The sequence below is a fragment of the Halorubrum sp. DM2 genome (assembly GCF_901686465.1).
GTDB lineage: Archaea > Halobacteriota > Halobacteria > Halobacteriales > Haloferacaceae > Halorubrum.
This window is the reverse complement of the sequence record NZ_LR594487.1, coordinates 2,585,433-2,641,799: the sequence shown is the minus strand read 5'-3', so window position 1 is coordinate 2,641,799 and position 56,367 is coordinate 2,585,433. Positions and strand designations below refer to the sequence as shown.

General features: G+C 69.1%; 52 protein-coding genes, 1 other RNA gene and 1 pseudogene (1 of these 54 cut by a window edge). 17 read left to right on the top strand and 37 right to left on the bottom strand.

Annotated elements, in window-relative coordinates:
- A protein-coding gene (locus QOL69_RS13270) for a carboxypeptidase-like regulatory domain-containing protein (RefSeq protein ID WP_283403544.1) crosses the window boundary here: on the top strand, positions 1-973 show its 3' portion. Its footprint begins 257 nt before the window's first position; 973 of the gene's 1,230 nt are visible here — the last part of the coding sequence; its start codon lies off the left edge, out of view; the stop codon is at positions 971-973.
- Between the two features lie 52 nt (positions 974-1,025).
- Here the strand turns inward: QOL69_RS13270 and QOL69_RS13265 are convergent, their stop codons facing one another.
- A complete protein-coding gene (locus QOL69_RS13265; protein ID WP_283403543.1) occupies positions 1,026-2,147 on the bottom strand; it encodes a pyridoxal phosphate-dependent aminotransferase in 1,122 nt (373 codons plus the stop codon).
- Between the two features lie 143 nt (positions 2,148-2,290).
- Here QOL69_RS13265 and QOL69_RS13260 point away from each other — a divergent pair, with 143 nt between their 5' ends.
- Entirely contained in the window at positions 2,291-2,803 is a 513-nt protein-coding gene (locus QOL69_RS13260) for a metal-dependent hydrolase (protein WP_283403542.1), read from the top strand.
- Positions 2,804-3,265: 462 nt separating this feature from the next.
- Here the strand turns inward: QOL69_RS13260 and QOL69_RS13255 are convergent, their stop codons facing one another.
- Positions 3,266-4,057 (bottom strand): PHP-associated domain-containing protein, encoded by a 792-nt coding sequence (locus tag QOL69_RS13255; RefSeq protein WP_283403541.1) that lies wholly within the window; start codon positions 4,055-4,057, stop codon positions 3,266-3,268.
- A 95-nt stretch (positions 4,058-4,152) separates the two neighbouring features.
- Here QOL69_RS13255 and QOL69_RS13250 point away from each other — a divergent pair, with 95 nt between their 5' ends.
- Positions 4,153-4,452 carry a DUF7565 family protein gene (locus QOL69_RS13250; RefSeq protein ID WP_283403540.1) on the top strand — a complete coding sequence of 100 codons (300 nt, stop codon included), beginning with the start codon at positions 4,153-4,155 and terminating at the stop codon, positions 4,450-4,452.
- Between the two features lie 26 nt (positions 4,453-4,478).
- Here the strand turns inward: QOL69_RS13250 and rocF are convergent, their stop codons facing one another.
- Entirely contained in the window at positions 4,479-5,384 is a 906-nt protein-coding gene (gene rocF, locus QOL69_RS13245) for an arginase (protein WP_283403539.1), read from the bottom strand.
- A gap of 125 nt (positions 5,385-5,509) precedes the next feature.
- Here rocF and QOL69_RS13240 point away from each other — a divergent pair, with 125 nt between their 5' ends.
- Positions 5,510-5,728, top strand: a complete 219-nt coding sequence (locus QOL69_RS13240) for a hypothetical protein (RefSeq protein WP_283403538.1) — start codon at positions 5,510-5,512, stop codon at positions 5,726-5,728.
- A gap of 107 nt (positions 5,729-5,835) precedes the next feature.
- The gene (locus QOL69_RS13235) at positions 5,836-6,369 is read left to right on the top strand and encodes an Rrf2 family transcriptional regulator (RefSeq protein ID WP_006628882.1); all 534 of its coding nucleotides are present in this window, start codon (positions 5,836-5,838) and stop codon (positions 6,367-6,369) included.
- 522 nt (positions 6,370-6,891) lie between these two features.
- Here QOL69_RS13235 and QOL69_RS13230 read toward each other — a convergent pair.
- Positions 6,892-8,073 carry an NAD(P)/FAD-dependent oxidoreductase gene (locus QOL69_RS13230; protein ID WP_283403537.1) on the bottom strand — a complete coding sequence of 394 codons (1,182 nt, stop codon included), beginning with the start codon at positions 8,071-8,073 and terminating at the stop codon, positions 6,892-6,894.
- Between the two features lie 82 nt (positions 8,074-8,155).
- Entirely contained in the window at positions 8,156-9,022 is an 867-nt protein-coding gene (locus QOL69_RS13225) for a nucleoside phosphorylase (RefSeq protein WP_283403536.1), read from the bottom strand.
- A gap of 151 nt (positions 9,023-9,173) precedes the next feature.
- On the opposite strand from QOL69_RS13225, the gene QOL69_RS13220 reads away from it, so the two are divergent.
- Positions 9,174-9,935 carry a helix-turn-helix domain-containing protein gene (locus tag QOL69_RS13220; RefSeq protein ID WP_283403535.1) on the top strand — a complete coding sequence of 254 codons (762 nt, stop codon included), beginning with the start codon at positions 9,174-9,176 and terminating at the stop codon, positions 9,933-9,935.
- Between the two features lie 110 nt (positions 9,936-10,045).
- On the top strand, positions 10,046-11,521 hold the full coding sequence (locus QOL69_RS13215) for an amidohydrolase family protein (protein ID WP_283403534.1): 1,476 nt from the start codon (positions 10,046-10,048) through the stop codon (positions 11,519-11,521).
- Positions 11,522-11,632: 111 nt separating this feature from the next.
- Here the strand turns inward: QOL69_RS13215 and cdd are convergent, their stop codons facing one another.
- The 5 genes from cdd to QOL69_RS13190 form a co-directional block, all read right to left on the bottom strand.
- Positions 11,633-12,088, bottom strand: coding sequence for a cytidine deaminase (gene cdd, locus QOL69_RS13210; protein WP_345782499.1), 456 nt, complete (start codon positions 12,086-12,088; stop codon positions 11,633-11,635).
- Positions 12,089-12,447: 359 nt separating this feature from the next.
- A complete protein-coding gene (locus tag QOL69_RS13205) occupies positions 12,448-14,040 on the bottom strand; it encodes a glutamate-cysteine ligase family protein (RefSeq protein WP_283403532.1) in 1,593 nt (530 codons plus the stop codon).
- A 77-nt stretch (positions 14,041-14,117) separates the two neighbouring features.
- Entirely contained in the window at positions 14,118-14,852 is a 735-nt protein-coding gene (locus tag QOL69_RS13200) for an MBL fold metallo-hydrolase (protein WP_283403531.1), read from the bottom strand.
- 35 nt (positions 14,853-14,887) lie between these two features.
- On the bottom strand, positions 14,888-15,781 hold the full coding sequence (locus QOL69_RS13195; RefSeq protein ID WP_283403530.1) for a hypothetical protein: 894 nt from the start codon (positions 15,779-15,781) through the stop codon (positions 14,888-14,890).
- A gap of 95 nt (positions 15,782-15,876) precedes the next feature.
- Positions 15,877-17,841: an ATP-dependent DNA ligase gene (locus tag QOL69_RS13190; protein WP_283403529.1), complete on the bottom strand. Its 1,965-nt coding sequence runs from the start codon at positions 17,839-17,841 to the stop codon at positions 15,877-15,879.
- Positions 17,842-18,000: 159 nt separating this feature from the next.
- On the opposite strand from QOL69_RS13190, the gene QOL69_RS13185 reads away from it, so the two are divergent.
- Entirely contained in the window at positions 18,001-18,585 is a 585-nt protein-coding gene (locus QOL69_RS13185) for a GNAT family N-acetyltransferase (protein WP_283403528.1), read from the top strand.
- 403 nt (positions 18,586-18,988) lie between these two features.
- Here QOL69_RS13185 and ffs read toward each other — a convergent pair.
- Together ffs and QOL69_RS13175 are read right to left on the bottom strand one after the other, a co-directional pair.
- An RNA gene (gene ffs / locus QOL69_RS13180) (signal recognition particle sRNA) lies at positions 18,989-19,300 on the bottom strand.
- A gap of 654 nt (positions 19,301-19,954) precedes the next feature.
- A complete protein-coding gene (locus tag QOL69_RS13175) occupies positions 19,955-20,368 on the bottom strand; it encodes a DUF7548 family protein (protein ID WP_283403527.1) in 414 nt (137 codons plus the stop codon).
- Positions 20,369-20,476: 108 nt separating this feature from the next.
- On the opposite strand from QOL69_RS13175, the gene QOL69_RS13170 reads away from it, so the two are divergent.
- Positions 20,477-20,935 (top strand): DUF7992 family protein, encoded by a 459-nt coding sequence (locus QOL69_RS13170; protein ID WP_048077426.1) that lies wholly within the window; start codon positions 20,477-20,479, stop codon positions 20,933-20,935.
- A 27-nt stretch (positions 20,936-20,962) separates the two neighbouring features.
- Here QOL69_RS13170 and QOL69_RS13165 read toward each other — a convergent pair whose 3' ends face one another.
- Together QOL69_RS13165 and QOL69_RS13160 are read right to left on the bottom strand one after the other, a co-directional pair.
- Complete coding sequence (locus QOL69_RS13165; RefSeq protein WP_283403526.1) at positions 20,963-21,988, bottom strand: aldo/keto reductase; 1,026 nt, start codon at positions 21,986-21,988, stop codon at positions 20,963-20,965.
- A gap of 88 nt (positions 21,989-22,076) precedes the next feature.
- Positions 22,077-22,721 (bottom strand): FAD-dependent oxidoreductase, encoded by a 645-nt coding sequence (locus QOL69_RS13160; RefSeq protein ID WP_283403525.1) that lies wholly within the window; start codon positions 22,719-22,721, stop codon positions 22,077-22,079.
- A gap of 360 nt (positions 22,722-23,081) precedes the next feature.
- Here QOL69_RS13160 and QOL69_RS13155 point away from each other — a divergent pair, with 360 nt between their 5' ends.
- The 4 genes from QOL69_RS13155 (at position 23,082) to QOL69_RS13140 (ending at position 28,339) form a co-directional block, all read left to right on the top strand.
- A complete protein-coding gene (locus QOL69_RS13155) occupies positions 23,082-24,839 on the top strand; it encodes a 2-oxoacid:acceptor oxidoreductase subunit alpha (protein WP_048077428.1) in 1,758 nt (585 codons plus the stop codon).
- 3 nt (positions 24,840-24,842) lie between these two features.
- Positions 24,843-25,706 carry a 2-oxoacid:ferredoxin oxidoreductase subunit beta gene (locus tag QOL69_RS13150; RefSeq protein ID WP_048077429.1) on the top strand — a complete coding sequence of 288 codons (864 nt, stop codon included), beginning with the start codon at positions 24,843-24,845 and terminating at the stop codon, positions 25,704-25,706.
- A gap of 126 nt (positions 25,707-25,832) precedes the next feature.
- Complete coding sequence (locus tag QOL69_RS13145; protein ID WP_283403524.1) at positions 25,833-27,068, top strand: digeranylgeranylglycerophospholipid reductase; 1,236 nt, start codon at positions 25,833-25,835, stop codon at positions 27,066-27,068.
- A gap of 62 nt (positions 27,069-27,130) precedes the next feature.
- A complete protein-coding gene (locus QOL69_RS13140; RefSeq protein ID WP_283403523.1) occupies positions 27,131-28,339 on the top strand; it encodes an acyl-CoA dehydrogenase family protein in 1,209 nt (402 codons plus the stop codon).
- A gap of 47 nt (positions 28,340-28,386) precedes the next feature.
- Here QOL69_RS13140 and citZ read toward each other — a convergent pair whose 3' ends face one another.
- The 5 genes from citZ to alaS form a co-directional block, all read right to left on the bottom strand.
- Entirely contained in the window at positions 28,387-29,535 is a 1,149-nt protein-coding gene (gene citZ / locus QOL69_RS13135; RefSeq protein WP_048077431.1) for a citrate synthase, read from the bottom strand.
- A gap of 146 nt (positions 29,536-29,681) precedes the next feature.
- Positions 29,682-31,571 carry a PINc/VapC family ATPase gene (locus tag QOL69_RS13130; RefSeq protein ID WP_283403522.1) on the bottom strand — a complete coding sequence of 630 codons (1,890 nt, stop codon included), beginning with the start codon at positions 31,569-31,571 and terminating at the stop codon, positions 29,682-29,684.
- 97 nt (positions 31,572-31,668) lie between these two features.
- Positions 31,669-32,385: a type 1 glutamine amidotransferase gene (locus QOL69_RS13125; protein WP_048077433.1), complete on the bottom strand. Its 717-nt coding sequence runs from the start codon at positions 32,383-32,385 to the stop codon at positions 31,669-31,671.
- Positions 32,386-32,501: 116 nt separating this feature from the next.
- Entirely contained in the window at positions 32,502-33,305 is an 804-nt protein-coding gene (locus QOL69_RS13120; protein WP_283403521.1) for an alpha/beta fold hydrolase, read from the bottom strand.
- 21 nt (positions 33,306-33,326) lie between these two features.
- Positions 33,327-36,107 carry an alanine--tRNA ligase gene (gene alaS, locus QOL69_RS13115; RefSeq protein ID WP_283403520.1) on the bottom strand — a complete coding sequence of 927 codons (2,781 nt, stop codon included), beginning with the start codon at positions 36,105-36,107 and terminating at the stop codon, positions 33,327-33,329.
- Between the two features lie 177 nt (positions 36,108-36,284).
- Between alaS and QOL69_RS13110 the strand changes: the two genes are divergently transcribed.
- From QOL69_RS13110 to QOL69_RS13100, 3 genes are read left to right on the top strand one after another with little or no spacing between them, the layout of a single operon-like run.
- Positions 36,285-38,204: an ATP-binding protein gene (locus QOL69_RS13110; protein ID WP_283403519.1), complete on the top strand. Its 1,920-nt coding sequence runs from the start codon at positions 36,285-36,287 to the stop codon at positions 38,202-38,204.
- A gap of 59 nt (positions 38,205-38,263) precedes the next feature.
- A complete protein-coding gene (gene srp19 / locus QOL69_RS13105; RefSeq protein WP_283403518.1) occupies positions 38,264-38,542 on the top strand; it encodes a signal recognition particle subunit SRP19 in 279 nt (92 codons plus the stop codon).
- Between the two features lie 2 nt (positions 38,543-38,544).
- Positions 38,545-38,775: an H/ACA ribonucleoprotein complex subunit GAR1 gene (locus QOL69_RS13100; RefSeq protein ID WP_283403517.1), complete on the top strand. Its 231-nt coding sequence runs from the start codon at positions 38,545-38,547 to the stop codon at positions 38,773-38,775.
- On the opposite strand, the gene QOL69_RS13095 is transcribed toward QOL69_RS13100, so the two are convergent.
- The 17 genes from QOL69_RS13095 to QOL69_RS13015 all read right to left on the bottom strand — a co-directional run bounded on the left by QOL69_RS13095 (position 38,776) and on the right by QOL69_RS13015 (position 55,484).
- The gene (locus tag QOL69_RS13095) at positions 38,776-39,165 is read right to left on the bottom strand and encodes a hypothetical protein (RefSeq protein ID WP_283403516.1); all 390 of its coding nucleotides are present in this window, start codon (positions 39,163-39,165) and stop codon (positions 38,776-38,778) included.
- A gap of 136 nt (positions 39,166-39,301) precedes the next feature.
- The gene (locus tag QOL69_RS13090; protein ID WP_048077438.1) at positions 39,302-40,807 is read right to left on the bottom strand and encodes an NADH-quinone oxidoreductase subunit N; all 1,506 of its coding nucleotides are present in this window, start codon (positions 40,805-40,807) and stop codon (positions 39,302-39,304) included.
- Entirely contained in the window at positions 40,800-42,329 is a 1,530-nt protein-coding gene (locus tag QOL69_RS13085; RefSeq protein WP_283403515.1) for a complex I subunit 4 family protein, read from the bottom strand. The genes QOL69_RS13090 and QOL69_RS13085 overlap by 8 nt, the downstream gene beginning before the upstream one ends.
- Entirely contained in the window at positions 42,329-44,377 is a 2,049-nt protein-coding gene (gene nuoL / locus QOL69_RS13080; protein WP_283403514.1) for an NADH-quinone oxidoreductase subunit L, read from the bottom strand. The genes QOL69_RS13085 and nuoL overlap by 1 nt, the downstream gene beginning before the upstream one ends.
- 1 nt (position 44,378) lies before the next feature.
- Positions 44,379-44,699, bottom strand: coding sequence for an NADH-quinone oxidoreductase subunit NuoK (gene nuoK / locus QOL69_RS13075; RefSeq protein ID WP_048077441.1), 321 nt, complete (start codon positions 44,697-44,699; stop codon positions 44,379-44,381).
- Positions 44,696-45,055 carry a hypothetical protein gene (locus QOL69_RS13070; RefSeq protein ID WP_048077442.1) on the bottom strand — a complete coding sequence of 120 codons (360 nt, stop codon included), beginning with the start codon at positions 45,053-45,055 and terminating at the stop codon, positions 44,696-44,698. Before QOL69_RS13070 ends, nuoK begins: the two co-directional genes overlap by 4 nt.
- Positions 45,052-45,318 carry an NADH-quinone oxidoreductase subunit J gene (locus QOL69_RS13065; RefSeq protein WP_006629673.1) on the bottom strand — a complete coding sequence of 89 codons (267 nt, stop codon included), beginning with the start codon at positions 45,316-45,318 and terminating at the stop codon, positions 45,052-45,054. The genes QOL69_RS13070 and QOL69_RS13065 overlap by 4 nt, the downstream gene beginning before the upstream one ends.
- A gap of 43 nt (positions 45,319-45,361) precedes the next feature.
- Complete coding sequence (locus tag QOL69_RS13060) at positions 45,362-45,823, bottom strand: NuoI/complex I 23 kDa subunit family protein (protein WP_006629674.1); 462 nt, start codon at positions 45,821-45,823, stop codon at positions 45,362-45,364.
- A gap of 1 nt (position 45,824) precedes the next feature.
- Positions 45,825-46,898 carry a complex I subunit 1/NuoH family protein gene (locus QOL69_RS13055; RefSeq protein ID WP_048077443.1) on the bottom strand — a complete coding sequence of 358 codons (1,074 nt, stop codon included), beginning with the start codon at positions 46,896-46,898 and terminating at the stop codon, positions 45,825-45,827.
- On the bottom strand, positions 46,898-48,562 hold the full coding sequence (locus tag QOL69_RS13050) for an NADH-quinone oxidoreductase subunit D (RefSeq protein WP_283403513.1): 1,665 nt from the start codon (positions 48,560-48,562) through the stop codon (positions 46,898-46,900). Before QOL69_RS13050 ends, QOL69_RS13055 begins: the two co-directional genes overlap by 1 nt.
- A complete protein-coding gene (locus QOL69_RS13045; protein WP_048077445.1) occupies positions 48,559-49,257 on the bottom strand; it encodes an NADH-quinone oxidoreductase subunit B in 699 nt (232 codons plus the stop codon). Before QOL69_RS13045 ends, QOL69_RS13050 begins: the two co-directional genes overlap by 4 nt.
- Positions 49,257-49,673, bottom strand: a complete 417-nt coding sequence (locus tag QOL69_RS13040) for an NADH-quinone oxidoreductase subunit A (RefSeq protein ID WP_048077446.1) — start codon at positions 49,671-49,673, stop codon at positions 49,257-49,259. The genes QOL69_RS13045 and QOL69_RS13040 overlap by 1 nt, the downstream gene beginning before the upstream one ends.
- 154 nt (positions 49,674-49,827) lie before the next feature.
- Positions 49,828-50,436, bottom strand: coding sequence for a 5-(carboxyamino)imidazole ribonucleotide mutase (purE, locus tag QOL69_RS13035; protein ID WP_048077447.1), 609 nt, complete (start codon positions 50,434-50,436; stop codon positions 49,828-49,830).
- A 77-nt stretch (positions 50,437-50,513) separates the two neighbouring features.
- On the bottom strand, positions 50,514-51,692 hold the full coding sequence (locus QOL69_RS13030) for a 5-(carboxyamino)imidazole ribonucleotide synthase (protein ID WP_283403512.1): 1,179 nt from the start codon (positions 51,690-51,692) through the stop codon (positions 50,514-50,516).
- 129 nt (positions 51,693-51,821) lie between these two features.
- The gene (locus tag QOL69_RS13025; protein WP_283403511.1) at positions 51,822-52,556 is read right to left on the bottom strand and encodes a profilin-fold protein; all 735 of its coding nucleotides are present in this window, start codon (positions 52,554-52,556) and stop codon (positions 51,822-51,824) included.
- Between the two features lie 92 nt (positions 52,557-52,648).
- Positions 52,649-53,818: an FtsZ/tubulin family protein gene (locus QOL69_RS13020; protein WP_283403510.1), complete on the bottom strand. Its 1,170-nt coding sequence runs from the start codon at positions 53,816-53,818 to the stop codon at positions 52,649-52,651.
- A gap of 562 nt (positions 53,819-54,380) precedes the next feature.
- Complete coding sequence (locus tag QOL69_RS13015) at positions 54,381-55,484, bottom strand: AI-2E family transporter (RefSeq protein WP_048077449.1); 1,104 nt, start codon at positions 55,482-55,484, stop codon at positions 54,381-54,383.
- Positions 55,485-55,602: 118 nt separating this feature from the next.
- Between QOL69_RS13015 and QOL69_RS13010 the strand changes: the two genes are divergently transcribed.
- Complete coding sequence (locus tag QOL69_RS13010) at positions 55,603-56,100, top strand: LabA-like NYN domain-containing protein (protein ID WP_283403509.1); 498 nt, start codon at positions 55,603-55,605, stop codon at positions 56,098-56,100.
- A gap of 62 nt (positions 56,101-56,162) precedes the next feature.
- On the opposite strand, the pseudogene QOL69_RS13005 reads toward QOL69_RS13010, so the two are convergent.
- Positions 56,163-56,367, bottom strand: a pseudogene (locus QOL69_RS13005) (succinyl-diaminopimelate desuccinylase); the annotation flags it as partial.

Here is a 56,367-nt window from a genome sequence, read left to right as displayed (position 1 = left end):
CGTCGACGACGACGCGTACGTCCGGAACCGCCCCCTCCGCGTCGCTAACGCGAGCGAGACGGCGGTCGCGCTCGGCGTCAGTCGGAGCGGGACGGCGACGGTGACCGTGGTCGACGACCGGGACCGGCCGCAGGCCAATGCGACGGTGCGGATCCGCGAGGACGGGCGGACGGTCGACCGGGGCGAGACCGACGCGGACGGGATCTACGAGACGGCGCGCGTCGAGCGCGGCACGTACGAGGTCGTCGTCGTGAAGCCGGGCTACTTCGAGGCGCAGCGGGAGGTGACGGTGGCGCGGAACGCGGAGGCGACGGTCGCGCTCGAACGGGGGACCGTGACGCTCGACGTGCGCGCCCTCGACGACCACTTCGACCCGCCCGCCTCCATCGAGACCGGAGCGGTCCGCGTGTCCTCGCCGGCCTACGACGCCGAGGTGAGCGTGACAGAGGGGACGGCCTCGCTCAACGTCCCCGTGAACGACGTGTACACGGTCGAGGTCGTCAAGGACGGGTACGACGCCTCGAACGAACGGATCAGGGTGCGGGAGTCCTCGGCGAGCGTGAACGCCACGGCACAGCTGACCCCCGCACTGTCGGTTACGCCGGCGAACGAACGCGTCTTGGTCAGCGAGACGACCCGCGTGACGGTTCGGAACGCCTACGACGAGCGGGTCCCCGGCGCGACCGTCGAGGTCGATGGCGACGCGGTCGGCGAGACGAACGACCGCGGAGAGGTCGACGTGGAAATATCGTCGACCGGGAACCGGACGATCGTCGCCCGGGACGGGTCCGTCGCGTCCGATCCGGTGACGGTCGAGGGGGTCGACACCGCGACGGACGGGAACGGTTCCGACGGCTCGGGCGACGGTGACGACTCCGGAGCCACCGACGACGGCAGTCCCGGCTTCGGCGTCGTCGCCGCAGTTCTCGCCCTCCTCGCTGTCGGCACCGCGAGTCGGCTTCGGGGTCGCTGAAGCCTCCGGCGCGGGCCTCGGCCGAAGCGGTCGAGAGCGCCGTCGCGGTGGCTTATCGCGGACCCGGCGCGCCGTCGGCGAAGTAGTCCGCGAGCCGTTCGGCGGCCTCGGTCGCGCGCGGCGTCACCAGGGCGAACCGGATCCACTCGTCGCGGGCGGTTCCGAACGCCTCGCCCGGCATTCCGGCGACGCCCGCCTCGTCGACGAGCCGCTTGACGTTCGCCATCGTCCCCGGGAACCCCTCGAAGCGCGCGAGCACGTAGAAGGCCCCCTCCGGGCGGCTGTACTCCGCGCCCGCCGCGTCAAGGGCGCTCGTAAACGCGTCGACGCGGTCCGCGAGCAGGTCGCGGGCCTCGGCGTAGTAGCTCGGCGGGGTCTCGGCGAGCGCGTGGTAGGCCGCGTACTGCGAGGGGCGCGCCCCGGCGACGTTCACGAGCATGTGCCGGGTCCGCGCGTCGTCGACGTGCGCCTCGGGGAAGACGCCGTACCCGACCCGAAATCCGGTGATCGCCATCGACTTCGAGAAGCCGCTCGTGACGATCACCCGGTCGGAGTCGATGGCCAGCGCCGACTCGAACGAGCCGGCCAGATCGAACCGGTCGTACACCTCGTCGACGACGACGAGGGCGTCGACCGCCTCGGCGATACCGACGACCTCGCGAATCGTATCGAGGTCGTACACCGCGCCGGTCGGGTTGTTCGGGGTGTTCAAGACGATCAGCGCGGTGTCCTCGCTCGCGGCCGCGCGGAACGCGTCCACGTCGAGGCTTCCGTCGCGAGCGGTCGGCACCAGCGTCGGCTCGCCGCCGAGCAGGTGCGTCTTCCCCGGGTAGTAGGGATAGACAGGGTCGGTGAGCAGCGCCTCGTCGCCGGCGTCGCGGTCGAGCGCGCGCGCCATCGCGAGGTAGTTCGCCTCGCCGGTGCCGTTGGTGACGACCACGCGGTCGACGTCGACCCCGTTGCGCGCCGCGATCGCCTCCCGCAGCTCGCGGAGCCCGTCGCTCGGCGGGTACTGGAAGTCGGCGGGCGGGAGGTCGGCGTACTCGCGGAGCGCCTCGCGGAGCGCGGCGGGCGGCTCCCAGTCCGGGTTGCCGCTCACCATGTCGATGACGTCGCCGTCGGCGGCCGCGGCGTACTGCATCACGTGGAAGAACTTCGGCTCCTCGTACTCCATACGGCCGGGTGGGACGCGGTCGCCGTGGCTCTTTCGACCGGGAAGCGGGGGCTCAAAAGCGCCGAAGGGGAGGGAGGTAGGCGCAGCTTACGAGCGTCGCCGCGATCCGGTGGTTTGACCTGTCGAGACGCAGAGCGAACGGTATGAACAAACGCGGCCACGTTCTCAACGGGCTCCTGCTCGCGCTGGGACTCGGATTCGTCCTCGAACCCGGTCTCGACGCGGCGACGGCGAAGATGGTCGCACAGGTCACCGTTCCCGTCGTGTTGGGCGCGCTGTTCCCCGACGTCGACACCGCCTTCGGACGCCACCGGAAGACGCTCCACAGCCTCCCGGTGTTGGCGGTCTTCCTCGCGTACCCGGTAGTCTTCGGCAACCTCCAGTACGTGTGGATCGGCGTGTTGACGCACTACGTCCTCGACGTGGTCGGGAGCCGACGGGGGATCGCGCTGTTCCACCCGCTCTCCGACAAGGAGTACTCGCTGCCGACGGGCGTGACGACGAGCAGCAAGTACGCGGACCTCGTCACCGTGATCATCACGGCCGTCGAGATCGCCGCGCTCTGGGCGATCAACGAGTTCGTCATCAATCTCGAACTCGATCTCTCGGCGGTCACGCAGACGATTTCGGAGGCCGCGGCCGGGTTCGGTATATAAACGAGGCTCGGTAGAAACGATCAGCGACACGGTAGTGCGGTCATTTATAAATCGTCGATCGACGCGAACGCTACCGAATCCCCAGCCGCTCGGCTGTACGTAGCTGTTTCTTATAAATCGCCGAGCGACACGGATACCTCCGAAGCCCCAGTCGCGAGGCGGGCGTACGCTCGTTGCGCTCCTCGTCGCTCACTGCGTTCGCTCCTGCGGTGCTTGCGTCGTCATCAGAACGCGGAGCGTTCTGATTGGCTCACGAGAGCTTCGCTCTCGTGAACGCCTACGCCCGCCTCGCGACTGCCCCTTCGAGTCCCACCCGGCACCGCCCCGCACAGCACCTCACGCCTCCCCAGCCTCGCGCGTGCTGTCGCCGGCGGCGGAGCCGCCGGCTGCCAGAGGGACCTCCGGTCCCTCGCGTCTCGCGGCCTCCGGCCGCTCGCAGGCACGCGCCACCGCTTTGTCCGTCTACTCGTAGACGCTCACGTCGTCGAACCGGCCCTCGTAGGCGACGTTCGACGGGAGCGTCGGCTCGTTGCCGGAGAGGAACATGCGGTCGAGTTTCACCCAAGTGTTCTCATAGCCGAGGTGCGCGAACTCGACGAGCCCGCGGAGCCGGTGGCCGGCCCCGCCGCGGTGGATAACCTTTCGGGGACGGCGCTCGCGGAACGCGTCGGCGACCGCCTCGGCGTCGTCGAGGTCGCCCTCGAAGGCGGTCCACGCCTCGCCGACCGTGCCGGAGAGGTGCGCGTACGACGAGCCGAACCCGGCGCAGTCGGTCGCCTCGGCGGTCCGGCGCGCTCGGGCGTTCTGGTGGGGCAGCAGCTTCGTGTTGTACGTCTCTATCGCGTCGATCCGGTCGGCGTGAGCGTCGACCTCGGGCTGCGTGAGCGAGATGGTAGCAAAGCCGGGATGCGGGACGAGGACGGCGGCGTCCTGCCGCACGAACTCCGCCATCGCGCCCTCGAAGGTGATGTAGTCGGGGACCGGGTCGGAGAGGCCGACGACGAGGAGGTGCCGGCGGTTCCCCCAGTCGCCGGTGAACACCTCGCGGGCGGGGACGACGGTCAGCTCGTCGTCGGAGTACCGTGCCGCGCGCTCCCGGACCGTGGGGAGCCGCGTGAAGTGCGGCGCGTACACGAGCGCGTCGATCCCGCGGGCCTTCGCGCGGGCGACGACCTCGTCGTCGAGCACCTTGACGTGGGCGTCGACGCGCGTTTGCGATCGGGTCACGGTCGGACGGTCGTCGCCGTCGCGCAAAGGCGTATCGTTCGACGACGACGGTGCCGCGACCGCAGGCCGAACGCGGCGTCGACGTGGGAAAGCGTTAATCTCCCGCGGGCGAGAGTCCGGGTATGGCCCCTCGCTGGACGTGCGGCATCGGCGACTGCGACGCCGCCTTCGACGACGTGGAGGCGGCGATCGTCCACCAGACCAACGACCACCAGCGCCACGAGTGCAAGGTGTGTGGCACCATCGTCCCCGACGGCTACTTCGCGATCCGCCACGCGTTCGACGAGCACACCCGCGCCGAGTTCGTCCGCGCGTACGACGCCGACTCGGCGGCGGTGCGCCGCCGCGAGGAGATCAAAGGCGAGATCGAGACCGAAGCGGACCTCCAGCGGGTCGTCGAACAGCTCGACCGCGGCGTCTGACGCGGTCGATCTCGGCGAGTTCGACCCTACAGCACGCGCTTCCCGAGCGCGCTCGCCGCCAGCTCCGTCGCCAGTTCGGCCGTCTCGTTGTGCTGGTCGAGCGTCGGATTCACCTCGACGAGTTCCATCGACCGGAGCGCGTCCGTCTCGTCGACGATCTCCATCGCGCTGTGCGCCTCTCGGTAGGTGACCCCGCCGCGGACGGGCGTCCCGACGCCGGGTGCCGCGTTCGGGTCGAGCCAGTCCAGATCGAGGCTGACGTGGATCCCGTCGACGCCGGCCGCGGCGACCGACAGCGCCTCCTCCGTGACGTCCGTGATCCCCCGCTCGTCGATGTCGGACATCGTGTACGCCGCGAAGCCGCGCTCGCGGATCAGCTCGGCCTCCGCCTCGTCGACCGAGCGGAGACCGACCAAGGCGACGTTCTCCGGGGAGAGCCCCGTCGCGTTCGCCCACTCGGTGTCCGCGAACTCGCCGATCCCGAGCGCGGCCGCCAGCGGCATCCCGTGGACGTTGCCCGAGGGCGTCGTCGCGGGCGTGTTGAGGTCGGCGTGCGCGTCGAACCACACGGCACCGATGTCCGCGTCGCGCGCGGACCCGACGAGACTCCCGATGGCGATGGAGTGGTCGCCGCCGAGCGCGAGCGGGATCTCCCCGTCGGCGAGCGTCGCCGCGACCTCGTCGCCGAGCCGCCGGCAGACGTCGGCCGTCTCGCGGAGGAACTTCGCCTTCCCCTCGCTCGGCGCGTCCGCGTCCGGATCGCGCTCCTCGGCGCGCGGGACGAGGAGGTCGCCCCCGTCGGTCGTCTCGACGCCCGCTCCGGCGAGCTGGTCGGCGAGCCCGCCGTACCGGATCGCCGACGGTCCCATGTCGACCCCGCGTCGGTTCGCCCCGTAGTCGGTCGGCGCGCCGATGATCCTGACCGTGGTCATACCGGCTACGCGGCGCGCCGGCGCTTGAATGGTGGGGATCGCCGTCCAGCCGTGCCCGCCGTGCCTACCGTACCCGCCTCGCCGGATCGGACACCGTTTTGCGCCCGGACCGCCACGGGTCGACCATGGACGGTTCGGATTCGTACTCCGTCGAGCCCGGCGACATCGAGCCGGTCGGCGCGATGATCGCGGTCGCGTTCACCGGCGCGGCGGTCGGACTCGTCGGCGGCGCGGTCTCGTTCGTCTCCGCCGACCTCGGGCTCGCGCTGGTCGGCGTCGGCGTTGTCGTCGCGCTCTCCAGTCCGATCGCGTACGTTCGGATGAAGCGGCTGCGCGGCGAGTGACCCGAACCGACCGGAGCCGGCCGTAGCCCGCCACCGAGCGGATTCCACACGATCGTTTATAAGTGAGTTCCATCGCATTTAAGCGGGGGCGCTATCTATCTGTTCGCATGTCATCGATCGAGCTCACGTCGAGCCAGAAAAGCATCCTCACGGCCCTGATCAACCTGTACGGGGAACAGGAAGACGCCGTGAAAGGCGAGGCGATCGCCGAGGAGGTCGACCGTAACCCGGGAACGATCCGCAACCAGATGCAGAGCCTCAAGGCCCTCCAGCTGGTCGAGGGCGTACCGGGACCGAAGGGCGGCTACAAGCCCACCTCGAACGCCTACGAGGCGCTCGACATCCAGCGCATGGACGAGCCGGCCGACGTCCCGATCTACCACGAGGGCGAGCAGATCGAGGGGGTCAACGTCGACGGGATCGACCTCTCCAGCGTCCACCACCCCGAGCTGTGCCGCGCCGAGATCCACGTTCAGGGCTCGGTCCGCGACTTCCACGAGGGCGACTCCGTCACCGTCGGTCCGACGCCGCTCTCGAAGCTCGTCATCGACGGGACGGTCGACGGCAAAGACGACACCGCGAACGTCCTCATCCTCCGGATCGACGACATGCGAGCGCCCGACGAGCCGGCCGAGCACTAACGGCGACGATCGGGTTCACGTCGAACGGGTGCCGGAGTATTCCGTCGAAACGACCTTCTCAAAGTTCTCGGCGATCGATTCCTCTCTACGTCTTCGAGCGGTCAGTACAGAGGAAAAGCGAGTGATCTACGGTGCGGTGGCGCGCGCCTCCGAGGCCGCATCGCGGCCGAGGAGCGCCGCGCGAGGGACGCGGCGAGCGCTCGGAGAGCGCGAGCCGCGAGGCTGGGGAGGAGTGAGGCGCGGTTGCGGTGCTGTGTGCTGTGCGGGGCGGGACTCGAAGGGGCAGCCGCGAGGCGGGCGCAGGCGACAGCAGGACCACAGCGAAGGAGCGAGTGAAACGAGCGACTGAGAGAGGACCGCCCCGAGCGTGCGCCCGCCTCGCGGCTGGGGCTTCGGCGGTCGTGTCGATCAGCGACCTGAAAGCAGCAACGTATCGCCGAGCGGCTTGAGCTTCGGCGGTCTCCACGTTGATCGAGCGCTTATGAACGATAGCAACATCGTATAGCCGCGAGTCGCCCCTACTCACATGTCGCCGAACGCGCTGACGCCGCGGCTCGCGGAGGAGACCTTGGCGATCCAGCGCGTGGCGATGGCCTTCTTCAGCAGCTTCGCGGGCTTCCCGCCGAACGTCTTGATCGGCATTCCCATCACGTCGTGGGCGACCGCGTCCTCGCCGACGGAGATGACCGTCCCCTTGTCCTCGTGGGTCCACGAGCGGAGCGGCGCGCCGCGGGCGGCGCGAGCGAGGTTGGCCCCGGCGACCTCGGCGGCCTGCCAGGCGGCCTGCGCGGTCGGCGGCGCGACGTCGTCGTCGCCCTGCTCGACGAGGGCGGTGTCGCCGATGGCGAACACGCGGTCGTCGCTGGTGGTGAAGTCGGAGCCGGCGTGGACGCGGTTCGAGCGCTCGTCCTTGTCGACCTCGACGTTCTCTAACTCCGGCTGGCCCGTAATTCCGCCGGTCCAGATCAGCACGTCGTGTGCGAGTTCCTCCGGCTCCTCGTCCTCGCCGCCGCCGAGGTAGACGGCCTCCTCGTCGGCCTTCGAGATGAAGTCGCCGGTGAGGATCTCCACGTCGGCGTCCTCCAGCCGCTGGCGCAGCGCACCCTGTACCTGGGGGTCGTTGCCGGGGAAGACCTCGTCGAGGCCCTCGACGAGCTTGATGTTGATGGGCGCGCGGTGCTTGTCGCGGTACTCGGCGATCTCGCCCGCCGTCTGGATGCCCGAGAGGCCGGCACCGCCGACGATGACCTCGACGGGGTCGGAGCGGGTGGCCTCGGCCGCCGCCTCGCGGACGTCCTCGTGGATCGCCTTCGCGTCCTCCAGGCCCTTCAGCTGGTGGGCGTTCTCCTTCAGCCCCTCGATGCCGAAGAAGGCCGTCGTGGAGCCGACACCCAAGAGGAGGTAGTCGTAGTCGACGGTCGTCCCGTCGTCCGTCTCGACGACTCGCTCCTCGGGGTCGACGTCGACGACCCGACCCTGGACGAAGTCGGACTCGGGCGATTTGATCTCGTCGACGGGGATCGTAATCTTGTCTTCGACCGCGGGGTTGCGGATCGCGCGGTGGACCTCGTGTAAAACGAGGTGGTAGTCGTGTTCGGAGATCCACGTGAGCTCCGCCTCGCCCTCGCCGACCTCGTCTTCGAACGCCTTCACCGCCCCTGCGCCGGCGTACCCGGAGCCGACGACCACGACCTGTGTACTCATGCGTGTCGCTCCGCGGCCCGCGGATAAAGTCGCTTTGGAACGACTGCCAGCAAATATTGCGAACGCGGCAGGCCTACACTCGCTACAGCGAGAGCCCGGCGTGCCAGCGGTCGGCACCCGCCTCGCGTTTCACCTCGTCCATACGCGCGAGCAGCTTCACCGCGAGGCTCGCGGTCTCTGCGGCGCGCGACTCGCCCTCCGTCCGGAACTCGCCGGTGATACGGTTCGCGTACACCGAACAGACCGCCCCCGCCCGGAGCCCGTACACGTTCGCGATGGTGAGGATCGCCGACGCCTCCATCTCGATGTTCTTCACGTTCGCGTCCCGTAGCTCCGCGACCAACTCGTCCGAGCCGGCGGCCTCGAACCCCTCGAACCCGGGGCGTCCCTGGCCCGCGTAGAAGGAGTCAGCGCTCATCGTGACGCCGGTGTGGTAGTCGTGGCCCAGCCGCTCCGCGGCGGCGACTAGCGCGGAGACGACCTCGCCGTCGGCGCTCGCGGGGTAGTCCTCGCGGACGTACTCGTCGCTCGTCCCCTCCTGCCGGACCGCGCCGGTCGTGATCACCAGATCGCCGACGTCCATCTCCGGCTGGATCGCGCCGCAGGAACCGACTCGAATGAACGTGTCGACGCCGACGCGCGCGAGCTCCTCGACGGCGATGGCGGCCGAGGGCGACCCGATCCCGGTCGAGGTGACGGAGATCGGGGTCCCGTCGTAGCTGCCGGTCGCGGTGCGGTACTCGCGGTGGCGCGCGACCTCCTCGTGGTCGTCCCACAGCGCCGTGATCTTGTCGACGCGCTCGGGGTTGCCGGGGAGCAGGACGGCGTCGGCGACATCCTCGGCCGCGGCCTCGACGTGGTAGCCGGCCTCGTCGTTGGGGTCTTCGCTCTCGGCGTCGGACGCCGGGGAGTCGACGGCGGGAGCGTCCGCGTCGGTCTCGTCTGTCATGTCCTCGCGGTTGGGGGAGGTATTTAAAAGTAGTTCCGGCTCGGGGCGACCGCCGCCGCGGCTCGGGGGTCGGACCGATCCTTCGGTTCGCGACGCCGAGTCGGCATATGCCAACCGTGTGTTCTTGTACGGATCGGGCGTACCGACGGACATGCAGGCGTTCGATTTCACGGTTACCTACGAGGAGGGTGCCGACGACCTGATGGACGTGTTCATCGAGAACCCGGGGCTGTACTCCCGGACGGTCTCCTGTCACGCGACCGCGGAGACGATGTGGCGCGTCGACGAGGTCACGGGACCGCCGGAGGCGCTCGCGGCGTACGACCGCCGGCTCGAAGAACTCCCCCGCTGTTCGAACCTCCGGGGAATGGGCGGGTGCGAACTCGACTGGGAACACGAGGTGCTCGCCGAGCGCCGGACGAGCCGGCTCATCTACTCGAAGCAGTCGGAGGGAGAGGGCTGTCGGTCGGTGCCGTACCTCGTGACACAGCGGCTGGGTGACGGGGCACTCTGCCGGGCACAGCAGTACGGGAACGCCTACGAGTGGAGCGTGCTCGTCGACGACGACAGCGCCCTCAGCCCCGTCTACGAGGAGCTCGAAGCGAACCTCCGACCCGGTCTCGAACTGACGTTCGAGCGAGTCGACGGCTCTCCCGACTGGACGGTCGGCCAGCCGGACGCCGACGACCTCCCGCCGGAACAGCGCGACGCGCTCCGGACCGCGATCGAACGCGGCTACTACGACACCCCACGCCGGATGTCACTTCAGGAGGTCGCAGAGGCGGAGCAGATCCCGGTGTCAACCCTCCAGTACCGCGTCTCGCGCGCCGAGGCCTGGCTCGCGAAGAACTACCTCGGCGGGCGGTCCGCGCTCGCGTCCGACGCCGTCGAGGCCGAGGAGACCACCCCGTAGCCGACGCGTCGCCCGCCGCCCCAGCCGACGCGTTGCCCGCCCCGAAACCGCGGTTGGAACATACCGAACGAACGCCCACGGTTCGGCGGCCCGAATCGAGACTGTCGACAATGCGACGAGGAACGAACGACGACGGCGGCGTGTCGCGACGGAACTATCTGACGGGCGGAGCGGCGGCGCTCTCGCTTTCGATCGCGGGCTGTATGGGGTCGATCGGCGGCGACGACGGCGGCGAATCCGGAGGAGGCGGCTCGAACGGGCTCCTCCTGCGGGACGGGAGCGTGATCTCCGTCGATCCCGACATCGGCGTCTTGGAGCGCGCGGACGTCTACGTGGAGGACGGCGAGATAATCGAGGTCGCCGAGGGGATCGACGCCGACGGCGCGACGGTCATCGACGCGTCGGGGTCGGTCGTCGCGCCCGGGTTCGTCAACACGCACCTCCACACGTGGCAGGCCGGCGTACGCGGGATCGCGGGCGACTGGACGTTCTCCGACTACCTCGAGATCATGCTCGGCGAGGTGAGCAGCCACTACGAGCCGGACGACGCCTACCTCGGGAACCTGTTCGGTGCCGCGGAACAGCTCAACGCCGGGACGACGACGATTCTCGACTGGTTCCACATCGCTAACTCCCCGGACCACTCCGACCGGGCGATCGACGGCTTGGAGGACGCGGGTATCCGGGCGGTGTTCGCCCACGGGCCGCCGGGCGACGACGGCGCGACGTGGTGGGAGGCGAGCACGGAGCCGCACCCGGACGACATCGAGCGGCTCCACGACGAGCGCTTCCCCGTCGCCGACGACCGGATCACGCTCGCGATGGGGATCCGCGGCCCCGACTACGCCACGGATGAGGTGGTCGAAGAGGACATCACTCGCGCCCGCGAGATGGGCATCCCCGCCTCGATGCACATCGGGTCCCTCGGCGGCGGCGGCGTCTACACCTTAGAGGAGCTGGGGCTGCTCGGCGACGACCTCAACTACGTCCACGCTAACCGCTTCGAGGACGAGGAGTTCGCGCTCGTCGGCGACTCCGGCGGCTCGGTGTCGACGACGCCGGAGGTCGAACTCCAGATGGGGATGGGGACACCGGTCCTCGGGAAGGCGGCGGCGGCGGGCGCAACCCCGTCGGTCGGGGTCGACATCGTCTCGAACGTCAGCGGCGACATGTTCACGCAAACCCGTATGGCGGTCGGCGTCCAGCGGGGACTCGACAATCGGCCGGTCGTCGAGCGCGGCGAGCAGACGACCGAGGTCTCCATCAACCCGCACCGGGCGCTGGAGATCGCGACGATCGAGGGTGCCCGGGCGCTCAGGCTGGAGGACCGCGTCGGCTCGATCACGCCGGGGAAGCGCGCCGACCTCGTCGTGATCGACGGTGGCGACATCAACACGCTACCGGTCAACAACCCGGTCGAGACGGTGGCGTTCCAAGCGGGCGTCGGGAACGTCGACACCGTGGTCGTCGACGGCGAGGTCGTGAAACGCGACGGCTCGCTCACGAACGACCGCCTCGCCGAGGAGCGGGAGGCCTTCAAGTCGTCCGCCGAGCGGGTCCTCTCCGAGAGCGGTCTCGGCGAGTGAGCCGGAAGGCGCTCCGACGGACCCGTCGATAGTCCGAAAGAACGGGGGCGTTCCGGTGCCCAGAGTGCGGCGACACCCAACGCCGGCTTCGGCGAGGCGGCGTCGACCGGATCAGTCGCCGGCGTCGCGCGCCTCGCCCGCTTCGCTCGCGTCGTCGAGCGTCCCCTCCGAGATGGTGTTCGGGAGCAGTTCGCCGAGCGTGTACTCCGCGACCGCGTCGCCGCCCTCGTCGCAGGCGACGACGAGGTCGTCGGCCGCGAACTCCGCGAGCGTCTGCCGGCACATCCCGCAGGGGGTGACGCCGTCGCGGACGCCGGAGGAGACCGCGATCCGCTCGAACTCGTGGTGACCGTTCTTCACCGCCTCCGCGAGCGCGACCTCCTCGGCGTGGAGGCTGTTGGAGTAGTTAGCGTTCTCGATGTTACAGCCGGTGTAGACGGTTCCGTCGGCGGTTTCGAGCGCCGCGCCGACGCGGTACTCGGAGTACGGGACGTGGGCGTTCGTCAGGGCTTCTCTGGCCGCGGCGATCAGATCGTCCATGGTCGGGCGATCGGACGGCGCGCCGATAACTGTACTGTGTCGCGGATCGGTGGGTCGATGGTGACGACAAAGGTTACTCCGCGACCGAGACCGCCGAAGCCCCAGCCACGAGGCGGGCGCACGCTCGCTGCGCGCTTCAGTCGCTCGCGCTGCTCGCTCCTTCCAGTGCTTGCGTCGCCTGCGCCCGCCTCGTGGCTGCCCCTTCGAGTCCCCGTCCCGCACCGCGCAGCACCGCACCTCACGCCTCCCCAGCCTCGTCGACCGGTCTCCGCTTCGCTCCGACCGGTCGACTCCCTCGCGCGGTGCTCCTCGCGGTCGCCGGTGGCGACCGCTCAGAGGCACGCGCCACCGCCAGAAAAGTTGGAAAAGCGTCGCGAGAGGTCGGGTCAGTCGTCGTCCGTCCACGCCGAGAAGCCGCCCTCGATGAGCGTCTCGGACTGACGGTCGATGTACTCCCGCTGGGTGTCCTGGACCGCGGTCGCGAAGTCGTCGCCGTCGTCGAGGCGGTCGCGGACGCGGTCCCGCTTCCAGCTCGCCGGCGTCATGCGGTTCGCGACGCGCCAGCGGAGCGGCGCGACCCACGCGGCGGCCTCGTCGTCGGCGCAGCCGGCGGTTCTGAGTCCCGCCTCCGCGTGGTCGAGAAGGTCGTCGTACAGCGCGTCGATATCGGTCGTGCGCTCGCCGTCGAGGCCGATCCACTCCATGTCGGCGTCGAGTCCGTCCGCGACCGCGGCGTAGAAGTTGTCGCGGGCGGTCTCCCAGTCGAGTCCGATGACGGGGTGTTCGCGCTGCGGGAGCGCCTGCATCAGCCCCGCGAAAGTTCCCTGGAAGGCGATGGAGTCGCGGACGGTGGGCTGGCCGGGGATGGGGCGGAACTCGATGCGGGCGTTCGCGGCCGAGCGGCTGGACCCCTCGAAGACGGGGCGGACCCACCGCCAGTAGCTGCCGTGTTTCGTGCGGAACGTCGCGAACGCGTCGTCGAACCGGTCGCTGCCGCCGGGGTCCGGCATCGGGATCAGCGTCTCGTCGGCCGCGATGCGGTCGACCGCGGTCTCGACGTCGCGGAAGTCGCGCGGGAACCGCACCTTGTCGGCGTCGGTCCGCGAGTTGAGGACCGACTCGAAGACGTGGATCCGGTTCGCGGTCGCGCCCTCGGCGAGGACCCGCTCGCCGTCCCAGTCGTCGTCGTACAGGTCGGGCGGGAAGAAGGGAGAGTTCGCGCCGAGCGCCAGTAGCGGGCCGGCGATCCGCAGCGCGTACCGGAAGTGCTCCGGGAGCGTATCGGCGCGTGCCACCTGGTAGTGCGGCTGAACGGACGTGATGAGGCTCTCGGGCATCACCGTCTCGGCCGCCAGCGACACGCCCGGCGCGTCGAGGCGGACTGCCGGATTCCCGTCCCCGGCGTTCGGGTCGGCGTCCGTCGACCCCTCCCGGCGGGTGTTGGCCATCGCGTGGTACCGGACCGCGTCGCTCATGTTGACCGCGACGACGACGCCGTCAACCTCGACGCTGTCGGTGAGGTACTCGCGCGCCGTCTCGCCCGCGGGCGGGATGGTCCAGAGCCCGTCGGAGACGAGCCGCATCCCCTCGACGCCCGCGGTGTTCTCCGCGGCCTCCAGCCGCGCGCGGACCTCGGCGAGCTGCGCGCGGAGCCCGTGGTCGGAGAGCGGCTGCGGGCTCGTACACATCTCCGCGTTGTGGAGTCCCAGCTCCTTCTCGAAGCCCATCAGCTCCAACATGCGGCGCGGGACTCTCATGAGGGCGTACTCGCCCGCCCGGGACTCCTCGCTCCACCGGCCGTCGCCGACCGCGTAGAACTCGTACTCGAAGCCGACGATCGACTGGTGGTTGTCGAAGGAGCCGTCGTGGAGCTCTTGTTTGACGATCTCGGCCTCCTCGGCCGCGCGCTCGGCGAACGCCTCGGCGTCGACCGAGAGCGCCTCCCGGACCCCGTCTGCGAGCGCAGACTCGGTGGTCATGCGACCGGGGAAGGACGCGGCGGCGTAAAAAGGCCTCCGGCCGAAAGAACGCCTGGATCCGGGTCGCGGGGACCGCTCTACTGGTTCGCCGAGCGCGCGTCGAGCGCGACGGGGATCGACCGGCTCGCGACGTCGCCGGCGAACGCCTCGCCGTCGGCTTCCAGCTTCTCGAAGGTGTCGTAGTGGATCGGGACGACGAGGTCGGGTCCCATCGCCTCGGCCAATTCGGCCGCCTCGCACCGGTCCGCGACGATGCCGCCTCCGCCGATGTTCGCGAGGAAGACGGAGACGTCGAGTTCGGCGAACCCGTCGAGCGCGTCCGAGTCGCCGGGCCAGAAGACGGTGCGCCCGCCGAGCGACAGCAGGAACCCGCAGCCGAAGCCGGGCGGGTGCGCGACGGAGCCGTCGGGTCCGGCGTTCGGTCCCTCGGGGTCGTTGTGGGCGGGGACGGACCACACCCGTACCTCGCCCGCGGGCGTGTCGACGTCGACGCGGTCCTCCTCGCCGACGCGGACGATCTCGTAGTCGTCTGCGAGCGCGTCGATCGGCTCCACGTCGCGGTCGATACCGGCGGGGTCGACCGCCTCGTAGATCACGAGCGTCGCGTCCCCGCTCGCGACCGACCGGATCCCGTCGCTGTCGTAGTGGTGGTCGTGGGTGACGACGACGAGGTCGCCGTCGCGCGCCCAGTAGTCGTCGAGGACGCCGTACCGGCCGGGGTCGGTGTAGACGACCGGTCCCCCGTCGGTCTCCAGCCGCGCCGTCGCGTAGCCGAGCCACTCAACCGCGAACTCCTCGTAGCGGACCGTCATGTCGCGGTCTCCGTCCGGAGTCGTCTTGAGGGTGGCTATCGGTCGCGGTCGCGGTCGCGGTCGCGGCCGACTTCGGACCCCTCATCGCCGGTCGACCCGCCGTCGCCGGTCAAGCGGGGGTCCCCGTCGTCGATCACGGCGAGGTCCCACGCGGCGGCGAGCGCGTCGTCGTCGAGCGACCGCCCGAGCGCGTGTTCCGGCACCAGCGGCATCGGGACCGGGACGTACCCGGCGTCGCGCAACGCGGCGAATCCGCCGACCGTCTCGACGACGGTCCCGTCGTCGCCCCGCCGGACGCGGAACCGCTTGTCGGCCGGGTCGCGGCGGTACGCGAACGGGAAGACATCGTCGGCCGGCGTCCGAAGGCTCTCGACGCCCGCGAGGACCGCGACAGGACTTCCGTCGACCTCGCAGACCAGCCGCGGGACCGCCGGTCGACCGTCCTCGTCGACCGCGGCGGCGTCGACGTCCGCGCCGGCCGCGATCGGCCCGGCAGGAGTGTCGGTCTCGCGCCAGGCGAACGTCGGCTCGCCGAGGCCGTCGGCGCGGACGCAGGCGTAGCCGCCGCCGGAGACCGGGACCCGGTCCGGCCCGAGGTGGAACGTCCGGCGGCCGTCGCGGCGGGCGGCGAGCAGCGGCGGGTCGGCGAGGAGGTCGCGCACGGCGGCCGCGGTGTCGGCGTCGCGGACGGCAAACAGGACGCGACGGTCGCGGTCGAGCGCGTGGCCAAGCCGCGAGGTGATCACGACGGGTGTCGCGTCGTCCGCGGCGAGCGGCTCCACTGCGACCCGGTCGTCGCCCCGGGTCGCGACCGCGGGCGGTTCCGTGCCCGACTCCGGGCGGGTGACGGTAAACCCCTCCGCGGCGAGCCGGGCGGCGGCCGCGTCGGTGAGGTCGCGCCGCGTCGCGTCGCCGAGGGGGCCAAGCATACTCGACCGTACGAGCCGGAGCGTGAAGGGGTTTCGCGTGGCGGAACGCGGGTCGTCTGTCGAGCCCCTTGTCCGCCCGCCCTTCCGCCGCCCGATCAGTCGTCGCCGGCGAGCCGGCGGACGCGGGCGAGCGAGTCGGCGTCGTCGACCGACTTGTCCTCGCGGACGCCGACGAACCGGGGGAACCGGAGGGCGTAGCCGGCCGAGTACGTCGGCGAGGTCTGGATCTCCTCGTAGCCGACCTCGATCACCAGCACCGGGTCGAACGCGACCGTCGTGCCCGACTCGCCGACGACGTGCGGCTCCAACCGTTCCGTGAGGTCGCCGAGCGCCTCGTCGGTGATTCCCGTGGCGACCTTCCCGACCGTGGCGTATCCCGGCGGAAGGAGGTCCGCCGCGTCATCGAGGGCGTCGCCCCCGGACGCGTCGGAGGTGAACGCGTCGCGGTCCGGGGCGTCGCTCGCGACGCCCTCGTCGCGGACGGCGAGCAGGAACGTCCCGAACAGTTCCGCGCGGCGTCCCTCCCCCCACTCGGCCCCGACGACGACCGCGTCGAGCGTCTCCACGTCGGGCTTGCGTTTCAGCCAGTCGCGCCCGCGGTTGCCGGGGGTATACGCCGCCTCCGGACTTTTTAGCATGACGCCCTCGTGGCCCGCGTCGAGGGCGTCGCGCTCCGCGGCGGCGATCGCGTCCGGGTCGTCCGCAAGCGTGAGATCCGCCGCCGCGTCGCCGAGGGCCGCCCGAAGCCGCTCGTGGCGGACGCGGAGGGGTTCGTCGAGCAGGTCGTCGCCGTCGGCGTGGAGGCAGTCGAAGGCGTGGAGCCGCAGCGAGACGGTCTCCCGCATCCGGTCGACGTCGTGTTTCCGGCGGAACCGCCGAAGCACCTCCTGAAACGGGAGCGGGTCGCCCGCGTCGTCGACCGCGACGACCTCGCCGTCGAGGATGACAGGGACGTCGACGCGCTCTGCGACGTACTCGACGATCTCCGGGAGCGCCTCGGTCACGTCGTCCATGTTCCGCGAGTAGAGCCGCGGGCCGAGCGCCACGTCGTCACGGTCGCTCGCGTCCGCGTCCGCCGGGGCGGTCCCGTCCGGCGCGTAGTGGACCTGAACGCGCGCGCCGTCGAACTTCGTCTCGACGGCGACCTCGCCGAACGAGTCGACCGCGTCGGTCGCGGTGCCCGCCTGCGCGAGCATCGCTTGAACCGGTCGGCCGACGCGCAGCGACTCCGCGCGCAGCCCCTCAATCCCCTCGTCGCGGGCGCGGACCGCGACCCGGCCGTAGTCGTTGGTCACCTGAAGGGCGCGCTCGACGGCCGCGACCGCCTCGTCGCTCGCACGGAGCGCGGGCCCGTCGGAGTCGTCATCGCCATTAGCGTCGTCGTCGGACGCATCGTCGCCGTCAGCATCGTCGTCGGAGTCGTCATCAGACGCGTCGTCGTCGCCAGCGTCGTCTGGATCGGGCGCGAGGAACGCCTCCGCCACCGCGTCCCGGACCGTCCCCTCCCCGACGCCGAGGCGCATCTCCCCGAGGACGAGGCGGGCGAGGAACGCCGCCTCGCTCGGCGAACACCGGGTGAACAGCCCGAACAGCGCGTCCCGCTTGCGCGACTCGCTCCCGTCGCCGCTCTCGGCCGCGAGTTCGCGCAGTCGCTCGTCGACGGCGGCGACGGTGAGCGCGTCGCGCCCCCCGCCGTACGCGGCGAGTCCCTGCTGTCCGCCGAAGTCGTACGCGGCCGCGACGGCACCGATCTCGCCGCGCGCCGCGAGGCGCTCCTCGACGTCGCTCGCCGACACGTTCCGGCCGGCGGCGCGGGCGATCGCCTCGCGGCAGAGCGCGGGCCCCACGTCGAGGGTGCGCGTGTCGTGGGCGGGGAAGACGCGGCCGAGCAGGAAGCGGGTGACGACCGAGAGGTCGTCGTCCGACTCGTCATCGGCGGCGTCGGCGTCCCCCGCGGAGCCGGCGTCGGCGAGCAGGTCGGCCGCCGCGAGCGTCGTCTCGATGTCGCCGTCGATCGCGGCCAGCCGTTCCGCCCGTTCCGCCAGCGCGGCGAATTCCATACGCGTCGGGTCGGCGGCCGGCGGGCAAAAGCGACCCGATGCGCGTGCGACGCGCCCCTCATGGGTCACCCCGGGCCATCGCGGGCCGCCGTCGTGGGGGGGGGAGACGCCGGTCCCGTCGGGGAATCGCTTTTTACCTCCGCAGTCGTACGCCGGACCATGTACGTCCGCGACGCGAAAAACCGTGACGAGGCGTGGTTGTTGGACGCGATCGAGCAACTGGGGCTCGACGACGTCGCCTTCCGGTCACGGGACTACGTGATCGCGGTCGACGAGGAGTCGAACGACCGGGCCGGCTTCGGTCGACTCCGGCTCCACCGCGGCGACGAGGACGAGGAGAACCGGATCGAGCTGACCGGCATCGGGGTCCTCCCGAAGTGGCGCGACCGCGGGGTCGGGGCGCACGTCGTCGAGCGCCTCGTCGACACCGCGGCCGCGGACGGGTTCGAGACGGTGTACGTACTCACCGACCAGCCGGAGTACCTGACACAGTTCGGCTTCGAGCGTGTCGACACCGACGACCTCCCGCCCGCGCTCTCGGACCGGCTCACCGAGAAGCGGGAGTTCCTCGGCGGCGGCGTCGTCGGGCTCGAACTCGCGGTCGACGACTTCGAGATGCCGTCTCGGTTCCGGCAGGCGTTCAAAGAGGCCGAGCCGACCGGCGGCGACGAGCCGGAGGAATCGGCCGAGGACTTCGGGATCGACCCCGAATCGGCGACGTACAAGTACGACACCGGGCGCTGACAAGTCCCTTCTCGGCCCGCTCTCTACGCTGACGCTCCGATTCGTCCACTCGCGGTGGCGCGTGCCCGCGAGGCCGCTCTGCGGCCGAGCGGCACCGCGCGAGGGAGTCGCTGGCGGTAGAGCGAAGCGACGACCGCCAGCGACGAGGCTGGGGAGGCGTGAGGTGCGGTTGCGGTGCTGTGCGGGGCGGGACTCGAAGGGGCAGCCGCGAGGACGAAGACGCGCGACGCAAGCACCACAACGAGGGAACGCAGTGACCGAGTGAGGCGCGCAGCGAGCGCATCGAGTCCTCGCGGCTGGGGCTTCGGTGGTCTCGGTCATGGCGAGGTCAATCGCGTACAGCTAATCGGCCCGAACGTATCCCAACGAGCCAGTCGCTAATCCATCGGAGAACGCGTATGAATGGCGGACAGGCGGGGTAGCCCGGCGTTCCGTCACGGGGTATCCCGATTGCCTCCTCCACCCCGCGACCCGACGAGCGACGGGCGTCCGGCGGTGGGCTGCTCGCTTCCGCGCCTGACCCGGTGTCGCCGACGAACCGCGACGGACCGCTCCTGCGAGCGGGCGTCGCGGACCGCTGTCCCCGGCGGACGAGGCTTCCACGTTGGCTCTCGGGGCCCGTGCCGGTCTGACCGGACGTGCCCGCTGTTCGGTCCCCGCTGAAGACTGCCTCACGGGTTGCGAGCGGGGCCTAACCGCCCGACCTAGTCCGTTCGGCGATACTCGGGTCCGGCATAAGGGCCTTTCGTTCGGCGAGTGTCGGCGGCGCGGTCGGACCGCCGTGCGAGACCGGCGGGGCGTTACAGTGGTAGCGAGGCGAAAGCCCACGGCTTCAGCCGTGGGATAAAGCCGATACGGTGAGAAGAAAACCACCGTTCGATGGCGGGTTTGGAGTTCCGTACCGAACGCTTAATTTCGGCGCTCCCGTATTGATAGGTGACGGTGTTCCCCGGTTGTGGCACGGGGTCTTCGACCCTAACAGACGCTTCGCGTCTACAGTCCGCCGGGTAAGAAAGCCGGAAACCACTCCGCCACGTCCCGGCCTACGGGTCGGACGCGACTGGCGGTACCCAGTCGGCTGAATACCTGACCGTGAGGCCCGATCCGGTACTCGGGCCGTCGAAGTCGTTCGAAAGACGCTCCGCGTCTTTCGTGATGACGGGAGAGCAAAGCTCTCCTGAACCACGCCCGGCGCGTCCGGGTGGGAAGGCCCGTTTGACCGGGCTGTAAGCGCTGGAACGCACGTCTGGGGTCGTAACCGGACGGCAACCGTTGAACGCCCCACGCGAAAGCGTACTTGAGGGCCAAGGAAACGCGCAACCTTGAATTCCCCTTCGGGGAATCCCACGATTTCAGTCGTGGGAGGAAGTCAAGACAACACGGCCCGGGCGTACGTCGCCGCGGAGAGCGGCAGGGGAACGGACAGCGCGACGACGGCGGGCGCGTGCCACACCAGCCAGAGGTTGTCGCGGAACACCGGACTCGGCTCGACCGCCGCGGCCCACGTCGCCGCGCTCAGAGTGGTCGCGAACGCGAGGACGACCGCCACGCCGGCGAGCGTTCCGGGGTCGACGTTCCCCCGCTCGACGGAGGCGATGACGACCGCGCTCAGGAGTGCGAAAAGCGTGATTCCGCCCCAGCCAACGACGCCGGACGCGTAGTACGTCGCCAGCTGTGAGGAGTACTCCGGTCCCGAAATGACCGCGTACGGCGCGACGAGCGCGACCACGGTGGCGACGGCGGCGGCGATTCCCACCCGGCGCGAGACGGCGCGGAGGTCCATACCGGGACTCGGCGCGCGACCGCCGTAAACGGACCGGATCGGCCGCACCGACCGCGCCGCGGACCGCGTTCCCGTAGCGTTTTGCCCCGGCGGCCCCCACACCGGCACATGTCACTCGACGTCGACCCGCCGGATCCCCCCGAACTCGCCGCCGTCGACCCGAACGAGTACGAGGACGCCGAGGTCTCGGGCGGCGAGTACCGCCGCGACGAGCTCGAAGCGTTCCTCCGCGAGGGCGCGTGGGAGGAGGCGTTCGACGAGTGGGCCGCCGGCAGCGACATGGACGAAGAAGACTGGCGGATCGCGCTCGACCTCGAATTAGTCTCCCGCTTCGACTTCTTCTGGGACGACTTCGCCGACCGCGTCGGCTACCACGCGCCGGGGTTGCCCGAGGACTGGAAGGAGCGCGACCTCCACCCCGACCTCGACTCGTGGGGGACCGTCTCCGCGATCAACGCCGGTCTCACGGAGCTGGGGCAGATCGTCTGCGAGACGCTCAAAACGGAGTACATCGACTGGGAGGCCGACTTCGACGCACCGGACGACCTCCCGGACTTCGAGACGTAGCGGGCGGGACTCTCGGAGACCTTCCGCTCAGTGCCCCCAGAGGGTCCCGTCCGGGTCGTAGCGCGCGTCCATGATCCGGTCCCACTGCGCGTCGGAGAGGTCGAGGTCGGTCGCGGCGACGTTCTCGTCGAGCTGGTCGACCGTCCGCGCGCCCACGATGGGCACGCAGGTGAACTCGTCCCAGCCGGAGAGCCACGCGAGCGCGACCTGTGCGGGCGTGGCGTCGAGTTCGTCGGCGACCTCCCGGACCGCGTCGAGCACCTTCCAGCCGCGCTCGGAGAGGTAGAAGCGCTCGAACCGGTCGTCGAAGCTCGCCCGCGACCCGTCGGGCGCGATCACCTGCTCGGGGTCGTCGGGGTCGGCGCGCTCGTACTTCCCGGTGAGGAACCCGCCCGCGAGCGGGGAGTACGGGCAGACTGCGAGGTCCTGATCGATACAGACGTCGAGGTACTCTTTCACGTCCTCGTAGTAGCCCGCGTGGTGGAGGGGCTGGACCACGTCGAAGGAGGCGTAGTCGTTGACGTCGGCGGTCCACTGCGCCTTCGTGAGCCGCCAAGCCGCCATCGTCGACGCGCCGAGGTGGTGGACCTTCCCCTCGGAGACGAGTTCGTCGAGCGCGCGCATCGTCTCCTCGATGGGCGTCTCCTCGTCCCAGCGGTGGATGTAGTAGACGTCGAGGTAGTCGGTGTCGAGGCGGTCGAGAGTGCCCTCGACCTGCGCGCGGATGTGCTTCCGGCCGAGCCCGGAGTCGTTCGGTCCCGGCTCGCCGCGGCCGTCGAACGGGAAGTACACCTTCGAGGCGATCACGTAGTCCTCGCGGTCGCGCTCGTCGAGCCACTCGCCGATGTACTCCTCGCTCGTCCCGTGCGGCGTCCCGTAGACGTTCGCCGTGTCGATGAAGTTGATCCCGCGGTCCCCGGCCGCGTCGAGCAGTTCGTGGGCCTCCTCGCGGCCCGTCTCGACGACGCCGTTCGTCTCGCGACCGAACCGCCACGTTCCGAGGCACAGCTCCGAGACGCTGAGCCCGGTGTTCCCGAGTCGTCGGTAGTCCATACCGGCACGTCTCTGGGCGGATAGCTAAAGCGTGGCGGCACCGGCGGGGGACGCGACGAGGATCAGAACGTTGGGCCGGACCCGGTGGCTACCCGAAGTTCTCGACCTTCGCGGCGTCCGCGTCGCCGCCGGCCGCGTCGACGGCGGCCTCCGCGTCCGCGACGAGGTCGGCGAACCCGTAGACGAACACCGTCTCGTCGTCCGCGCCCGTGAGCACGTCGCCGACGGCGTCGGTGAGAGGGTCGTCCGCGCCGAGGAGGCGGACCGCGGCACCCCGCTCGCGGAGGGCGTCGATCCGGTCGGCGTGGGCGACGTCGCCGTCGCGGTAGACGACCGCGGCCTCGGCCCCCTCGTCGAGCGCGCGCTCCGCGATGGCGACCGCGGGACCGATCCCGGGACCGCCGGCGATCACGACCGCGCGGGCCTCGCCGTCGTAGTGCTGGTCGCCGTACGGGCCCGAGAGGGTCATCTCGGTGCCGGCCTCGGCGTCGGCGAGGAACGCCGAGAAGTCGCCGCCCTCGTCGGGGTCGATGCCGACCGTGACCTCGAAGGAGTCGTCCACGCGGGGCGACGAGAGGGTGTAGAAGCGCGCGACCGACTCCCCGTCTATCTCGGTGCCGAGCTTCACGAACTGTCCCGGTTCGGCCGCGAACCCGTCTGGCGCGCGGAACCGGAGGGCGTAGGTGTCGGGCCCGACCGAGGCGACCGACTCGACCGTCGCTGTCGTGTCCATACCTCGGATCGGCGGGCGAGACACAAACGCCTTCCCGTCGGCGTCGGTCCTGCCCGTGTCGAAAGCGGTCTGATCGCCGGTCGCGCCCGACGGCCGCACCGCGTCGGCGTGCCCCCGAACACCGGAGTCCGGGACCGATCTCCGAGGCAAAAGGTTCGACGTTCGTCGAAAACCGGTCCGACGCGAGGGGACGATCGTGAGGAATCTGGTGAATATACGTCCAATTATATCTGGATTTAAACGGATTACGGCGTCTAAAAGTGACAATATTCGCGAGAAGAGACACGTTCGTTCAGAAACGCGTCGGTGTCTCCTTCCAGAAGCCTTTTGATGAGTCCGCCGGAACCGTGTCCATAGTACATGGCCGCGGATTTCAACTGGGCTGTCGGCGGCGAGGCCGGCGACGGCATCGACTCGACGGGGAAGATCTTCGCACAGGCGCTTTCCCGCGCGGGTCGGCACGTGTTCACGTCGAAGGACTTCGCATCGCGGATCCGAGGCGGGTACACCGCCTACAAGGTGCGGACCTCCGTCGACAAGGTACAGAGCGTCGTGGACCGACTCGACGTGCTCATCGCGTTGACCCCCCGGACGATCGAGGAGAACCTCGACGAGCTCCACGAGGGGTCGGTGATCATCTACGACGGCGAGCGGACGACGATGCAAGACGTCGAGATCCCCGAGGAGATGATCGGGCTCGACGTGCCGCTCAAGAGCCTCGCCGAGGAGGCGGGCGGAGCGATCATGCGGAACGTCGTCGCGCTCGGTGCCGCCTGCGAGGTGGCCGAGTTCCCCATCGAGAACCTCGACTCGGCGCTCGAAAAGCGGTTCAAGGACAAGGGACAGAAGCTGGTCGACAACAACAAGGAGGCCGCGCGCGCCGGCCAGTCGTACGTCGCCGAGGAGTACGACCACGAGTTCGACTACGACTTGGAGACCACCGACGAGGACTACGTCCTCCTCAACGGCGACGAGGCGATCGGGATGGGCGCTATCGCGGCCGGCTGTCGCTTCTACGCCGGCTACCCGATCACGCCCGCGACGGACGTGATGACGTACCTCACGGGACGCATCGAGCGGTACGGCGGCCACGTCGTCCAAGCGGAAGACGAGCTGTCGGCGATCAACATGGCGCTGGGCGCGGCCCGCGGTGGCGCTCGCGCGATGACCGCCACCTCCGGGCCGGGGATCGACCTGATGACCGAGACGTTCGGCCTCATCGCCACCTCGGAGACGCCGCTCGTCATCTGTAACGTGATGCGCTCGGGCCCCTCGACGGGGATGCCGACGAAACAGGAGCAGGGCGACCTCAACCACATGCTGTACGGCGGCCACGGCGAGGTTCCCCGGTTCGTACTCGCGCCGACGACGATCGCGGAGTGCTTCTGGAAGACCGTCGAGGCGTTCAACCTCGCGGAGAAGTACCAGCTCCCCGTCTACCTCACCGCCGACCTCTCGATGGCGGTCACCGAGGAGACGTTCTCGCCGGAGACGTTCGACATGGACGAAGTCGAGATCGACCGCGGGAAGATTGTCGACGAGACGACGATCGACGACCACATGAGCGACTCCGGCGGCTTCCAGCCCCACGAGATCACCGACGACGGGATCTCGCCGCGGGCGTTCCCCGGCACGGCCGACGGCGCGCACATGTCCACCGGTCTCGAACACGACGAGCAGGGCCGCCGGACGGAGGACACCGAGATGCGCGTCGAGCAGGTCGACAAGCGCAACCGCAAGGTCGAGACGGCCCGCGAGCGCGAGGACTGGAGCCCGCGCGAGTTCGGCGACGCGGACGCGGACACCCTCGTGATCACGTGGGGGTCGAACGAGGGCGCGCTCGCGGAGGCGGTGGAGTTCCTCGACGAGGAGGGCGTCGACGTGCGGGTCCTCTCGGTCCCGTACGTCTTCCCGCGGCCGGACCTCTCGGAGGACGTCGCGGCCGCCGAGACGACGGTCGTCGTCGAGTGTAACGAGCGGGGGCAGTTCGCGGACCTGGTCGAGCACGACGTACTCGAACGGGTCGACCGGATAAACAAGTACAACGGCGTGCGGTTCAAGGCCGACGAACTCGCAGAGGACATCAAAGCGACTCTCGCGGAGGGAGTGGAGGCGTAACCAATGAGCTCAGACATTCGATTCACCGACTTCAAGTCCGACAAGCAGCCGACGTGGTGCCCGGGGTGCGGCGACTTCGGCACGATGAACGGGATGATGAAGGGTCTCGCAGAGACGGGCAACGACCCCGATAACACCTTCGTCGTCGCCGGCATCGGCTGTTCCGGTAAGATCGGAACGTACATGCACAGCTACGCGCTCCACGGCGTTCACGGGCGCGCGCTTCCCGTCGGCACCGGCGTCAAGATGGCCCGGCCCGACATCGAAGTGATGGTCGCCGGCGGCGACGGCGACGGCTACTCCATCGGCGCGGGCCACTTCGTCCACGCCGTCCGGCGCAACGTCGACATGACGTACGTCGTGATGGACAACCGCATCTACGGGCTGACGAAGGGGCAGGCCTCCCCGACCTCCCGCGAGGACTTCGAGACGTCGACGAGCCCCGAGGGCCCGAAACAGCCCCCGGTGAACCCGCACGCGCTGGCGCTCGCCTCCGGCGCGACGTTCATCGCGCAGTCGTTCTCCTCGGACGCGCTCCGCCATCAGGAGATCATTCAGGAGGCCATCGAGCACGACGGGTTCGGCTTCGTGAACGTCTACTCGCCGTGTGTCACCTTCAACGACGTCGACACGTACGACTACTTCCGCGACTCGCTGGTCGATCTCAAGGAGACCGACCACGACCCGACCGACCGCGAGGACGCGAAAGACGTCATCCTCGACAACGAGAAGGAACACCAGGGCGTCATCTATCAGGACGAGTCGTCGGTACCGTACCACGAGAAACACGGCGTCGACGAGGACATGTCCGTCATCCCGGACGGCGCGCCCGAGAGCGCGACCGACCTCGTCCGCGAGTTCTACTGAACGGTCGCTCGGCGGCGGCCGATTCCGTCCTCTCGTGACGGCCAAAACCGGCCGAACGGCGGTGTCCGCACGGATTTTTCGCCGGGTTTCAGCAAGCCTAATTAGGTGGGTCCGTATCGTTCGTGTATGGTTGACCGCTACGACGTCGCGATCGCCGGCGCGGGTCCGGCGGGCGCGCAGTGCGCCCGCGACCTGGCGACGCGCGGCTACGACGTCGTCGTCTTAGAGACGGAGTCGGAAGACGAGTTCCCGCGACAGAGCAACAAGTCGACCGCCGGCACGTTCCCGTCGATGATGTCCTCGTTCGGGATCCCGGACGATGTCGTGATGTCGTACACCGACGACGTCGTGTTGGAGTCGCCCAACGAGTACTACGAGAGCTACCAGCCGGGGGCGGTACTGGAGTTCGCGGAGTTCAAGCGCTTCCTCGTCGCCGACGGCCGCGACAACGGGGCGGAGTACCGCTTCGACGCCCGCGTCTCGCGCCCGATCCTCGACGACGACGGCGTCATCGAGGGCGTCCGATACAACGGCGACGAGGAGCTGTACGCGGAGGTCGTGATCGACGCCACCGGTCCTGCCGCCCCGCTGGCGAGCGCGCTCGACGTCGTCGACCTCGAACGCGAGAACCAGGCGATCGGGATCGAGTACGAGATGGAGAACGTCGAGATGAACCACCCGGAGTACGCCGACCTCCGGCGCGCGATGATGCTCCGGCTGGACCACGACATCGCGCCGGGCGGCTACTCGTGGATCTTCGCCACCGGCGAGGACACCGCGAAGGTCGGCATCTGTTACATCCAGAACGACCGCCACCGCGAGTTCGCCGAGGCGGGCAAGACCGTCGACGGCTACCTCGACGACTGGGTGAGCCGCGACCCCCGCTTCGCCGACGCCGAGCAGATCGACGAGACGGTCCACCGCGGCTCCGCACACATCCAGATGCCCGATGGGATGCACACGGACCACTTTCTCGCTATCGGCGACACGGTCCCCTCCATCGACCCGCTGTGGGGCGAGGGGATCCACACGGGGATGAAGTCGGCCCGGGCCGCGGCGGCCACCGTCGACCGGTGTCTCACCGACTCGGAGCGCCGCCTCGACGCCGAGAGCCTCGCGGTCTACGAGCGGCTCTGGCACCGCGACGTGGCCCCGCGGATGAAGGCGCGGCTGATGCTCACGCGACTGCTGTATCTCGCGCCCAACGAGCGGTACGACCGGTTCATGCGCGACCTCCGTCGGACGGACGAGAACACGCTCGAAAAGGCGAATCAGGGCGATAAGGCGGCGATGGCGGAGCTGCTCCACCTCTCCGATCTCCCGCTGTTGACGAAGTTCGCACGGGAGCGGCTCGACGTCTGAAACGAGAAGGGACGACGACTCGGGGCGAACCGCTTTTGCCGATTCGACGCGCAGGAACGATCATGCTCGATTACGTCGGATTAGAGGCGGACCTCGACGAGGAGGCGCGGCTGATCCGGGACACCGCCCGTCGGTTCGTCGACGAACAGGTCCGCCCGGAGATCGGCGACCACTTTCAGGCGGGGACGTTCCCGACGGAGCTGATACCGGAGATGGGCGAGCTCGGCTTCTACGGCTCGAACCTCGACGGCTACGGGCTACCGAACGTCTCCGAGACCGCCTACGGCCTGCTGATGCAGGAGCTGGAGGCGTGCGACTCCGGGCTTCGGTCGATGGCTAGCGTCCAAGGGGCGCTCGTGATGTACCCCATCCACGCGTACGGCAGCGACGAACAGAAGGAGCGCTGGCTCCCCGACCTCGGGACCGGGGAGGCGGTGGGCTGTTTCGGGCTGACGGAGCCGGACCACGGCTCGGACCCCTCGGCGATGGAGACGCGGGCGGAGCGCGAGCCGCGGAGCGGCTCGGATCGGAGCGGTACCGCCGCGGAGCGCGACGGCGACGGCTACGTCCTCAACGGCTCGAAGACGTGGATCACGAACGCCCCCATCGCGGACGTGGCGGTCGTCTGGGCGCGGGAGACCTCCGCCGAGGGGAGCCCCGTTCGCGGGTTCCTCGTCGAGACCGACCGCGACGGCGTCACGACGAACGAGATCGACGACAAGCTCTCGCTGCGCGCGTCGATCACCGGTGAGATCGGCCTCCAGAACGTCTACGTTCCCGAGGAGAACGTGCTTCCGGGCGTGAGCGGCATGAAGGGGCCGCTGTCGTGTCTCACGCAGGCCCGATACGGGATCGCGTGGGGCGCGGTCGGCGCGGCCCGCGACTGCTTCGAACAGGCCCGCGAGTACGCGCTCGACCGCGACCAGTTCGGCGGGCCGATCGCTCGGTTCCAGCTCCAACAGGAGAAGCTCGCGGAGATGGCGACGCAGATCACGACGAGCCAGCTGCTCGCCCACCGGCTCGCGGAGCTGAAAGAGCGCGGCGATCTCACGCCCCAACACGTCTCGATGGCGAAGCGCAACAACGTCCGTATGGCCCGCGACCAGTCGCGGATCGCCCGCGAGATGCTCGGCGGCAACGGGATCACGACGGACTACTCGCCGATGCGACACATGGCGAACTTCGAGACCGTCTACACCTACGAGGGGACCCACGACATCCACACGCTGGTACTGGGCGAGGACCTGACGGGGATCGCCGCGTTCGAGTGAGAAGAACGGGACCGGGGCGGAACCGGAGTCGGGGGCGAACGCGACGCCTACCGCTCGTCGATCGGGACGAACTCGGCGTCCTCAGGGCCGGTGTACCGGGCGCGCGGGCGGATGAGGCGGTTGTCCTCCTGGTACTCGGCGACGTGGGCGATCCACCCGCCGACGCGACTCATCGCGAAGATGGGCGTGTACATGTCGACAGGGATCCCGAGCGAGTCGTAGACGGAGCCGGAGTAGAAGTCGACGTTCGGGGCGATCCCCTTGTCGAGCAATCCCTGATCAGTAAGGTACTCCTCGATCGCGGTGGTGTAATCGAGCCACTTCGTGTCGCCCGACGACTCGGCGAGGTCTCGGAGCTTCTCTTCGAGGATCACCGCGCGGGGGTCTTTCACCTTGTAGACGCGGTGGCCGAACCCGGGGATGCGTCCGCCGGCGTCGCGGGTGTCTTTCACCCACTGGACGGGGTCTTTCGAGGAGGCGTCGATCTCGTGGAGCACCTCCATCACATCCTGGTTGGCACCGCCGTGGAGGGGACCGGAGAGCGCGCCGATACCGCCGGTGACGCCGGAGTAGACGTCCGCCATCGTCGAGCCGATCACCATCGCGGTGAACGTGGAGGCATTGAGCCCGTGGTCGGCGTGGAGCGTGAGCGCCATGTCGAACGTCTCCTCGCTCACGGCGTCCGGCTCGGCCCCGGTAAGCATGTAGAGGAAGTTCCCGGCGTGCGAGAGGTCCGGGTCGGGCGCGATCGGCTCCTCTCCCTGCCGGACGCGCTCGAACGCGGCGAGGATCGTCGGGATCTTCGCCGTGATCCGGCGGCCCTGACGGAGGGTGGATTCGCCGTCGTCGCCGCTCTCGTCGTCGTCCGGGTCGTAGGCGGACAGCATCGACGCCGCGGTTCGGAGCGCCGCCATCGGACGCTCCCCGGCGTCGGCGAGGGCGCGGACCGTCTCGATGACGTCGTCGTCCACCTCGCGCTCCGCCGCGAGGTCGGCGGCGAACGCGTCGAGTTCCGCGGCGGTAGGGAGAGAACCGTGCCACAGCAGATACAGCACCTCCTCGTAGCTTGCGCCGCGAGCGAGGTCCTCGATGTCGTACCCGCGATACACGAGCTTCCCGACCTCGCCGTCGACGTAGCTCAGATCCGACTCCGCGACGAGGACGCCCTCGAGCCCGCGTTTTAACTCATCGGCCATACCACGTCGTTCCGACCAACGGCAAAAAAGCGTTATCTTTCAGGAGGGATACGTTTCGTCGATCGTGGTGTGCCGCAGCGTCGAACGACGACGTGACAGGCTTCGGAAACGTCCGCGGCGGGCGGCCGTTCTCTGGTCTCGCAGTCTCAGCGAGCCGGAACAACCGTCACGGTCCGGTTCCGGTCGATCGCGTCCTCCAGCTCCTCGGCGATGGCTGAGCCGCGGGAGACCTGGACCTCGCCGCCGCGGCCGACGGTGGCGGTGAAGAGGTACTCGCCGTCGGCGCGCACCTCGACCGTCTCGCCCACGCCGTCGTCGACGTCGATGACGACGTGCCGCGAGGTGATCTCCGGGGCGACCACCGTCCCGCGCTCGGTGCCGACCTGCCCCTCGCCACTGCCGTTCTCGGCGGCACCGCCCGTCGGGCTCGGTCCCGACCCGCCCGGCTTCTCGTCGTGCGTGCGGACGTCGATGTCGATCCCGAGGCGGTTCTCGATGTCGGCGATTCGGCCGCCGCCCTTCCCGATCACCGTGCCGATGTCGCCCTCGGTGACGTAGACGACCGCCTCGTCGTCGCCGTTCAGCTCCACGTCGACGTGGCCGTGCGCGACCGAGCGGATCTCGCGTTCGATCTCCTTTTTGGCGATGCGGCCGACGCCGGTCTCGCTTTCGGCCTCGCTCCCCTCGTCGTCGAGCGGGACGGTGACGACCTGCCGGTTGAACGTGTATATCTCGTACTCCGGCCGACCCGTCTCGAAGTTGGTCACCTGAATGACCGGGCGCGCGAGGTCCTCGGCCGTCAGCCCGGCGGGCACCTTCACCTCCGTGGTCACGTCGTAGACCGTGTGGACCTCGCCGGCCTCGATGTAGACGACGGTGTCGACGATCTGGGGGATCATTCCGAGCTCGACGCGCCCGACGAGCCGCTGGAGCGCGTCGATGGCGCGGGAGGCGTGGACGACGCCGACCATCCCGACGCCGGCCATCCGCATGTCCGAGAACACCTCGAAGTCGTTCGTCTTCCGCACCTCGTCGTAGATGGTGTAGTCGGGGCGGACTAAGAGCAGGGAGTCGGCGGTGTTCTCCATCTCGCCGCCGAGCGCGCCGTACTGGGTGATCTCCGGGCCGACCTGAAGATCTCGCGGCTTCTCCATCGTCTTCACCGCGTAGTCGCTGTCGTTCAAGAACTCCGCGACCGCCTGCGCGAACGTCGACTTCCCGGCACCGGGCGACCCCGAGATGAGCACGCCGCGTTTACGCTCCGTGAACCGCTCGCGCAGCTCGTCGGCGAACTCGTAGTCGTCGAGGGTGGTCTTCGCGATCGGTCTGACGGCCGTAATCTCGATCCCGTCCGCGAACGGCGGTCGCGCGACCGCGATCCGGTAGTTGCGGAACTGGACGATGTCCATCCCGTCGTCGGACAGCTCGATGAACCCCTCGTTCGACTGCCGGGCGAGGTCGACGATCGAGTTGGCCCACTCGCGCATCTGCTCCTCGCTGCTCGGTTCGTCGTCGATCTCGACGTAGCGCATCTCGCCGAGGCTCCCGCGTTTCGCCTTCGGAACGGTGCCCGTCTTGAGGTGGACGGACATCGTCTCGTCGGTGAAGAACTCCTGGATCGGGAGGTCGTCGACGACGCCGCGGGCGACCGGCTCGACGTACTCGACGTCGAGTCCCTTCGCGCGGGCGACCTCGGCCTGGACCACGTCGCTGGACAGAAGCGTCGCGTCGTGGTCGGCGGCGAGGTCGCGAATCAGCGCGTCCACGTCGCCCTCGTGGGCGTTCGACCGGGCGTCGCCGCTCGCGCGCTCGCCGACGTACCGCAGTTCGATGGTCCCGTCGTCGGCGTAGTCGGCGAGCCGCTTGAGCTCGCTCAGCCCGTCCCAGCCGGATTCGAGGCCGTCGTTCGCCTGCGACTCCAGTTCGCCGACGACCGCCTCCGGGACGAACACGGTGACCGACTCGTAGGTCCCGTCCGCGACGCGTTCGGACACGCGGCCGTCGACGACCGCGCTCGTGTCCGGTACTACGTTCATACCGAGGATCGGTCCGGGAGGCGTATAAGGGTGTTCGACCGGGGGCCGCGTCGCGTCCGCGTCGGCGGACGGGACCGCGTCGACGAGAGCGGGGCGTTCAGTCGTCCGCGGCGGCCGGCTCGGTCTCGTCGCTCGCGAGTCGCTCGGCGTAGGCGGTGAAGTTCTCGAACAGCGCCTTCGCCTCGCAGGCGGCGTCGTACGCCGCGGGCGTTATCGAGTCGAGGACCGCGTCGACGCGGGCGTCGCCGATCTGATCGCGCTTCCCGTCGGTCACCTCGCGGGCGGTCTCGACGTCGTACTCGGGGTGGAACTGGACGCCCCAGCAGTGGCCGTCGCGGAAGGCGTGGACGCCGTGTTCGTTCTCGGCCAGAAGCGTCGCGGACGGCGGGAGTTCGACCACCGCGTCGCCGTGGGTCGTGAAGGCGGTGAAGGAGTCGTCGAACCCCTCGAACAGCGGATCATCGCGGGTCCGGCGGATCTCGTTGTAGCCGATCTCGAACCCGTCCATCCCGGCGACGCGGCCGCCGAGCGCCTCCGCGAGCACCTGATGGCCGTAACAGACGCCGAGGACCGGACAGCCGGCGTCGGCGGCCTCGGCGACGTAGTCGACCAGCGGCGGGATCCACGCCTCGTCCCAGTAGACGGACGAGCGCGACCCGGTCACGACGACGCCGTCGAACTCGGTGTGATCGGGGAGGTCTCCCGCGGTGGCGTCGAACTCGACGAGGTCGGCGTCGATCTCTCTGCGGAAGTTCCGACGCGTGTTCGCGCCGTCGTGGGCGGCGTTCAACAGGGCGAACCGGAGGCGAGTCATCGACTGAACGGTTCGGCGAGAGCGACAAAACGGTTGCGGCGTCGGACGCGCCGGCCGACGACGCGGACGCGGAGGTGCGGAGGGAGTCGGGTGTCGCTCCGCGGCGTCCGTCGGTCCTACTCGAAGGCGGCGCTCGCGTGTTCCGCGAGCCACCCGACGAGGAGGTCGTTGACCGCGGCCGACGCCTCGACGCCGACGAGGTGTCGAGCGCCCTCGACGGGGTGGAACTCGCCGCGGGGAAGCCCCTCCGCGAGCGTCTCGCCGGCCGCGATCGGACAGGCTGCGTCCTCGGTCCCGTGGACGACGAGCGCCGGCGTCGTGACCTCGAACAGCCGGTCGGCCAGGTCGAAGTCGTCGACCGCGGCGCGATGGGCCTCGTACGTCTCGCGGTCGGCGTCCTCGGCGAGCCGCCACTCCGCGATCCGCGAGAGCGCGTCCGGGTGCGCCTCGCGGAAGTCGACCGAGAGGAGTCCGTTCAGCGAGCCGTCGACCGCGGCGGGGTCGGCCGGGTCGGCCCAGACGCCGTCGGCGTTGTACGCGTCGCCCGCCGGCGGCGTCCCGAGGAGCGCGAGGCTCGCCGGGCGCGAGGAGGTCAGGGCGGCCGTCAGCGCGACCATGCCGCCGAACCCGTAGCCGACGAGGTGGGCGTTGCGGATCCCCTCGGCCGCACAGACCGCCTCGACGTCGGCCGCGAGCGACTCGATCCGGTAGGGTCCGAGGGGCGCGTCCGACCGGCCGACGCCGCGGGTCTCCGGAGTGATCACCGTGTGCGGTCCCGCGAGGGCGGCGTGTTGCCACCCGAACTGCCACGCGCCGAGTCCCGCGTCGCCACAGAAGACGACCGCCTCGTCGGGGTCGCCGGCGTCGGGGGCATCGACCTCGTACCGGATCTCCACGCCGGCGTTGTTCGCGCGTGGCATAGTGGACTCGCGGGGGACTCCTCAGGCCTCCTGAAGGCCGCGAAGGACGTCCGGTGCCGCGTCGAGCGCTTCGTCGAGCGCGTCCGCGTCCGGGCCGCCGCCCTGCGCGAAGTCCGGCGGGCCGCCGCCGCCGCCGCCGACCCGTCCGGCGAGCTCCGAGACCACCTGTCCGGCGTTCACGTCGACCCCGTCGGGGACGCCGACGACGAAGCTCGCGGAGCCGCCGGCACCACTCCCGATCACCGCGACCTTCCCGTCGTCGACGTGGGCGTTCGCGGTGGCGCGGAGCTCGTCTGCGTCGCCGTCGAGCCGCTGGATCACCGCGGTCGCCCCGTCGACATCGACCTCCTCCGCGTCGGCACCGCCGGAGGCGCGAGCGGCCGCGAGCTCCTCTTTGAGCGACTCGATCTCTTTCCCCCGCGCCTTCCACTCCTCGAAGAAGCGCTCGGCGGTGTCGGGCACGTCGAGCGGGTCGACGTCGAGGATATCGGCCGCGTCGTACAGCGCGTCCTCGGTGCGCTGGGTCGCCTCCACGGCGGCGGCACCCGCCGCGAACACGATGCGCTCGACGCCGTCTTGGACCGGCTCGGTCTTCAGCACCTTCACCGCGCCGATCTCGCCGGTTCGGTCGACGTGGGTGCCCGCGCAGGCCTGAACGTCGGCGTCGCCGACGTGGATGAGACGGACGTTCGTTCCCGGCGGGACGCCGCCCTGATACAGGTCGAAGCCGTGTTCGGCCTCCGCCTCGTTGCGGTCGGGCCACTCCTGCCGGACGGGCACGTCGTCGCGGACCAGCTCGTTGGCGACGCGTTCGATCGCCTTCACGTCCTCGCGGGTGATGCGCTCGAAGTGGCGCACGTCGAGGCGCGCGGAGTCGGTCCCCTTCTGGGCACCGGCCTGCCGGACGTGGCCCCCCAGTACCTCGCGGGCTGCGTGACCGATGAGGTGCGTCGCGGTGTGGTGCGCGCGGAGGCGGTCGCGGCGGCCGCCGTCGACCTGCCCGCGGACGAACTCTCCTTTCCCGGGGTCGGCGTCCGTGCGGTGGAGGACGACCCCGTCGGTCTCCTGTACGTCGGTGACGTCGACGGTGGTCTCGCCGACCGTGAGCTGTCCCCTGTCGGCCGGCTGCCCGCCGCCCTCGGGATAGAACATCGTCTGGTCCAACACGACGTCGTATCCCTCCTCGCTCTCTAACACGTCGAGGACGACCGCCTCGAACTCCGTGCGGCCCTGGTCGTCGTAGAACAGCTTCTCGGTCTCGGGGAGGTCGGCGAGCCGTTCGTCCCGCTCGTCGGCGGCGTCGGCGGCGTCGGCCTCCTCGTGTCTGTCGGCGACGAGCGCGTAGAAGTCGTCGGGCACGTCGACGGTCGCGCCGCGCTCCTCGGCGATGTCGGCGACCATGTCGGGCTGGATCCCGTGGGAGTCGTACAGCTCCAACAGCTCTCCGGTGGGGATCGGTTCACCGGTGCCGGCGTACTCGTCGGCGAGCTGTTCGACCTTCCGGGCACCGCGCTCCAGCGTCTCCTCGTACTTCCGCTCCTCGCTGCGGACGATCTCGCGGACCGTGTCGCGGTTCTCGTATCCCAGCCGCTCGGCCTGCATGTCGACGAGTTCGTCGAGCGGAGCATCGACGCCGACCTCGTCGACGAGCCGCTTCATCCGGCGTAACACCATCCGGGCGAGGTAGCCCGTCCCGACGTTGGAGGGGACGATCTCGTCGCCGAACATGTACGCGAGCGTCCGTGAGTGGTCCGCGATCGCGTAGATCGATTCGAGCGGTTCCACCAGTTCGCGCAGCCGGTCGACGTCGACGTCGAGCCGGTCGGCTATCTCGCCGCGCGCGGCCTCCACGTCGTCGACGTCGTCGATGTCGAGCCGGCCGGAGAGCTTCGCGGCGCGGTGGATCAGCTCCCGTTCCGCCTCGGTGTGTTCGATCCCCGCGTTCTCCTTCAGGAAGTCGATCGCGTCGGGGTAGATCGCCTCGTACACCGTCGCGGTCCCCTGACTCATCCACGTCCACCGTTCGAGCCCGTACCCGGTGTCGACGATGTACGTGTCCATAAAGGAGTACGTGTGCCCGTCTTTCATCTCGTAGTCGCCGTCGGGGTCCCGCTCCATACACATGAAGACGAGCGTCGCCAGCTCGGCCCCCTTGTAGATGACCTCGATGGCGGGCCCGGCGTTGCCGCCGCCGACCCACGGGTCCTCGATGTAGGTGATCTCCTCCAGATCGGCACCGAGGCTCTCGAACAGCTCGTCGCAGTACCGGACCGTCTCGTCTTTCCAGTACACCTCGCCGTGGTAGGCGTACTCGCCTTCCTCGACCTCCTCGCGCGTGTTGAACGCGTGGTGGGCCATCATCTCGAACGCCATCGTGTGCCGCCCCGTCTTGCCGACGTTGTCGATGTCCTGCATCCGAATACAGGGCTGGGAGACGGTCAGCGGGTTCGCCGGCGGCGGCGTCTGCCCGGAAGTGACCAGCGGCTGGAAGTCGTAGATCGACGCTTGCGTCAGGAGGACGTCGTCGCGCCAGCGGTTCGCGGCGACCGGATACGGGTCGATCCGCTCGTGTCCGTGCTCTTCGAAGAAGGAGAGGAACGCCTCGCGCATCTCCGACAGCGAGTGGGCCTCGGGGAAGCCCGGGTCGTCGATGAAGCTGTAGTCCGCACAGGGCGGCTCGCCGCACAGTTCGCGGTCGGCGTCACGGGTCCAGAAGTGCGCGCCACAGGAGGAACACTCCTTGCGCTCGAACCCCTCCTCCTCGAAGTAGTCGAGACGGTACTCCGCTTCGAGATCGCTCATTACACGAACGTGGCCCGTGTTGCTCCAAAAGGGTTCCGGGGTCGCTCGTCGGCGGTCGTGCGGGGGTACCCGACGACGACCGCGGCGGGATTTTGACGGCGCAAACCGGTCGAGACGTTGAGACCGCACGACCGGTAAGAAGACTTATACTCTCGGGGAGAGCTACCACATATCATCGTGACTTCCGCGGTGGGCGAGCGCACGCTGGTCCTCGTGCTCGGCGACGACCCCGAACACACCGGTGACATCGAGGCGCGGTTCGAGTCCGAGTGGAACGGCTCCGACGGCGACCGGAGTGTCGCCGTCGAGACGCGCGCCGTCAGCCCCGACGCCCTCGACGTGGAGCGGACCGCCGACGTGGTCGTTGTCGCCGACGAGGCGGCGCTGGACCGCGTCCGGTCGGCCGACCGCGACGAGGCCGTGGTGGCGTACGTCGACGATCCGACCGGCGAGATCGCGACCGATCCGGTCGTGGACGCGGTCGTCGGGGCGTCCGAGGCGCTCGCGGAGACCGTCTCGTGGCTGCTCGCGCGCGACCGCCGGGCCATCGTTCGATCGGAACCGACGCGGACGCCGTCGCGGGTCGAACGGCTCAACGCCGGCATGGCGGAGCTCGCCGCGGTCAGGTCCGTCGACGAGGCGTATCGGGCCGCTATCGCGGTCGCGGAACAGGTGTTCCCGACGTATCAGAGCGTGGTCGCCGTCCGCGACGGGGAGTGGGTCGAACCGGTGGTGGCGTCCAGCGGGACGCCGGTCGAAGACTGTAACCGGGTCCGCGTCGGCACCGGGGTGGCGGGGCGGGCGGTTCGGACCGGCGACACGTCGATCGCGCCGAATCCGAACCCGGACAGCCGGTTCGACGCGCCGCTCACCGTTCCGGTCGGCGACGACGTGGTCTTCCAGCTCGCGGCCGACGCCGCCGGCGGGACCGACGAGTTCGACGACGCGGACCGCAGGCTAGCGGAGCTGCTCGGCTCCCACTTGGAGGAGACGCTCGACCGGATCGCCGTCACCGAGACGCTCCGCGCCGAACGCGACAGGCTCCTCGCGCTGTTCACGAACGTCCCGGACCCCGCGATCGCCTACGATTACGCCGACGGCGAGCCGGTCGTCCGGCAGGTGAACGACGCGTTCGAGACGACGTTCGGGTACGAGGCGGATGCCGTTCTCGGCGAGTCCATCGACGAGTTCATCGTCCCGCCCGACGCCGAATCGGAGGCCGACGACCTCAACGACCGCCTCCAGCGCGGCCAGAACGTCCGCCGCGAGGTGACGCGGGTGACCGCGGACGGGCCGCGCCACTTCATCCTCCACGTCATCCCGATCCATCTCGATGCGGCGAACGCGGCCGGCTACGCCATCTACACCGACGTCACCGAACGGCGAGAGCGCGAGGAAATGCTGAGGCGACAGAACGAACGACTCGACGAGTTCGCGTCCATCGTGTCTCACGATCTCCGAAACCCGCTGTCGGTCGCCGAGGGGTACGTCGACCTCGCGCGGGAGACCGGCGATCTGGACCACCTCGACAGGGCCGCCGCCGCCATCACCCGGATGGACGAACTCGTCGCTGACCTCCTGTCGCTTGCCAGACAGGGCCGAGCGGTGGGGGAGACGGAGTCGGTCTCGCTGTCCGACGTCGCGCGCGAGGCGTGGGAGAGCGTCGACACCGACGGTGCGACCCTGACCGTCGAGTCGGACGTGACCCTCGAGGCGAGTCGGACGCGGCTGCGCGAGCTGTTCGAGAACGTCTTCCGAAACAGCGTGGAACACGGTTCCACGGGCAGTCGGGCGGAGCCCGACGACAGCGTCGAACACGGCCGCGACTCCGCGGACGACCCGCTCTCCGTCCGAATGGGGGCGACGCTCCGCGGCGACGACGGCACCGCGGTCGACGGGTTCTACGTCGAGGACGACGGAACCGGCCTCCCGGAGGACGACATCGATCGGGTGTTCGAGAGCGGGTTCACGACCGACGAGTCGGGCACCGGACTCGGGCTCGCCATCAGCAAGCGCATCGCCGAGGCGCACGGCTGGGCGGTCGAGGCCCGCGCCGCCGAGGGAGGCGGGGCCCGGTTCGAGTTCCGCACCGCCTGACCGACGTCCGGCCCGCGGCGGTCCGAAACGACCTTACGCCGCGCGCGAGGGTATCCGGTATGGTCGAGAACGTCGTCTACCCCGCCTACTTCGACGCCGAGCTGTCGCGCTCGGAGGGACGCCGCGTCCCGAGAGATCTGGCGGTCGAAGCGCCGACCGTCGACGAGATCGCGAAGGCCGTCCAGCAGGTCGGCTACGACGCCGTCGTCGAGCGCGACGCCACCTATCCCCGCGAGTTCGAGCCCCGCGGGTCCGTGGCGGTCAGAGGGACCGAGGACACCGCGAAAAACGACCTCGTTCAGGCGATCGCCGCGTACCTCGGCGTCCTGCGGGAGTAACCGTGCGGCGCGTCGGCACCGTCGTCCGCACCGCCGGCGGGTTGGCGATCGCCCGCGGTGACCCCGGAACCGAGCCGCCGCGGATCGGCGCGAGCGTCGTCGACGAGTCGCTCTCGACGGTCGGGCGCGTCGTCGACGTGTTCGGACCGGTTGACCGTCCCTACGTGGCGGTCACGCCGGGCGACGGCGTCGGACTCGCGGCCCTCGTCGGCGGCAAGCTGTACGCGCGGTAGCTACGGCTCAGGCTCCGTCGAGTCGCCCACTCTTTCTCTCGCCTCCGTCGACCCGTCCGCTCCAGCCTCCGCGGACTCCCCGTTACCCGTCTCACCGTCCGAGCCGGCGGGTCTCTCGGTCTCCGTCACGGTCACGTCCGCGAGCGTCGCGTCCGTCCGCGCGAGTCGTTCCGCCACGAGCAGTTTCTCCCGTCGCTCCAGCCGATTCCAGTCGAACTCGGCCGGCGGAGACGCCTCCAGCGCCTCAAACCGGTCGATCACGGCCTGATTGACGAACCGCTCGAACGAGTCACAGTTCGGGCAGGTGCGCGACAGGTGCGACGTGTCGAACGACCGCGTGACGGCGTGATCGAGACAGTTCAGACACCGGTAGGTCGTGGTCCGGGACACGCTCGGATCAAGGTGTCGGACGGACGAGTATCTGTGGTCGCCGGCACGAAACCCGTCAGTCCGAACCGGTGGACGCGATGCCGGTTTAGCGAGTACGGAACCGACGGAAAACGGAAGTCACCCGGAAGGGGCGCGATCAGAACAGCGCGGACGCCGCCGCCTCGGCCGTCTCGATGACGGGACCGAAACCGGGCAAGAGTAGCACCGTCGCGACCGCCGCGAAGACGACCGCGGCGTACAGCGCCGTCGGCCGCACGTCGACCGCGTCGAGCGCGCTCGGCGACTCGGGGTCGTCCAAGAACAGCGCCTTCACGACCCGGCTGTAGTAGTACAGCGACACGACGCTGTTGACCGCGCCGAGCGCCGCCAGCCACAGGAAGCCGTTATCGATGGCTGCCTGGAACAGGAAGTACTTCGAGAAGAAGCCGGCGAACGGCGGCAGGCCGGCCAGCGAGAACATGAACACGGCCATCGCGACGGAGGCGACCGGCGCGCGCCGCCACAGGCCCGCGTAGTCCGCGAACGTGCGGCCGACGCCCCACCGCTCCGCCATCGCGACGAACAGGAACGCGCCGGTGTTCATGAACCCGTAGACGAGCAGGTGAGCCATCGCCGCACCCATGACGGTGCCGTTCGCCGGCCCGTCAAGTGTGAGCGCGGCGACGCCGATGAGCGCGTAGCCGGCGTGACCGATCGAGGAGTACGCCAGCATCCGCTTGACCTCCTCTTGGACCGCGGCCGCGAAGTTCCCGAGCGTCATCGTGACGGCGGCTAAGATTGCGAACGCGAGCATCCAGTTGACGTTCGCCGAGACCGCCATCCCTAGCGGGAACGCCTCGGTGAACACGCGGAACGCGACGACGAACCCGGCGGCCTTCGACGCCGACGAGAGGAACGCACTGACGGGGGCGGGCGCGCCTTCGTACGCCTCCGGGGCCCAGAAGTGGAACGGGACGGAGGCGGTCTTGAACGCGACGCCGCCGATCATCATCACGACGCCGACGCCGAGGACGCCGGCGAGCCCCTCGATGGACGCCGACGCGATGTCCGCCAAGATGAGCGACCCGGTGGCCGCGTAGACGAGCGAGATGCCGAACAGGAAGATCGCCGACGACAGCGCGCCGACGAGGAAGTACTTCAGCCCCGCCTCGACGCTCCCGCGGTCCTGCTTGAGGTACGCCACCAAGACGTACGACGGCAGCGACACCATCTCCAAGGCGACGAACACGACCGCGAGCGAGTTCGCGACCGCGAGCAGCGCCATCCCCGTCGCCGCGAACAGCGTCAGCGAGTAGAACGCCGCCGGGTTATCGTGGTCGTGGAAGTAATCGTGCGCCGCGACGACCACCAGCGCGGTCACCGACGCGAAGATGGCGGTGAAGAACAACGCCATCGTGTCGACCTTGATCGCGTCCGCGAACAGCGTGATCGCGCCGCCGGTGTCGACGCTTCCGGTGCCGGAGGCGACGAACCAGACGGTCACGGACAGCGAAGCGAGCGCGCCGAGCGCGCTCACGACCGCCATCGAGGTGTTCGACCGCGCGTCGGGGCTAATCGTGTCGACCAGAAGCAACACGAGACCGGTGGCCGCCAGCACCAGCGCCGGCAGCAGCGCCGTCACCTGCGGAAGCGTCTCAACCATTGATCGTCACCCCCTCGACCACGGGAACGGCAGCGTCACGTATCATCTCGAAGAAGATGTCGGGCGCGACGCCGAGCACGATGATCGCCACCAGAAGCACCGCGAGCGGGGCGACGTCGTGGAACGCCGCGGGACCGACCTCGTAGTCGGTTTCGAGCTCGAAGGGCCCGAACAGCGTACTCTGCATCGCCGACAGCAGGTAGCCGGCGACGATGACGATACCGAACATCGCGAGCGCCGTGAACACCGGCGCGTACGGGAGCGCCGGCGCGGACAGCGAGCCGACGAAGATGAAGAACTCGCCGGCGAAGCCGGCCATCAGCGGCAGCCCCATGTAGCCGAACGCGCCGGCGACAAGGATACCGACGGTGACCGGCATCCGGTCGGCCATGCCGGCCATGTCGCCGACCATCCGAGTGTGCGTCGTGTTGTAGATGACGCCGACCGCCATGAACATCAGCCCAGAGATGAGCCCGTGCGCGACCATCTGGAACGTCGCGCCGCCGACGCCGTACTCGGTGAACGCAATGAGCCCGAGGATGACGTACCCCATCGACGAGACCGACGAGTACGCGACGATCCGCTTGAGATCCTTCTGTGCCAGCGCCAGCATCGCGCCGTAGATGACGCTGACGACCGCGATAGCCGCGATGGGCACCGCGAGCATCGACGCCTGTTCCGGCAGCATCGTGAAGTTGAACCGGAGCAGCGCGTACGTCCCCATCTTCAGGAGGACGCCCGCCAGCAACACCGACGCCGGGGTCGGTGCCTGAACGTGGGCGTCCGGGAGCCACGTGTGGAACGGAACGATCGGGACCTTCACCGCGAACCCGAGGAACATCGCGACGAACGCGAACAGCGCGACCGTGTCCGGTGCGACGCCCAGCCACTCGCCCAAGTTACCCGCGGCGACCGCCTGTGCGATCTCCGGCAGGGCGAACGACGACACCGAGTCGCCGAGCGCGAACACGAGGCTCATGAAGCCGATGAACATCAGTAGCGACGCCGCGTTCGTGTACACGAAGAACTTGATCGCGGCGTACTTGCGGCGCGGACCGCCCCAGATCCCGATGAGGAAGTACATCGGGACCAGCACCGCCTCCCAGAAGACGAACCACAGGAAGAAGTCGAGCGCGGCGAACACGCCGAGCAGGTTCGCCTCCATGAACAGCATCAGCCCGTAGAACTGGCTCTGTCGAGTGTCGACGGGCGTCCACGCGCTGAGGATCGCCAGCGGCACGAGGAACGTGGTGAGGACGAAAAGCGGGAGGCTGATCCCGTCGAGTCCGACGAACCACGAGACGCTCCGGCCGCCGACTTCGAGCCACTCGATTTGGGTTGCGTACGCGATCTCGCCGCCGAGCAGCGCGTTGCCGCCGGCCTCGAAGCCGGACCACAGGTAGAGGCTCCCGACGAACGGGATCAGGCTGATCGCGAACGCCAGCCGACCGGCCCACTCGTCCGGCGCGAGGAACACCGTCAGCGCGCCGGCGAAGGCGACCGCCATGAGCGCTTCGAGCATCACAGGAACCACCCCCCGGTCGCGCCGAGCACGAGCAGCAGCGCGACGAGTCCGAAGGTGAGCAGCGCGGCGTACTGCGAGACGATGCCGGACTGTAGCTTCCGGATCCGACCGCCGCCGATCAGGCTCACCGAGGAGACGCCGTTAACGACGCCGTCGATGATTCCCTGATCGAAGACGTTCGCGCCGCCCGCGACATCTTCCGTTCGATACGCGAGCCAGACCTGTAGTTCGTCGAGGTAGTAGTTGTTGTACAGCACGTCTTTGATGCCGCCGAGCTTGGCGGTGTGTTCCGTCGGCGACGCCACGTTGTAGAGCCGCCAGGCGAGTGCGAGTCCGAGCAGCGCGAGTCCGAGGGAGACGGCCGCGCCGGCGAGGACGGTCCCGACCTCACCGCCGACGAGGTACTGACTGCTGTAGGGACCGAGGTCGCCGTAGTGGTGCGAGGAGAGCCCCTCGATGCCGCCCCAGTGGTTGTCGAGCCACAGGTGGAGCAGGTCGATCCCCTCGATTCCGAGCACCTTCTGGACCGGTACCATGTTGATGAAGCCGGTGACCACCGCGAGCGACCCGAGAACCGTCAGCGGCCCCTTTACGTTCCAGCGAACGGGTTCGGGGTCACGGGCGGTGTCGCTCCGGGGTTCACCGTGGAACGTCAGGAACACCATCCGGAAGGTGTAGAAGGCGGTCACGGGCACCGCGAGCAGCCCCATCAGGTACGCGCCGAACAGCAGGGGTTCACCGGGAGCGTGGACGAGCGCCTCGTAGAGAATCTCGTCTTTCGACCAGAAGCCGGCGAACGGGAAGATACCCGCGAGCGCGAGCGAGCCGGCGAGGAACGTGTAGTACGTCACCGGCATCTTCGAGCGCAGCCCGCCCATGTCCCACATGTCCTCGTTGTGGTGCATCGCGATGATGACCGACCCGGCACCGAGGAACAGTAGGGCCTTGAAGAAGGCGTGGGTCGTCAGGTGGAAGACCGCGGCCACGTACCCGCCCGAGCCGAGCGCGAGCATCATGTACCCGTACTGCGAGATGGTGGAGTACGCGAGCACCTGCTTCAGTTCGTCCTTCACCAGCCCCATCGTCGCCGCGAACAGGGCGGTGAAACCGCCGATGAACGCGATAACCGCGAGCGTCGTCGGCGTGAGCGCGTAGAAGCCGTACATCCGCGCGACGAGGTAGACGCCGGCCGCCACCATCGTCGCGGCGTGGATCAGCGCGGAGACAGGCGTCGGGCCCTCCATCGCGTCGGGGAGCCACGTGTGGAGCGGGAACTGCGCCGACTTCCCGACCACGCCGCCCAAGACGAGCAGGCCGACGACCGTCAGCCACGTCTGGAGTTCGAGGCCGCCGGGCGTCCACGCGACCGAGCCGGAGCCGTTGAGCGCCGCGTCGGCGAGCGCCGGGAACGACCCCTCGCCCGCGAACGAGGCGGTACCGAAGGTCGCGAACACCGCGACGACGCCGACGAGGAAGAAGTAGTCACCGAACCGGGTGACGAGGAACGCCTTCTTCGCGGCCGACGGCGGTCCCGGCTCCCGGAAGTTGAAGCCGATGAGCAGGTACGAGCAGAGCCCGACCAGCTCGAAGAACATGAACGCCATCAGCAGGTTGTCGGCGACGACGAATCCGAGCATCGACGCCGTGAACAGGCCGAGTCCGGCGTAGTACCGGGGCAGCCCCGTCTCGCCCTCGTCGTTCATGTAGCCGAGCGAGAACACGTGGACTAAGAGCGCGACGAGCGTCACGATGACGAGCATCAGCGCCGACAGGGGGTCGATCAGGACGCCGAACGTGAGTTCGACGTTCGTCGGACCGATCCCCGCGCCGCCCTCGCCCGCCCAGTGGTACAGCGTCTCGTTGTAGGCGCGGCCGCCGGCGACGGTCGCCGCGACCCAGATCGAAAGCAGGAACGACCCCGCCGTGGCCGCGATGCCGCCGAAGGCTCCGCCCTTCGGGAGATACCTGCCCGCGCCGAGCGCGATCAGGAACGAGAAGAACGGGAGGAGTACAATCGCCGGAACGTATGCGAATGCGTCCACCATTTTACCACCTCATCTCCGCGGGAACGGTCACGTCTGTCGTGCCGAAGTTACGGTATAACACGAGTATGATGCCGATACCGATGGCAACCTCGGCGGCGGCGAGCGCGATGACGAACAGCGCGAACACCTGCCCCGTGAGGTCGCCGTAGTACAGCGCGAACGCGACGAAGTTGATGTTGGCCGCGTTCATCATGAGTTCGACGCTCATGAGGAAGTACAGGGCGCTCCGTCGCGTCAGCACGCCGAACAGTCCGATACAGAACACGGCCGACGCCAACAGCAGGTACCACGACGGCGGGATCGAGGCGGCGATGGCGGTCACCGCCGCTCACCTCCGTCGCGGCCGCCGTCGGTAAGCGCCTGCCCGACCGCGGAGACGATGGAGCCGTCCTCCTCGCGTTTCGCGAGGTAGACGGCCCCGTCGACCGCGACGTCGAGCGCGACCGCGGCGATTAGGAACGCCGCGAGGAACCCCTCGGCTCCGATCGTCGCAATATCGTACCCGCCGAGATTGAACAGGGAGTAGCCGATGTTGTGGACGACCGAGGCGTCGGCCGGGAAGCCGGCGAACTCGGCGTCGAACGCCGCCGCGTTGACCGTCGCGGCCAGCACGGCGAACAGCGCGCCGACAGCGATTGCGGGCGCAATCTTCGACCCGCGGCTCTCGTCGTTGCTCACGCGCGACTCACCTCCGTTTCGGAATCCGATCGCGTGAGCATCACGGCGAACGTGACCAAGATGAGGACCCCGCCAACGTAGACGAGGATCTGCATGGCGGCGATAAACTCCGCCCGCAGCATCACGTAATGCACCGCGACGCTCGTGAGGGCTCCGCCCAGAAGCAGCGCGGCGTGGAACACGTCGCGCGCTAGGACGACCCCAAGGGCGAACGCCAGCGTAACCGCGGCGAACAGCCCGAACGCGATGGTGACTTCAACCATTGTGTGTGTCTCCTATGAGAACCCCTTTGAAGATTTCGAGACGCTACTGGTAGTCGACCTCGCCGTCGCCCTCCCCGATCCACGCGCCGCGATCGGGATTGCGGGACTCCAGCGGGTCGATACCCTTGTACCACGGGACGTTCTTGAGCTGTTCTTTGTTGAACACGAAGTCGTCTTTCGTGTCCGCGGTGAACTCGAAGTTCTGCGTCAACAGGATGGCGTCGACGGGACAGACCTCCTCGCAGAGCCGGCAGTAGATGCACTGCCCGATGTGGAGGTTGTACTGCTCGCCGTTACGCTGGTCGTCCTGAACGATCTGGATGGTGTCGTTCGGGCAGACGTTCTCGCACTGCCGACACCAGATACATCGCTCTTGGCTGAACTTGTGGACCCCGCGGAACCGCGGGCTCACTTCGGGCGCGTCCTCCGGGTATTCCACCGTGAACGTCTTCCCGTCCAGCGCGTGTTTCATCGTCGTCGCCATGGATTTCATGAGTCCGATCATATCAGGCGATCACCCCCACGATTACGGCCGTGAGAACCAGGTTCGCGAACGACAGCACAAGCATACCCTTCCAGCCGATCTCGATCAGCTGATCGATCCGGACGCGGGGTATCGCCGCGCGGGCCCACTGCGTGAACAGGAAGAAGCCCCAGATCTTCACCACGAACCAAATGAAGCCGATGCTCTCCGGGCCGGGCCCGGAAGCGCCGCCGAGGAACGTCACGGCGAGGATCGCACCGCCGAGGAAGATGTGGACGAACTCCCCGAGGTAGAAGAGGACGAAGTACGCCGAGGAGTACTCCGTCTGGTACCCGCCGACGATCTCCGTCGGCGCTTCGGGGATGTCGAACGGGTTCCGTCCGATCTCGGCGAGGTTCGCCGTGAGGAACAGCACGAACGCGAACGGATTCACGAACGCGTACCACGACGGAATGGTGATGCCGCCGATGGTCACGAGCGTCTCCGTCTGCGCGCCGACGATGCCGCTCATCTGGAGCGTGCCGGCGAAGATCACCGCCGACATCGCCGTGACGATGAGCGGGATCTCGTACGCGAGGTTCTGCGCGACGGCGCGGAGGCCGCCGAGCAGCGAGTACTTGTTGTTCGACGCGTAGCCGGCCATCACCAGCGAGACGGAGGCGATCGACGCGAACGCGAACACCAGCGCGAACCCGACCTCCGGGTCCGCGAGGTGGAGGTTTATCGGGCCGATCCGTCCCATCGGGATGACGGAGAAGCCGAGCAGCGCCGACGCCGGCAGCAGGATCGGCGCGATGTCCCACGAGGGCCGGTCGACGCCCTCGGGGATGATGAGCTCCTTCGCGAGCAGCTGGACCGCGGCGGCCGGGATGATGAGCAGGCCGTAGGGCCCGATCCGGTCGACCGCGATCCGGTCGGTGAACGCGGCCGTGATCTTCCGTTTCGCCCACGGGCCCGCGACGCCCGTGAACGCGAGGATGATGTTGCCGACGACGAACGCGGCGACGAGCGACGCCGCGACCTCGCCGATCACGCTGTCGAGCCCGAGCGTGTCGACGATGAACTCGGGGAACAGCTGTGCGGGGGCCGTGCCCATCAGCGGTCCACCTCCCCGAGAACGACGTCGAGGCTACCGAGCGCGGCGATGACGTCGGGGATGTACTCCCCGTTCGCCATCTCCGGCAGCGTCTGGAGGTTCGAGAAGCACGGCGACCGGATCTTGAACCGGGCCGGCTTGTCCGTCCCGTCCGAGCGGATGTAGATACCGAGTTCGCCCTTCGCGCCCTCGACAGCGCGGTATATCTCGGTGTCGTCGTCCGGGCGCAGCGTGCGCGGCACGTTCGCCTGGATATTCCGCTCGTCTTCGGGCCAGTCTTCGAGCAGGTCGACGCACTGCTCGATGATCTTCGCGGACTCCTCGACCTCGCGCATCCGGACGAGCAGGCGGCTGAAGTTGTCGCAGCCGTCCTCGGTGACGACGTCCCAGTCGAGCTCGTCGTAGTACCCGTACGGGTCGTCGCGACGCAGGTCGTAGTCGACGCCCGAGCCGCGGGCGACGGGACCGGTCGCGCCGTAGTTCTTCGCGACCTCCGGCGGGAGGACCCCGGTGTCGATCGTCCGCATCTGGAAGATCTCGTTCGAGGTGATGAGGTTGTGGTACTCCTCGACGGACTCCGGCAGCTGGTCGAGGAAGTCGCGGGTGTCCGAGAAGAACGCCTCGCGGTCCTCCGGCAGGTCCCAGACGACGCCGCCGAGCCGGAAGTAGTTGAACATCAGCCGCTGGCCCGTCAGATCCTCCAGAAGGTTCTGGACGCGCTCGCGGTCGTTGATGGCGTACATGAACGTCGCCGTGAAGTCGCCGTTGATGTCGAGCGCGAACGTCGCCAGCGCGAGCATGTGCGCCGCGATCCGGCACATCTCCGCGCCCATCGTTCGGATGACCTGCGCGTACTCCGGGACCTCGATGTCCGCGAGGTCCTCGGCCGCGCGGGCGTACGCCCACTCGTTGAGCAGCCCCGCCGAGATGTAGTCCCAGCGGTCGGGGTACGGCATGATCTGGTGGCGGTAGGTGCCCGACTGCGCCATCTGTTCTTCGCTGCGGTGGAGGTAGCCGATATCGGGCTCGACGTCGACGACCTGCTCGCCGTCGAGGACCGTCTTCAGGTGTAAGACGCCGTGGGTCGCCGGGTGGTGCGGCCCGATGTTGAGGAACATCGTGTCGGACTCCTCGTCTTTGTGATGGTCCTCAAGCGGGTTCGCGTGCTCCGGCAGCGTCGCGATCTGGGGGCGATCCTTGTCGTAGTCCATCGACAGGGGGTGGCCCTGCCACGTCTCGGGGAGCAGGATCCGACGGAGGTCGGGGTGTTCCTCGTACTCGACGCCGATCAAGTCGTACGCCTCCCGCTCGTGCCAGTCGGCGGTGCGGAAGACGGGTTCGGCCGTCTCAGAGACGGGGTTGTCTTTGTCCGCGGGGACGACGACGCTGACCTCCTGTGTGGGGTCGTCGTACTTCTTCAGGTGGTAGATCGACTCGTAGCGGTTCTCGTACTCCTGTGCGGAGACGACCGAGAGGTGGTCGTACCCCGCCTGCTGTTTCAGGGTTCGGAGCGTTTCCTGAACGGTGTCCGGGCGGATGACGAACCCGGGCGCGTTCAGATGGTCGTCGCGGGCGACGACAAGGTCGCCGAGCAGCGCCTCCAGCTCGTCTGGCGTGCGCTCGATCGCCGCGTCGTCGGTGGTGTCCGGTCGTTCGAGGCTCATGGCGAATCAGCGAAGTTGTACCGCATGACGAGTTCGTCGTCGTCGATCTGGTCGGTCAGCTTGTCGACGAGTTCGTCCCGTTCGAGGTCGGAGAACTGTTCTAGCTCGTACGGCTTGACGGTGACGGGCGCGGCCTCGCCGTTGGCGACGCGCTCCTGTAGCTTCACGACGCCGTAGACGAGCGCCTCGGGACGGGGCGGGCAGCCGGGGACGTGGATGTCGATCGGGATGACCTCCTCGGCCCCCTTGATCACGTTGTACCCCTCCTGAAACGGGCCGCCGGAGATGGTACACGAGCCCATGCCGACGACGAACTTCGGCTCGGGCATCTGGTCGTAGACACGCTTCATCCGCGGGGCGAACTTCGAGACGATCGTCCCGGGGACGATCATCACGTCGGCCTGTCGCGGCGAGGCGCGGGGGACGCCCGACCCGAAGCGGTCGAGGTCGTGTTTCACCGCGTAGGTGTGCATCATCTCGATGCTACAGCAGGCGATGCCGAACTGCAGCATGAACATCGAGGAGCCCCGACACCAGTTCAGGAACTTGTCGAACTTGGTGAGGATAAAGGGCGAGGAGCCGAACGCCTCCCGGAGCCGGGAGTTGAACCGATCTCCCTGTCCGGTCATCCGGGCGTCTCGGGTCTCGGTTACGACCTGCGATTCGTCGGTGATAAACGGTTGATCACTGCTCATTAGTTGGGTTCCTCCGTCGTCTTTCTGCTGGTCGCGCGGGGGCTGCGGGCCCAGCTGATCGCTCCCGACCGCCACGCCCAGACGAGTCCGACCGCGAGGACTCCGACAAACGCCAACATCGGCCACAGCAGGTCGGCCATCGGAACGCCGGCCTGAACGGCCGGGCGGTAGATGACCGCCCACGGGAACAGCAACACGGTCTCGATGTCGAACACGACGAACAACAGCGCGACCATGTAGTACTGGATGTTGAACCGGATCCGCGTCCCGCCAGTCGGGGTCTCGCCGGACTCGTAGGTGGTACTTTTACCGGTCTCAGGCACGCTCGGACGGAGCAACGCCGACACTGTCATCATCGCTATCGGGATGAGCAGGCCGACGACCGCCAAGGCGCCAATCGCTATCCAATCGCTCATATAGGTCTCCGTAACGTGCTGGGGTTTGGACCGCCCCCTCATAAGCGTTGAGTCTTGTGCGTCCGGGGGTTTGCGGGCCGGTATCGGCAGTTCACGGCCGAAACCGGAAGTACGGCGGCGGCCGCGGACGAACCCCGGGACCGAACACGTTCCGCTACCGGTCGCGGAACCCGTCGACGCCCAAGTCGTGGAGGGCGGCCGAGACGTCAGCGACGCCCGCCTTCTGCTCGTCGTGGAGCTCGACCAGCCGCTCGGCGACAACGTCATGTTCGCGTGCGAGCACCTGCGCGGCCGAGAGGGCGGCGTTGTACGACTTTCCGGCGTCAACGGCGACGATCGGCGCGCCCGTCGGCATCCCGATGACGGAGTCCACCGACTTCTCCTGGACGGGGACTCCGATCACGGGGACGGGGTACGCGATCGACGCGGTCATGTTCGGCAGGTCGGCCGACTTCCCGCCCGCACCGGCGATTATCACGTCGAGGCCGCGATCCGTCGCCGTCTCGCCGTACGCGTACATCAGCTCGGGCGTCCGGTGTGCCGAGACGACGTAGCTCTCGTAGGTGAACCGCGCGTCCGGAGCGTCGTCGAAGTCGGTCTGCTCGGCGAAGCCGAGGTCGTCGAGCGCGTCGTAGGCGTCGGCCATGACGGGGAGATCGGAATCCGACCCCATGATGATCCCCACGTCGGGGGTCGTCGCCGGGTCGGCGTCCAACTGTGCCTCCGATTCGATCCGGTCGATGAGGTCGTCGACGGTGGTCATGTGTGCGAGTTGGCGTGTGTCGTATTTGGTCGTGCTGGATGCGGCGAGGCTGCGTCGGTCGACCCTGTCGGGACGGCTCAGTCGCGGAGCGTCAGCCCGTCCCGTAGCTCCCGCGTCCGGTCGAGCAGCGCGTCGCGCTCGTCGACCGAGACGGCGTCCGGGTCCGACTCGGCGTCCGTCACCGTGAGGTGGCCCATCTTCCGGAGCGGGTAGACGTCGTCTTTCCCGTACCAGTGGAGGTCGGCGTCGGGCGCGGCGAGGACCGTCTCGACGTTTCGGAGCGTCGCGGGCTGGGTCTCGTCGATGTCGCCGAGAATATTGGCGGTCACCGCGGGCGCGACGAGGTCGGTCGGACCGAGCGGCCAGCCGAGGACCGCACGGACGTGGTTCTCGAACTGCGAGGTGCGCGCGCCCTCGATCGTCCAGTGGCCGGAGTTGTGGGGGCGCGGCGCGATCTCGTTGACCAGCACGTCGCCCTCGCGGCTCTCGAACAGCTCGATCCCGAAGACGCCGCGGCCGTCGAGCACGTCGAGCACGTCGCGGGCGACCGACTGCGCCTCGGCGACGACCTCGTCGTCGGTGCGGGCGGGAGTGACGCTCTCGCGGAGGATCTCCTCGCGGTGAACCGTCTCCGTGACCGGATAGGTCCGGGTCTCACTGTCGGGCCCTTTCAGTCCCATCACGGCTATCTCGCGCTCGAAGTCGAGGAACTCCTCGGCCATCGCGGCACCGCCGACCTCGTCGAGCGCGTCGGCCGCGTCCGCGGGGCTCTCGACGGGGACGTTCCCGCGGCCGTCGTAGCCGCCCTCGCGGGCCTTCAGCATGACGCCGCCGAACTCCTCGACGACGCGTTCGAGCCCCTCGGCGGTCGCGACCGCGACGAACTCGGGGACGGGGATTCCGGCGTCCGCGAGCGCCTCCTTTTGAACCAGCTTGTCCTGAATCGTCTCCAGAGTGCCGGGGTCAGGATGGACCGGCACGCCGTGTTCCTCGCTCGCGGCGGCGAGGACGTCCGGGTCCGCGAGTTCGATCTCGAACGTGAGGGCGTCGACGCGGCTCGCAAGCTCATCGATCGCGTCCGCGTCGTCGAAGTCGGCGACGATCTGGTCGGCCGCGACGGTCGCCGCCGGACAGTCGGGCGTCGGGTCCAACACCACGAGGTCGACGCCGAGCGGTGAGGCGGCCTCGGCCAGCATCCGGCCGAGCTGGCCGCCTCCGACGACCCCGAGCGTCGGTCCCGGCAGAGTGATCGACATGTGGGACTCAGTACTGGACAGAAATGAATAAGTATTGCCAAAATGAGCAGCGGATACGCATATATACGGATCACAGTCGGATGACACCGCCTCGGCGCAGTCAAGTGCCACGACCGCGAGGTGAGCGGGTCAGACGGATATCTTCCGGAGGTCGGCTTCGAGGTCGTCGACGAACTCGTTGTACGCCTCGACGAACCCGCGGAACCGGTCTGCGTACTCCCGAACGTCGGCCGCGGAGGGGGACTCGTACTGCGACAGGAGGTACAGCCCGCCCGACCCGCCGATACGGAGGTACGAGACCGCTCCCTCGTCGTACTTCAGCTCCCAGCGGTCACCCGCAACGCGAGTCGTGAACGTCCCGTAGTCGTCGCTCTCGTACCGGTACACCTCCCCGGCGATGACCGCGCAGGTGTCGCGGATCTCGTCGAGGACGCGGTCGCGCTCGGCCACGACGCCGTCGGTGGTCGCCGGCTCGGGGAACTCGGCGCTCACGCCGTCGAGGACACCCGAAAGCGACGCGACGTGGTCGTTCCACGCCGCCACGAAGGCGGCGTAGTCGTTGAGGGCGGTCGAAAGCGCCGCCGGCTCCGGCGGCTGCTTCGTCGAGATGACGTACGTGTCAGAGCCGGAGTTCGGCGAGAACAGGAGGAACTCCAACTCGCCCGCCTCGTGTTTTACCGTCCACTCGCCGCCGGGCGTCGAGAGGGTCTCGCGGCCGTAGTCGCCCCCCTGAAGCGTGGCGAGCTGGTAGGCGATCCGTCCCGCGTGGTCGCGCACGGCGGCGACGAGCTCGTCACGGCGCTCCGCCACCGCCGCGGCGTCGCGGACGTCGATATCGATCCCGAGGTCTGCCTGCGTCGTCACGGGCTCACTGGGCGCGCCACGGGGTTAATCGGTTCGGGTCGGCGGAGACGGCCGACGAAGCCGTCCGTCCCCGACGTTCGCGCGGGACTCCGTCACCGGATCGTCTCGCGGATCTCGTGGATCCGATCCGGCTCGTCGACGCCCGACCGGACCACGACCGCCGAGACGGCGTCCCCGTCGGGGATCGGCGCGTCACCGCTCAGTATCGCGTCCGAACCGGTCTCCTCGGCGAGCCAGCGCCGTCCGTCGGCGATCGCCTCCCGGTTGAGCCACGGGGGCGGGCCGCCCACCACGAGCAGCGCCCGGTCGGCCCGCCCCTCGGGGACATCGATCGTGTTCTTGCCGCGGGCCGCCTTGCGGATGACCGTCTCGATGGCGGACACCGCCTCGCTCGTGTCGACCTCGGCCGGCTCCGAGGAGCCGAACAGCCCGAGACCGAACCGGGACCCGCCCTCGGGCGACTCCACCCGCTGGGTCGCGTGGCCGATCGCCGTGATCTCGCCGTCACCTCCCACCGCCCGGGCGATGTCGCTCGCATCGAGCACCTGCTGGGGGGTCTCCATTCCCTCCGGTGTCTCGCCGGCTCCGAACAGCGCCGCGATCCGCTCGACGGCGACCGCGTTGAGCCGGTCGCGGGCCCCGCCGAGCGTCTCGGCGGGACGGAGCCACGCCGCGTTGTCGAACGGGAACACCGCCGCACAACGGTCCGAGAGCGCGTCGAGGGTCCGCGCGGCGTTGCGCTCGGCGAGCGGGCGGTGCGGCGTCGCCGGGTCCGTCCCGCTCCCGGCCGCGTCGCTCCCGGCCGCTGCGCTCGCCGGGTCGTCGTCGCCGTCCGGCTCCTCGGTCTCGCCCGGAGTCGGCAGGAGTCCGAACGCGTAGACGGGGGCGTCGTAGAGCCGCGAGAGCTCCTCGGCGAGCGCGGGCGCAGCGCCAGCGCCGGCCGCGCCGCCGAGTCCGGCGACGATCAGGAACGCCTCCGCGCGCGACGGCCGTTGGTCGTCCATCGCCCGGCCGAGTTCACTCGCGTGCGCGTCGCCGAGGCGGCGTCCCGCGTGGAGGTCGCCGCCGAGTCCGTCCCCGCCCGCCGCGTCGCCGAACCGGTACCGGCGCTCCTCGCCGAGCGCGTCGAGCGCCCCGAGCGCGTCCATGTCGGTGTCGAACGCGTTGACGCCCGCGAGGAACGGGTCGCCGTCGTGGTCGGCGGCGAGCCGGTCGGCGATCCGTCCCCCGGCCCCGCCGAGACCGATGACGTGTAGTCGCATACGTCGCCGGTCGGCGACCGGGGATATATGACTTCGGCTCGGTCCGCGAGCGGGGGTCGGGAGAGATGGCGAGAACTCACGACGGACCGCGGTGGCGCGCGCCTGCGAGCGGTCGCCACCGGCGACCGCGAAGCAGCGCCGCGCGAGGGAGTCGCTGGCGGCCGGAGCGGAGCGACGGCCGCCAGCGACGAGGCTGGGGAGGCGTGAGGTGCGGGGCTGTGCGGTGCGGGGCGGGACTCGAAGGGGCAGCCGCGAGGCGGGCGCAGGCGACGCGAGCACCGCAGCGAGTGAGCGAAGCGAACGAGCGAGGAGCGCGGCGAGCGTGCGCCCGCCTCGCGGCTGGGGCTTCGGCGGTCTCGGTCACGGAGTTGTTTCCGACAGAGACAGTCACGTACAGCCGAGCGGCTGGGGCTTCGGCGGTCTCGGTCACGGAGTTGTTTCCGACAGAGACAGTCACGTACAGCCGAGCGGCTGGGGCTTCGGCGGTCTCGGTCACAGCGTCGGCTTCGTAGTACCGAACGACTTTGGCTTCGGGAGTGTCCAGCGTGGATCCCGGATCCCCTCAGAACTCTTCGAGTCGCCGCTGCCCCTCGGGGATCTCTGGGCCGGGGTCCGGCTCGACGCCGAGCAGGCGCAACAGCGCGGTGTCCGCGAACGTCAGCGCCAACACGAGGATGATCGGCGCGAGGAACAGGCCGTGGAAGCCGAACACGACCGGCCCGAAGATGTACGCGAGCATGAGCAGGCCGACGTGGGTCGTCTCGCCGCTGAAGTACGGCCGGAGGACGATGTCGGGGATGGTGTCGACGACCACGATAGCGACCGCGAGGAAGCCGGCGACGTACGCGAGCAGCGCCACCTCGCCGTCGATCACGACCGGGATCGACATCGCCGCCGCCAGCGGGATGTAGACGATCTTCATCCCGATCACGGGGATGAGGCTGGCGACGCCCGTGATCGCACCGGCCAGCGTCGGGTACGGGATCTCGATCGCGGCGGGCGCGACCGCGTTGTATCCGAGGTAGGTGACGACCGCGATGATCGAGATGGCGATGACGTTGAGCAGGTTCCCGTACAGCACCGCTTCAAGCTCTTTGTCGGCGGTTTCGAGGTACTCGCGGACGATCGCGTTGTCGTCGAACCTGAGCAGCCAGTCGTGGAACCGGGAGCCGTCGATGAGCAGGTAGTACGTGACGATGACGGTGATGAGGAGGTTCAGGGCGAGCCCGGACAGCGTGCTCGCTAGCAGCGACGCCTGCTCGGAGACGAGGTCGATGAGCGGGTCGAACTGCCCGGACTGGTACGCCGCGATCAGCTCGTCCATCGTCGGATTCGACAGCTCGGCGAGGTCCCCGATCACCGAGTTCTCCGCGCCGATGGTGTCGGCCACCGGGTAGTCCTCGATAAACCGTCTGGCCTCCAGGATGAGCAACACCAGCGTGTAGCTCACCAGTCCGATGAGCGGGACGCCGATGACCGACAGCGACACCGCCGCACGCACCCGGGCCGGCAGCCGGAAGCGTTCGAGCCGGTGGTAAAAGCGCCGTGTCGAGTAGTAGAGGAAGACGGCGACGGTGAGCGGGGCGACGAACCGGTAGGCCACGTAGCCGGCGACGAGCGCGACCGCGAGGCCGAAGAGGGCGACGACGAACCGCTTTTCGTCCATGGGCCACGGTCGCCAGCGCCCGACATAAACCATGGTGGTCGGTTCGGGAGACGACGAGGCGGAGGGCGCGGTCGCAGCGATCCCAAAGCCCCTAACCGCGGGGAGTGAAGGGGGACCTATGAGCGAGATTCACCCGGACCAGCGCGTCGCCGTGCTGGCGGACTCACAGAACCTGTACCACTCCGCACAGAGCGTCTACTCGCGGAATATCGACTACTCCGGCCTGCTCGAATCGGCCGTCGCCGACCGGTCGCTCGTCCGCGCCATCGCGTACGTGATCCGCGCCGACTCCCCCGAGGAGGAGAGCTTCTTCGAGGCGCTGCGCGACATCGGCTTCGAGACGAAGATCAAAGAGATCAAGACGTTCGCCGACGGCTCGAAGAAGGCCGACTGGGACCTCGGGATGAGCCTCGACGCCGTCTCCTTAGCGAGCCACGTCGACACCGTCGTCCTCTGTACCGGGGACGGCGACTTCGCCCGGCTCTGTTCGCACCTCCGCCACGAGGGCGTCCGCGTCGAGGCGATGGGGTTCGGTAACTCCGCCGCCGACGAGCTGATCGAGGCCGCCGATGACTTCGTCGACCTCGCCGAGGACAAGGAGCAGTTCCTGCTGTAATCGGTCGTGCGTCCGCGGCGTGTCCTACTGTTTGCCGACAGCCCTACTGCTCGCCGACAGCCCTACTGCTCGCCGAGCAGCGCAGCCACCGCGTCCGCGACCGTCGCCGCGGCCGCCTCTACCTCCCGCACCCGGACGTACTCCCGCTCCGCGTGCGCGACCGCCCCGGACTCGTCCGCGAGGTCGCCGGGACCGAACACGACCGTCGGGGCGGGCGCGAAGTACGACGCCTCCGTCGCCGCGCCGAACGGTCGCACGTCGCCGCCG

Excerpts from the sequence above, each read along its gene's own strand:
- QOL69_RS13045 (WP_048077445.1), bottom strand. The coding sequence starts at position 49,257 with ATGAGCAGTGATCAACCGTTTATCACCGACGAATCGCAGGTCGTAACC.
- QOL69_RS13090 (WP_048077438.1), bottom strand. The coding sequence starts at position 40,807 with ATGGTTGAGACGCTTCCGCAGGTGACGGCGCTGCTGCCGGCGCTGGTG.
- QOL69_RS13140 (WP_283403523.1), top strand. The coding sequence starts at position 27,131 with ATGCTCGATTACGTCGGATTAGAGGCGGACCTCGACGAGGAGGCGCGG.
- alaS (WP_283403520.1), bottom strand. The coding sequence starts at position 36,107 with ATGAGCGATCTCGAAGCGGAGTACCGTCTCGACTACTTCGAGGAGGAG.
- QOL69_RS13195 (WP_283403530.1), bottom strand. The coding sequence starts at position 15,781 with ATGCTTGGCCCCCTCGGCGACGCGACGCGGCGCGACCTCACCGACGCG.
- QOL69_RS13040 (WP_048077446.1), bottom strand. The coding sequence starts at position 49,673 with ATGAGCGATTGGATAGCGATTGGCGCCTTGGCGGTCGTCGGCCTGCTC.
- nuoL (WP_283403514.1), bottom strand. The coding sequence starts at position 44,377 with ATGGTGGACGCATTCGCATACGTTCCGGCGATTGTACTCCTCCCGTTC.
- QOL69_RS13170 (WP_048077426.1), top strand. The coding sequence starts at position 20,477 with ATGTCACTCGACGTCGACCCGCCGGATCCCCCCGAACTCGCCGCCGTC.
- QOL69_RS13020 (WP_283403510.1), bottom strand. The coding sequence starts at position 53,818 with ATGCGACTACACGTCATCGGTCTCGGCGGGGCCGGGGGACGGATCGCC.
- QOL69_RS13225 (WP_283403536.1), bottom strand. The coding sequence starts at position 9,022 with ATGACAGACGAGACCGACGCGGACGCTCCCGCCGTCGACTCCCCGGCG.
- QOL69_RS13185 (WP_283403528.1), top strand. The coding sequence starts at position 18,001 with ATGTACGTCCGCGACGCGAAAAACCGTGACGAGGCGTGGTTGTTGGAC.
- srp19 (WP_283403518.1), top strand. The coding sequence starts at position 38,264 with ATGGTCGAGAACGTCGTCTACCCCGCCTACTTCGACGCCGAGCTGTCG.
- QOL69_RS13205 (WP_283403532.1), bottom strand. The coding sequence starts at position 14,040 with ATGACCACCGAGTCTGCGCTCGCAGACGGGGTCCGGGAGGCGCTCTCG.
- QOL69_RS13130 (WP_283403522.1), bottom strand. The coding sequence starts at position 31,571 with ATGAACGTAGTACCGGACACGAGCGCGGTCGTCGACGGCCGCGTGTCC.
- QOL69_RS13085 (WP_283403515.1), bottom strand. The coding sequence starts at position 42,329 with ATGCTCGAAGCGCTCATGGCGGTCGCCTTCGCCGGCGCGCTGACGGTG.
- QOL69_RS13050 (WP_283403513.1), bottom strand. The coding sequence starts at position 48,562 with ATGAGCCTCGAACGACCGGACACCACCGACGACGCGGCGATCGAGCGC.
- QOL69_RS13190 (WP_283403529.1), bottom strand. The coding sequence starts at position 17,841 with ATGGAATTCGCCGCGCTGGCGGAACGGGCGGAACGGCTGGCCGCGATC.
- citZ (WP_048077431.1), bottom strand. The coding sequence starts at position 29,535 with ATGGCCGATGAGTTAAAACGCGGGCTCGAGGGCGTCCTCGTCGCGGAG.
- QOL69_RS13215 (WP_283403534.1), top strand. The coding sequence starts at position 10,046 with ATGCGACGAGGAACGAACGACGACGGCGGCGTGTCGCGACGGAACTAT.
- QOL69_RS13230 (WP_283403537.1), bottom strand. The coding sequence starts at position 8,073 with ATGAGTACACAGGTCGTGGTCGTCGGCTCCGGGTACGCCGGCGCAGGG.
- QOL69_RS13030 (WP_283403512.1), bottom strand. The coding sequence starts at position 51,692 with ATGTCGATCACTCTGCCGGGACCGACGCTCGGGGTCGTCGGAGGCGGC.
- QOL69_RS13235 (WP_006628882.1), top strand. The coding sequence starts at position 5,836 with ATGTCATCGATCGAGCTCACGTCGAGCCAGAAAAGCATCCTCACGGCC.
- QOL69_RS13015 (WP_048077449.1), bottom strand. The coding sequence starts at position 55,484 with ATGGACGAAAAGCGGTTCGTCGTCGCCCTCTTCGGCCTCGCGGTCGCG.
- purE (WP_048077447.1), bottom strand. The coding sequence starts at position 50,436 with ATGACCACCGTCGACGACCTCATCGACCGGATCGAATCGGAGGCACAG.
- QOL69_RS13060 (WP_006629674.1), bottom strand. The coding sequence starts at position 45,823 with ATGATCGGACTCATGAAATCCATGGCGACGACGATGAAACACGCGCTG.
- QOL69_RS13155 (WP_048077428.1), top strand. The coding sequence starts at position 23,082 with ATGGCCGCGGATTTCAACTGGGCTGTCGGCGGCGAGGCCGGCGACGGC.
- QOL69_RS13220 (WP_283403535.1), top strand. The coding sequence starts at position 9,174 with ATGCAGGCGTTCGATTTCACGGTTACCTACGAGGAGGGTGCCGACGAC.
- QOL69_RS13250 (WP_283403540.1), top strand. The coding sequence starts at position 4,153 with ATGGCCCCTCGCTGGACGTGCGGCATCGGCGACTGCGACGCCGCCTTC.
- QOL69_RS13125 (WP_048077433.1), bottom strand. The coding sequence starts at position 32,385 with ATGACTCGCCTCCGGTTCGCCCTGTTGAACGCCGCCCACGACGGCGCG.
- QOL69_RS13165 (WP_283403526.1), bottom strand. The coding sequence starts at position 21,988 with ATGGACTACCGACGACTCGGGAACACCGGGCTCAGCGTCTCGGAGCTG.
- QOL69_RS13145 (WP_283403524.1), top strand. The coding sequence starts at position 25,833 with ATGGTTGACCGCTACGACGTCGCGATCGCCGGCGCGGGTCCGGCGGGC.
- QOL69_RS13175 (WP_283403527.1), bottom strand. The coding sequence starts at position 20,368 with ATGGACCTCCGCGCCGTCTCGCGCCGGGTGGGAATCGCCGCCGCCGTC.
- QOL69_RS13055 (WP_048077443.1), bottom strand. The coding sequence starts at position 46,898 with ATGGGCACGGCCCCCGCACAGCTGTTCCCCGAGTTCATCGTCGACACG.
- QOL69_RS13120 (WP_283403521.1), bottom strand. The coding sequence starts at position 33,305 with ATGCCACGCGCGAACAACGCCGGCGTGGAGATCCGGTACGAGGTCGAT.
- QOL69_RS13200 (WP_283403531.1), bottom strand. The coding sequence starts at position 14,852 with ATGACGGTCCGCTACGAGGAGTTCGCGGTTGAGTGGCTCGGCTACGCG.
- QOL69_RS13150 (WP_048077429.1), top strand. The coding sequence starts at position 24,843 with ATGAGCTCAGACATTCGATTCACCGACTTCAAGTCCGACAAGCAGCCG.
- QOL69_RS13160 (WP_283403525.1), bottom strand. The coding sequence starts at position 22,721 with ATGGACACGACAGCGACGGTCGAGTCGGTCGCCTCGGTCGGGCCCGAC.
- QOL69_RS13260 (WP_283403542.1), top strand. The coding sequence starts at position 2,291 with ATGAACAAACGCGGCCACGTTCTCAACGGGCTCCTGCTCGCGCTGGGA.
- QOL69_RS13065 (WP_006629673.1), bottom strand. The coding sequence starts at position 45,318 with ATGGTTGAAGTCACCATCGCGTTCGGGCTGTTCGCCGCGGTTACGCTG.
- rocF (WP_283403539.1), bottom strand. The coding sequence starts at position 5,384 with ATGACCACGGTCAGGATCATCGGCGCGCCGACCGACTACGGGGCGAAC.
- QOL69_RS13240 (WP_283403538.1), top strand. The coding sequence starts at position 5,510 with ATGGACGGTTCGGATTCGTACTCCGTCGAGCCCGGCGACATCGAGCCG.
- QOL69_RS13010 (WP_283403509.1), top strand. The coding sequence starts at position 55,603 with ATGAGCGAGATTCACCCGGACCAGCGCGTCGCCGTGCTGGCGGACTCA.
- QOL69_RS13265 (WP_283403543.1), bottom strand. The coding sequence starts at position 2,147 with ATGGAGTACGAGGAGCCGAAGTTCTTCCACGTGATGCAGTACGCCGCG.